The 57,671-nt window shown below is 43.2% G+C and carries 50 protein-coding genes and 3 tRNA genes (2 of these 53 only partly in view); 21 read left to right on the top strand and 32 right to left on the bottom strand.

What is annotated here, in order from left to right; all coding sequences use genetic code 11:
• The 5 genes from LEP1GSC050_RS14415 to LEP1GSC050_RS14395 form a co-directional block, all read left to right on the top strand.
• Positions 1-290, top strand: partial view of a tetratricopeptide repeat protein gene (locus LEP1GSC050_RS14415; RefSeq protein WP_010571914.1) — the 3' end only. The gene continues 427 nt to the left of window position 1, outside the view; 290 of the gene's 717 nt are visible here — the last part of the coding sequence; the start codon falls outside the window, past its left edge; the stop codon is at positions 288-290.
• Positions 291-325: 35 nt separating this feature from the next.
• Positions 326-397 (top strand) — tRNA-Pro (locus LEP1GSC050_RS14410).
• A gap of 16 nt (positions 398-413) precedes the next feature.
• A tRNA-Arg gene (locus tag LEP1GSC050_RS14405) sits at positions 414-487 on the top strand.
• A 6-nt stretch (positions 488-493) separates the two neighbouring features.
• Positions 494-569, top strand: a tRNA-His gene (locus LEP1GSC050_RS14400).
• Positions 570-1,777: 1,208 nt separating this feature from the next.
• A complete protein-coding gene (locus LEP1GSC050_RS14395) occupies positions 1,778-2,197 on the top strand; it encodes a DUF1801 domain-containing protein (RefSeq protein WP_010571913.1) in 420 nt (139 codons plus the stop codon).
• Positions 2,198-2,367: 170 nt separating this feature from the next.
• On the opposite strand, the gene LEP1GSC050_RS14390 is transcribed toward LEP1GSC050_RS14395, so the two are convergent.
• The 3 genes from LEP1GSC050_RS14390 to LEP1GSC050_RS14375 all read right to left on the bottom strand — a co-directional run bounded on the left by LEP1GSC050_RS14390 (position 2,368) and on the right by LEP1GSC050_RS14375 (position 6,054).
• Entirely contained in the window at positions 2,368-3,609 is a 1,242-nt protein-coding gene (locus LEP1GSC050_RS14390) for an LA_0442/LA_0875 N-terminal domain-containing protein (protein WP_010571912.1), read from the bottom strand.
• A 183-nt stretch (positions 3,610-3,792) separates the two neighbouring features.
• Complete coding sequence (locus LEP1GSC050_RS14380; RefSeq protein ID WP_010571910.1) at positions 3,793-4,845, bottom strand: hypothetical protein; 1,053 nt, start codon at positions 4,843-4,845, stop codon at positions 3,793-3,795.
• 621 nt (positions 4,846-5,466) lie between these two features.
• Positions 5,467-6,054 (bottom strand): hypothetical protein, encoded by a 588-nt coding sequence (locus LEP1GSC050_RS14375; RefSeq protein ID WP_040911734.1) that lies wholly within the window; start codon positions 6,052-6,054, stop codon positions 5,467-5,469.
• Positions 6,055-6,232: 178 nt separating this feature from the next.
• Here LEP1GSC050_RS14375 and LEP1GSC050_RS14370 point away from each other — a divergent pair, with 178 nt between their 5' ends.
• Together LEP1GSC050_RS14370 and trxA are read left to right on the top strand one after the other, a co-directional pair.
• Entirely contained in the window at positions 6,233-7,144 is a 912-nt protein-coding gene (locus LEP1GSC050_RS14370) for a TIGR01777 family oxidoreductase (protein WP_020987567.1), read from the top strand.
• Positions 7,145-7,215: 71 nt separating this feature from the next.
• A complete protein-coding gene (gene trxA / locus LEP1GSC050_RS14365; protein WP_039935376.1) occupies positions 7,216-7,533 on the top strand; it encodes a thioredoxin in 318 nt (105 codons plus the stop codon).
• A 112-nt stretch (positions 7,534-7,645) separates the two neighbouring features.
• On the opposite strand, the gene LEP1GSC050_RS14360 is transcribed toward trxA, so the two are convergent.
• The 4 genes from LEP1GSC050_RS14360 to metG form a co-directional block, all read right to left on the bottom strand.
• Positions 7,646-9,373, bottom strand: coding sequence for an acyl-CoA dehydrogenase family protein (locus LEP1GSC050_RS14360; RefSeq protein WP_010571906.1), 1,728 nt, complete (start codon positions 9,371-9,373; stop codon positions 7,646-7,648).
• 233 nt (positions 9,374-9,606) lie between these two features.
• Positions 9,607-11,328: a glycoside hydrolase family 13 protein gene (locus LEP1GSC050_RS14355; RefSeq protein WP_010571905.1), complete on the bottom strand. Its 1,722-nt coding sequence runs from the start codon at positions 11,326-11,328 to the stop codon at positions 9,607-9,609.
• A gap of 2 nt (positions 11,329-11,330) precedes the next feature.
• Entirely contained in the window at positions 11,331-13,970 is a 2,640-nt protein-coding gene (locus LEP1GSC050_RS14350; protein ID WP_010571904.1) for a [protein-PII] uridylyltransferase family protein, read from the bottom strand.
• Between the two features lie 5 nt (positions 13,971-13,975).
• A complete protein-coding gene (gene metG, locus LEP1GSC050_RS14345; RefSeq protein ID WP_010571903.1) occupies positions 13,976-16,015 on the bottom strand; it encodes a methionine--tRNA ligase in 2,040 nt (679 codons plus the stop codon).
• 115 nt (positions 16,016-16,130) lie between these two features.
• Here metG and LEP1GSC050_RS14340 point away from each other — a divergent pair, with 115 nt between their 5' ends.
• The 4 genes from LEP1GSC050_RS14340 (at position 16,131) to LEP1GSC050_RS14325 (ending at position 19,249) form a co-directional block, all read left to right on the top strand.
• On the top strand, positions 16,131-16,640 hold the full coding sequence (locus LEP1GSC050_RS14340; protein WP_020987736.1) for a tellurite resistance TerB family protein: 510 nt from the start codon (positions 16,131-16,133) through the stop codon (positions 16,638-16,640).
• A gap of 22 nt (positions 16,641-16,662) precedes the next feature.
• Positions 16,663-17,601 carry a hypothetical protein gene (locus LEP1GSC050_RS14335; protein WP_010571901.1) on the top strand — a complete coding sequence of 313 codons (939 nt, stop codon included), beginning with the start codon at positions 16,663-16,665 and terminating at the stop codon, positions 17,599-17,601.
• An 11-nt stretch (positions 17,602-17,612) separates the two neighbouring features.
• Positions 17,613-18,749 carry a helix-turn-helix domain-containing protein gene (locus tag LEP1GSC050_RS14330; RefSeq protein WP_010571900.1) on the top strand — a complete coding sequence of 379 codons (1,137 nt, stop codon included), beginning with the start codon at positions 17,613-17,615 and terminating at the stop codon, positions 18,747-18,749.
• Positions 18,750-18,817: 68 nt separating this feature from the next.
• On the top strand, positions 18,818-19,249 hold the full coding sequence (locus LEP1GSC050_RS14325) for a DUF4345 family protein (protein ID WP_010571899.1): 432 nt from the start codon (positions 18,818-18,820) through the stop codon (positions 19,247-19,249).
• Positions 19,250-19,349: 100 nt separating this feature from the next.
• Here LEP1GSC050_RS14325 and LEP1GSC050_RS14320 read toward each other — a convergent pair whose 3' ends face one another.
• The gene (locus LEP1GSC050_RS14320; protein WP_232225725.1) at positions 19,350-20,000 is read right to left on the bottom strand and encodes a thioredoxin family protein; all 651 of its coding nucleotides are present in this window, start codon (positions 19,998-20,000) and stop codon (positions 19,350-19,352) included.
• A gap of 266 nt (positions 20,001-20,266) precedes the next feature.
• Here LEP1GSC050_RS14320 and LEP1GSC050_RS14315 point away from each other — a divergent pair, with 266 nt between their 5' ends.
• Complete coding sequence (locus LEP1GSC050_RS14315; RefSeq protein ID WP_010571897.1) at positions 20,267-21,523, top strand: coiled-coil domain-containing protein; 1,257 nt, start codon at positions 20,267-20,269, stop codon at positions 21,521-21,523.
• A gap of 507 nt (positions 21,524-22,030) precedes the next feature.
• Here LEP1GSC050_RS14315 and LEP1GSC050_RS14310 read toward each other — a convergent pair.
• A complete protein-coding gene (locus LEP1GSC050_RS14310) occupies positions 22,031-22,429 on the bottom strand; it encodes a DoxX family membrane protein (protein WP_010571896.1) in 399 nt (132 codons plus the stop codon).
• A gap of 122 nt (positions 22,430-22,551) precedes the next feature.
• Here LEP1GSC050_RS14310 and LEP1GSC050_RS14305 point away from each other — a divergent pair, with 122 nt between their 5' ends.
• Positions 22,552-22,995: a MarR family winged helix-turn-helix transcriptional regulator gene (locus LEP1GSC050_RS14305; RefSeq protein WP_010571895.1), complete on the top strand. Its 444-nt coding sequence runs from the start codon at positions 22,552-22,554 to the stop codon at positions 22,993-22,995.
• Positions 22,996-23,282: 287 nt separating this feature from the next.
• On the top strand, positions 23,283-23,903 hold the full coding sequence (locus LEP1GSC050_RS14300) for an adenylate/guanylate cyclase domain-containing protein (RefSeq protein WP_010571894.1): 621 nt from the start codon (positions 23,283-23,285) through the stop codon (positions 23,901-23,903).
• Between the two features lie 181 nt (positions 23,904-24,084).
• Here LEP1GSC050_RS14300 and LEP1GSC050_RS14295 read toward each other — a convergent pair whose 3' ends face one another.
• From LEP1GSC050_RS14295 to eat, 7 genes are all read right to left on the bottom strand, one after another.
• Complete coding sequence (locus tag LEP1GSC050_RS14295) at positions 24,085-24,681, bottom strand: hypothetical protein (RefSeq protein ID WP_232225724.1); 597 nt, start codon at positions 24,679-24,681, stop codon at positions 24,085-24,087.
• Positions 24,682-25,015: 334 nt separating this feature from the next.
• On the bottom strand, positions 25,016-25,690 hold the full coding sequence (locus tag LEP1GSC050_RS14290; protein WP_010571892.1) for a hypothetical protein: 675 nt from the start codon (positions 25,688-25,690) through the stop codon (positions 25,016-25,018).
• Between the two features lie 187 nt (positions 25,691-25,877).
• Positions 25,878-27,896, bottom strand: coding sequence for a protein-disulfide reductase DsbD family protein (locus LEP1GSC050_RS14285; RefSeq protein WP_020987610.1), 2,019 nt, complete (start codon positions 27,894-27,896; stop codon positions 25,878-25,880).
• An 86-nt stretch (positions 27,897-27,982) separates the two neighbouring features.
• Positions 27,983-28,213 carry a hypothetical protein gene (locus tag LEP1GSC050_RS14280; RefSeq protein WP_010571889.1) on the bottom strand — a complete coding sequence of 77 codons (231 nt, stop codon included), beginning with the start codon at positions 28,211-28,213 and terminating at the stop codon, positions 27,983-27,985.
• Between the two features lie 244 nt (positions 28,214-28,457).
• Positions 28,458-29,222 (bottom strand): ethanolamine ammonia-lyase subunit EutC, encoded by a 765-nt coding sequence (gene eutC / locus LEP1GSC050_RS14275; RefSeq protein ID WP_010571888.1) that lies wholly within the window; start codon positions 29,220-29,222, stop codon positions 28,458-28,460.
• Between the two features lie 3 nt (positions 29,223-29,225).
• Positions 29,226-30,617: an ethanolamine ammonia-lyase subunit EutB gene (locus LEP1GSC050_RS14270; protein ID WP_010571887.1), complete on the bottom strand. Its 1,392-nt coding sequence runs from the start codon at positions 30,615-30,617 to the stop codon at positions 29,226-29,228.
• A gap of 9 nt (positions 30,618-30,626) precedes the next feature.
• Entirely contained in the window at positions 30,627-31,949 is a 1,323-nt protein-coding gene (eat, locus tag LEP1GSC050_RS14265) for an ethanolamine permease (protein ID WP_040911362.1), read from the bottom strand.
• Positions 31,950-32,429: 480 nt separating this feature from the next.
• Here eat and ilvD point away from each other — a divergent pair, with 480 nt between their 5' ends.
• From ilvD to LEP1GSC050_RS14250, 3 genes are all read left to right on the top strand, one after another.
• Positions 32,430-34,325, top strand: a complete 1,896-nt coding sequence (ilvD, locus tag LEP1GSC050_RS14260) for a dihydroxy-acid dehydratase (RefSeq protein WP_051184878.1) — start codon at positions 32,430-32,432, stop codon at positions 34,323-34,325.
• Positions 34,326-34,355: 30 nt separating this feature from the next.
• A complete protein-coding gene (locus LEP1GSC050_RS14255; protein WP_010571883.1) occupies positions 34,356-35,141 on the top strand; it encodes a HipA family kinase in 786 nt (261 codons plus the stop codon).
• Between the two features lie 65 nt (positions 35,142-35,206).
• Entirely contained in the window at positions 35,207-35,818 is a 612-nt protein-coding gene (locus LEP1GSC050_RS14250; RefSeq protein WP_010571882.1) for a hypothetical protein, read from the top strand.
• Positions 35,819-35,877: 59 nt separating this feature from the next.
• Here the strand turns inward: LEP1GSC050_RS14250 and LEP1GSC050_RS14245 are convergent, their stop codons facing one another.
• The 15 genes from LEP1GSC050_RS14245 to LEP1GSC050_RS14175 all read right to left on the bottom strand — a co-directional run bounded on the left by LEP1GSC050_RS14245 (position 35,878) and on the right by LEP1GSC050_RS14175 (position 52,038).
• Complete coding sequence (locus tag LEP1GSC050_RS14245; protein ID WP_010571881.1) at positions 35,878-37,551, bottom strand: acyl-CoA dehydrogenase family protein; 1,674 nt, start codon at positions 37,549-37,551, stop codon at positions 35,878-35,880.
• A gap of 178 nt (positions 37,552-37,729) precedes the next feature.
• Positions 37,730-37,984 carry a hypothetical protein gene (locus LEP1GSC050_RS14240; RefSeq protein WP_010571880.1) on the bottom strand — a complete coding sequence of 85 codons (255 nt, stop codon included), beginning with the start codon at positions 37,982-37,984 and terminating at the stop codon, positions 37,730-37,732.
• Positions 37,985-37,995: 11 nt separating this feature from the next.
• Entirely contained in the window at positions 37,996-39,006 is a 1,011-nt protein-coding gene (mltG, locus tag LEP1GSC050_RS14235) for an endolytic transglycosylase MltG (protein WP_408605405.1), read from the bottom strand.
• A 75-nt stretch (positions 39,007-39,081) separates the two neighbouring features.
• Positions 39,082-39,639 carry a phosphoribosyl-AMP cyclohydrolase gene (locus tag LEP1GSC050_RS14230; RefSeq protein ID WP_010571878.1) on the bottom strand — a complete coding sequence of 186 codons (558 nt, stop codon included), beginning with the start codon at positions 39,637-39,639 and terminating at the stop codon, positions 39,082-39,084.
• A 122-nt stretch (positions 39,640-39,761) separates the two neighbouring features.
• Positions 39,762-40,115 (bottom strand): single-stranded DNA-binding protein, encoded by a 354-nt coding sequence (locus tag LEP1GSC050_RS14225; protein WP_010571877.1) that lies wholly within the window; start codon positions 40,113-40,115, stop codon positions 39,762-39,764.
• A 124-nt stretch (positions 40,116-40,239) separates the two neighbouring features.
• Entirely contained in the window at positions 40,240-40,560 is a 321-nt protein-coding gene (locus LEP1GSC050_RS14220; RefSeq protein WP_010571876.1) for a hypothetical protein, read from the bottom strand.
• A complete protein-coding gene (locus LEP1GSC050_RS14215; protein ID WP_010571875.1) occupies positions 40,548-41,099 on the bottom strand; it encodes an RNA polymerase sigma factor in 552 nt (183 codons plus the stop codon). The genes LEP1GSC050_RS14220 and LEP1GSC050_RS14215 overlap by 13 nt, the downstream gene beginning before the upstream one ends.
• Positions 41,100-41,123: 24 nt before the next feature.
• Positions 41,124-41,576, bottom strand: a complete 453-nt coding sequence (locus LEP1GSC050_RS14210; RefSeq protein ID WP_010571874.1) for a Spy/CpxP family protein refolding chaperone — start codon at positions 41,574-41,576, stop codon at positions 41,124-41,126.
• Positions 41,577-41,635: 59 nt separating this feature from the next.
• Positions 41,636-42,310: a response regulator gene (locus tag LEP1GSC050_RS14205; protein WP_010571873.1), complete on the bottom strand. Its 675-nt coding sequence runs from the start codon at positions 42,308-42,310 to the stop codon at positions 41,636-41,638.
• Positions 42,311-42,504: 194 nt separating this feature from the next.
• Positions 42,505-43,785 (bottom strand): lectin-like protein, encoded by a 1,281-nt coding sequence (locus tag LEP1GSC050_RS14200; protein ID WP_010571872.1) that lies wholly within the window; start codon positions 43,783-43,785, stop codon positions 42,505-42,507.
• A gap of 127 nt (positions 43,786-43,912) precedes the next feature.
• A complete protein-coding gene (locus LEP1GSC050_RS14195; protein ID WP_010571871.1) occupies positions 43,913-45,178 on the bottom strand; it encodes an esterase/lipase family protein in 1,266 nt (421 codons plus the stop codon).
• A gap of 64 nt (positions 45,179-45,242) precedes the next feature.
• Positions 45,243-46,379, bottom strand: a complete 1,137-nt coding sequence (gene lvrB, locus LEP1GSC050_RS14190; protein ID WP_010571870.1) for a hybrid histidine kinase/response regulator LvrB — start codon at positions 46,377-46,379, stop codon at positions 45,243-45,245.
• A gap of 1 nt (position 46,380) precedes the next feature.
• Complete coding sequence (locus LEP1GSC050_RS14185) at positions 46,381-46,824, bottom strand: response regulator (protein WP_010571869.1); 444 nt, start codon at positions 46,822-46,824, stop codon at positions 46,381-46,383.
• Positions 46,821-48,626, bottom strand: a complete 1,806-nt coding sequence (locus LEP1GSC050_RS14180; RefSeq protein WP_232225723.1) for an ATP-binding protein — start codon at positions 48,624-48,626, stop codon at positions 46,821-46,823. The genes LEP1GSC050_RS14185 and LEP1GSC050_RS14180 overlap by 4 nt, the downstream gene beginning before the upstream one ends.
• Before the next feature lie 238 nt (positions 48,627-48,864).
• Positions 48,865-52,038, bottom strand: coding sequence for a SpoIIE family protein phosphatase (locus tag LEP1GSC050_RS14175; protein ID WP_010571867.1), 3,174 nt, complete (start codon positions 52,036-52,038; stop codon positions 48,865-48,867).
• Between the two features lie 343 nt (positions 52,039-52,381).
• Between LEP1GSC050_RS14175 and LEP1GSC050_RS14170 the strand changes: the two genes are divergently transcribed.
• The 4 genes from LEP1GSC050_RS14170 to rdgB all read left to right on the top strand — a co-directional run bounded on the left by LEP1GSC050_RS14170 (position 52,382) and on the right by rdgB (position 56,384).
• Complete coding sequence (locus LEP1GSC050_RS14170) at positions 52,382-53,914, top strand: MBOAT family O-acyltransferase (RefSeq protein ID WP_020987701.1); 1,533 nt, start codon at positions 52,382-52,384, stop codon at positions 53,912-53,914.
• Positions 53,904-55,175: a hypothetical protein gene (locus LEP1GSC050_RS14165; protein WP_010571865.1), complete on the top strand. Its 1,272-nt coding sequence runs from the start codon at positions 53,904-53,906 to the stop codon at positions 55,173-55,175. The genes LEP1GSC050_RS14170 and LEP1GSC050_RS14165 overlap by 11 nt, the downstream gene beginning before the upstream one ends.
• Positions 55,176-55,455: 280 nt before the next feature.
• Positions 55,456-55,794, top strand: coding sequence for an STAS domain-containing protein (locus LEP1GSC050_RS14160; protein WP_010417441.1), 339 nt, complete (start codon positions 55,456-55,458; stop codon positions 55,792-55,794).
• Entirely contained in the window at positions 55,791-56,384 is a 594-nt protein-coding gene (rdgB, locus tag LEP1GSC050_RS14155) for an RdgB/HAM1 family non-canonical purine NTP pyrophosphatase (protein WP_010571864.1), read from the top strand. The genes LEP1GSC050_RS14160 and rdgB overlap by 4 nt, the downstream gene beginning before the upstream one ends.
• Positions 56,385-56,388: 4 nt before the next feature.
• Here rdgB and LEP1GSC050_RS14150 read toward each other — a convergent pair whose 3' ends face one another.
• Positions 56,389-57,671, bottom strand: partial view of an ATP-binding cassette domain-containing protein gene (locus LEP1GSC050_RS14150; protein ID WP_010571863.1) — the 3' portion only. Its footprint extends 364 nt past the window's final position; the window shows 1,283 of its 1,647 coding nt (coding positions 365-1,647); the start codon falls outside the window, past its right edge; it ends in the stop codon at positions 56,389-56,391.

Here is a 57,671-nt window from a genome sequence, read left to right as displayed (position 1 = left end):
TGCGCCCGGATCACAAGAACAGTCTAAATTCGCTCGCATATCTGCTAATTTCGGGAAGAGAGCCAACCCCTGATGAACTTCGGACTGCGACGGAAAGTATAAAACGATTAATCCAGTTAGAACCGGATAATCCAGCTTACTTGGACTCTTTCGGTGTACTTCTGGACAAAACTGGAAAAACCGAGGAGGCCAAAAAGGCCTTTGAAAAGGCCCTGCAAAAAGCTCCCTCGGAAGATATAATTCTCGAACACCTTAAAAAAGTATCTAAAAGCCCTGAACAAGGAGCTTGACACCTCGCCTCCCCACTAAATCATGGACCACGATCCGGGATGTAGCGCAGTGGTAGCGCATCTGTTTTGGGAACAGAGGGTCGCTGGTTCAAATCCAGTCATCCCGAAGCCTTTTGGGATTTTGACTCGATAGCTCAGCTGGATAGAGCAACTGCCTTCTAAGCAGTCGGTCGGGGGTTCGAATCCCTCTCGGGTCACATATGGTGAGCGTAGCTCAGTTGGTAGAGCTCCAGATTGTGGTTCTGGCTGTCGCGGGTTCGAGCCCCGTCGTTCACCCCAAGATTTATTTCAATACAAAAAAATCAACATTACGAAGACTTCAAGGGGCTCGAAGCGAGAACTTGAAAGCAAGCATAGCGACCCTTAGGGAGCGTAAATGCTTGCGACTCCAGCGCAGGATGTGCTGAGGCAAGTTCGAGACGCCGTGGAGCCTAGTTTGCCACGACGGCAAACTGCGTAACGGCGAGCCCCGTCGTTCACCCCAAGATTTACTTTATCACAAAAAAATCAACATAACAAAAGCTGCAAGGGGGCTCGAAGCGAGAACTTGAAAGCAAGCATAGCGCCCCTTAGGGAGCGTAAATGCTTGCGACTCCAGCGCAGGATGTGCTGAGGCAAGTTCGAGACGCCGTGGAGCCTAGTTTGCCACGACGGCAAACTGCGTAACGGCGAGCCCCGTCGTTCACCCCAAGATTTACTTTATCACAAAAAAAATCAACATAACAAAAACTGCAAGGGGCTCGAAGCTTTTGAGCGAAAGCATTTGCAGCGACCTATTTTGCGACCCATAAGGAGCAAAATACCCGGAGGGTGGCTGAACATAGTGAAGCCAAATCTTGAATTCACACCATAAGAAAAAAATCAGAACAAAGATAGGGAACGTAAATGCTTGCGACTCCAGCACAGGAGGATGTGCTGAGGCAAGTTCGAGACGCCGTGGAGCTTATTTGCCACGACGGCAAACTGCGTAACGGCGAGCCCCGTCGTTCACACTGAGTTATACCGAAGCCAATTAAAAATTCGATCAATCTTTCTATGAATTTATCTATCATTCATAAACGAAAGATTCAGGCATTGCGTATAACGAAAGAACAATTCCGAAGTTCGGCGCTTTCGTTGATATTCGGCGCGAGTTTGCGGCAGATGAAGTGACGAAGTCCGATTCGTACAATCGTGATTTTTGAAGGACGCTGATCGAACTTAAAAGAAAGCGGAATTGCTAATCGAGCAAAAGCGCCAGCGATGTGCAGGGCTTTAGTCCAACACCCGATCGAAAGGCAGGTTGTACTAGTCGATCAAGATGTGTTGGATGAGCGTGACTACGCGAACCCGAAGCAGCGCGGTCCCCGCGAAGTGGGGAGGCGCCCAAGATTCTTAATACTTACGAACAAAAGATCGGCAAACCGAAGCTAATTATTTCTTGATTCATTTTTAGGTTGGTCGATCTTCAGGTGCTTCAGAAAATTATACTCGCATGAGGTTTTGTCATGGCCGAATCGAAAACAAAGCCAGGGAATGAAAGTGTTTCGGATTTTCTTAAGAATATAAGGGATGAAAATGTCCGTACGAGTTGCGAGAAGATTTCTGAAATTATGAAACGGGTCACTAAGGAAAAGCCGGTCTTATGGGGAAGCTCGATGATCGGTTTCGGCAAATACCATTATGTATATGAAAGCGGTCGGGAAGGTGATATGTTTCTTGTCGGGTTTTCTCCCAGAAAAAGTAATATCACGATCTATATCATGCCTGGGCTCGAGGAGTATAACGACCTATTAAGCAAACTTGGAAAATTCAAAACGGGAAAAGGTTGCTTGTACCTAAAGTCGATCCAAGACGTGAGCATTCCTGTTTTGGAAGAGCTAATAAATAAGTCCTTCCACCAAATGAGAGAAAAATACCCTAAATAAGAAGCCGATCAGCTTTTGATAGTCTACTGCGTGCTAATCCATATTGCGTCCGAGCGTCTGAATACTTTCCTCTTACCCGATTCTTTTTCTGTTATTCCTATAACCGTCTTAACGATTCTTAATAATGTTATTTTAGAATAATATAATTTACTCCGAACAATCGTCTTAAATCAATTAGTACGGATCGTGATTCCGGTATAATATCCCCGAATTTCATCGTTGTGACTGGATCCGAATTCGATATTGTTCAAATTGTTCTGAAACATCACGCTATATGGAATCGCGATCGAATAGCCGTGAACTCTAGTAAAGGTGGAAAACGTTCGATTATAACCGAAGGACAGATAAACGTTACCCGATATTCGGATTGAAAGCCCGATATCGTACTCGTAACCTACGAACCGCGCTCTTACTCCGTCCGGGCCGTAAGCTTTTACGTAAGAAGGAGGAAATAGGGTAATCGCCTCCGCTTCAAAGATCTGCTTGCCTTCCGAATGAAAATATTTTCCTTTAACGTCGATTCGAAGCCTATCCCAGATATCGAAACGGGTTAGAATTTCGGCTTGAGGACCGTACGTCCGGTTTTCAACGTTTGTGTATGCAAGCCCGACCTGCGTAGACTGTTTCGTATCGATAGCTCGAAGTCCACCTCCCGCTCCTACCGTCCACCATGAAGTCGGGTTCCAGAATTTAAAGACATCCGCTTGATAGTCCGTTCTCGTCAAAACAGGAAAATTTAAGTGGGTAGGAATAATGAGGGGGGAAATCGGATATAGATACGTATATGCGTTGTACGTGGAATCCGTAAGAACTATTTGATAATAGGACAGATCGAAACCGATTTTATAATTATTGTTCCAATACATAAAACCGAAAACAGGAAGAACTTTCTCCCTGGAACTTAGATCCGATAAACCGACATTATAGTTGGTCGTATTCTTTATATAATCATATTCTTGCGGATTGTACGTATAGTCCGCTCTTCGAACCGTGAATTCCATAGTGTGATTCGATTTCTCTTGGACTTGTTTTTGGTTTATATCCCCTTTCTTCCGCTCTGCGTCCAACTTTTGCTTTAAATCCGCAATTTCACGATCCTTTAAAGCTATTTCGTCGATCGTGTTAGGCTCGGTTGGAATTTCTTGATTAGCGGAAAGTTTTCTTTCCTCTTCTATGATTTTATCCGCTTCCTTTCTGCTTATTTTATTATATAAAACTTTCAGAATCGAGCTTTTCTCTATTACTTTCTCGCCTTGTCTCGTCTTCAAGGTCAAACTCTTCGCATCTTGACCTTTCACGTTCCCCGTAAGCATTGTGCCATCTCTCAAAAGGATCGTCTCGGCGGATAAAGAATACAAATTAAGGATCAGAATTAAAAATGGGAAAAGTAAAATGTTTGATTTTAGATTCATATCGTTTTGGTAAAGTTAGACGGGAAAAAATTACGCCGACCGACTTCCTTATTTCCGCTATCGAGAAAAATTCGGGATGCCCGGAATTAGAGTTTAAAATCGGCGATTTGACGCGCGTACATAAAGCAATCGAGCCCGTAGGTTCACGAACTCGATCGCATCAATAAAGAGAAAAGTGAACCTTTAGTTCATGCTACAACCTTGAAGAGTGATCGTTCCGGATTCGTTTTTGTCGGAACCGTTCGGAGTTGTTGCCGTATAGTTATATGTTGCGGTGCCCCCGCTAAATGTTACCGTTCCTGAACCCGAGCGAGTTCCACTCACCGCGATTGCAATCGAACCGCTTGTAGGTAGGCAATTTTTATACGAAAATACCACGCTAGTGTAAGTTAACGTAGCCGTAAAATTCGCTAGGTTATGTTTGATACTTTGTACCCCGGAATTAATCGTACGGGTTCCTCCGCCCTGACTAAAGGTAACACTAAGAGGTGTTGGAGTAGTGACCGTATGTGAAAAGATCTGTTTTCCGAATACGGTTGCAAGACGAGTTATATTTGTATTGATCGTATATGCAGTGGCGCTAGTAAAAGTAAGTACATGCGCGACGTTTACGTTGGTATTCACGACTCCCATTCCAAGAGTATTCGTCACAGCGGATTGAGTCATGGAAGCGCCTATGCTAGGATCGGAAATCGTCAAAGAAGAGGCCACATTCAAAACGGTTCCGTTTTGTGTCGGAGGACTTGCCATGGCTAAACCGCTCCAGTCGTTTTCCAAAGTTCCGTTGAGTTGCAACCCTGGACCGAAGGCACAGCTCGTATATGTCCAAATCACGTTTACGGTTGCTGCAGTCGTTAGATCGGCTCCCTGCGGCGCTCTCACAGCCGTTCCACCCTTAGGACAATTTAGTGTGAACGTTGTCGCCTCAAGCGGACTCGAAATCAATTTTGTAGGATCGAATTCTTGAAACGAGATCAAAGCGTTTTCAAAGTAGGAACGATGCGGAATCGGATAATAAAAAGCTACTCCCGAGCCGGAACTGTCCGTATTTCCTGAATTGGCGTTCGAAATTGCATTCATTCCGGAACCGACCGTGTTTCCTACCTGATTTTGGTCCGCAATGGCAGCCAAGAGAAGTCCGGCGTTGCCGCTACTAGAGTTGGATTTATGACACGCTATAAAACCGAGTCCCAGTGCGATCGGAACCAAAACTAAGCCCATCAAAGTTCGTTTCATTTTATTAATTCCTCGATTCGTAAATTTAGATAACAGCTAATATTAAGCGACTTTATCGTAAGTGGGACGCATAAATTTTATAAAATAAAAAAAAATTTCGATCGGACATAAATTTCCGACTCTAAAATCCGAAATTTAGGAATTCTAAATCAAATATTTATTTCCTGGAATCGCATTCTTTCGAAACCTCCATGCCGATCTCGCAGGAAATCTCCGACATAATTTGCTTTAAAAAGTCCATTTTATGATTTTCGCATAAAATTCGGACTATTAAAGCCAAACTCTTTTCTATCGATCGAACTCAAAAGATAGATTGAAATTTATTGATGCTCCTTCCTTGGAGGAAGTCCGTGAAGTCAGAATTATTAAAACGGAGATAGAATAAAATCCCGGATTCGCGACAATTATGAAAATGTCCGGGCGAAAACGGGAAGAACGCGAGCAAATATTCGGACGGCGCGTATTTCATTAGGAGAAAGTAATTCGTCGCGCGAGGGATGTGAAGGACGCAAAGCGGCCCCGAGCCGAAGGCGAGGGCCGGAGCGAAGCGTAGTCCGTAGCAGCCCGACCCTTTTAACTAGAATGTTCTCGAAGAGTCGAATGCGGGGCGCGCCCAACCTACTATTCTAAAATTTGAATTTCCTTTAAACAGGCATCCGGCCCCATTCCTTGAAATGTTCCTTCGACGGACCAGATAATAATTCCTTTCGGATAATCTTTTGCAGGCACGGGGTAGAATTTTTTAGTCAGAGGAAAACGAATTTCTTCCGATTTGCTGAAATCGAGAGTTTGAGAAACATAGATAATATCATCCGGCAGACGGGATTCCTTATCTACGTTGATCGCTTCCCGTAAAAATATTTTAAACTTTAACTTCGGAGCTTTCTTGGAGCAAGCCCTTACGATAATTTCCTTCCAATGCGAAGGACTATAAATTCCGTTCCGTAATCTATGAGAAAGTCTAAGTTCCGCATCGAAGTCCATAGCGCGGGAAGAAGGTCGCAGTTTTTTCCACTCAGTGGAATCCTTGCCGTCCACTAAATGGAACGCTTGAGAAGAGCGATCCTCCAAATAAGAATCGGTGAAATCAAAACGTAAAAAAGGAGGTTCGTTTTTGTATTCTTCGATCTTATGTTCGGTCGTCGAAAATAGATAGAAGTTTGCGAGAAGTATGGCGGAAGGAAAGGCGAACGCGATTATTTTTGGCAAAGATTTAAGTCTCATTCCGGATCTCTAAGTTCAAAGTATGCGAAGATTCCACTAAGAGCAAGAAGGATTTCCTTTGTTCTTGTCGGATAGAAACGGATGTCAAATTATGCTCCACAACGTCTCTGGAAAAAAGTTTTTTAATTTTTCCCGAGATACGATCTAAGGACGGAACAAACCTATGCTTATCGGTATTTCCGGCGGGACCGGACTCATCGGATCTTTGCTTGCACTTCGACTTCGGGCAGAAGGATATCAAGTGCGTCTTTTTAGTCGTAGCGGAAAACTTCCCTATCGATTGCAAAGGACTTCCGAATGGGACATTCGTATCGGCCCTCTTCCGACCCGAATCGATTTGGAAGGAGTCGACATCCTGATTAATTTAGCGGGCGAACCGATCGCAGGAAATCGTTGGACCGAAGAGTACAGGGAAAAAATTCGAACCTCGCGAATCGATTATACTAGAGATCTGGTTTCAGTTCTATCTTCGTTAGGCGAATCGGGGCCGAAAGCTTTATTTAATGCGTCCGCAATCGGCATTTACGGTTCCTTTGAATCGTCTACTCCTCCTTTCGACGAATCGACTCCCGCAGCACAAGACGAACTAAGCAATCTCTGCCAAGCCTGGGAAAAGGAAGCTTTGGAGGCGGAAAAAAAAGGAATCCGTACTGTACTTTTAAGAACCGGAGTCGTGCTTTCGACGGAAGGTGGAGCTTTGGCGGCCATGCTTCCCGCATTCCGTCTTTTTGCAGGAGGTCCCATCGGATCCGGAAACCAAATTCTTTCCTGGATTCATATAGAAGACCTACTCTCTATCGTATTATTTCTGCTAAAAAGACCGGAAACTACCGGCCCTTTTAATTTGGTTTCTCCCGAACCGATATCGAACGAACAATTTAGTAAGGTATTAGGTAGAACGCTAAATCGTCCTTCCTTTACCCGTATTCCTTCCTTCGCTCTCAAACTTGCTTTCGGAGACGGAGCGCAAGTAGCAACCCACGGGCAAAGAGTGATTCCCAAACGTTTGCTGGAATTAGGTTATAAGTTTAGATACCCTAATTTAGAAGGAGCTTTACGAAGTTTATTGGGATGAATTTCGATTTTTAGTCTCGGATAAAATCGAAAAATCGATTTCCAGTTAGAACCCTTCTAAGTCTAACAAATATGGAAAACACTTTACCAGGCTCATTCGAAGAACTTCTCAAAACCCATGATAAGCCCATATTGGTAGACTTTTGGGCAACCTGGTGCGGTCCGTGTAAGATGGTCGCGCCGGAATTGGAGAAATTTGCCCAATCCCACAAAGGGAAAGTTACCGTCGTAAAAGTCGACATCGACGAACAACCCGATATCGCTCAAAAATACGGAATCTTATCCGTTCCGACCTTAATGCTTTTCAAAGCCGGTCAAATTTCGGAAAAAGTAGTGGGAGCAATTCCTCAGGCTCAGATGGAAAAAGTCTTCGGACCGAAGCTTGCATAAGTCCGCTCCGTTCGATTGCAAACTTAAACGATCTGCCGTAGATTCTACGTTTTAGAGGCCCCGTTCCCATTGAAGAGAGGAACGGAGTCTCTAAATTTTCTAATATTGAAATTCACCACTCGACGATCCTAGCTATTTCATCCGATCCTAAGCGAAATTTTTCAAAATCTCCTTTAGCTTCCGGAAGAGTTCTAAATAGATAACCTGCAAATCCTTTTGCAAACGAATCGAATAATGAATTCTTAATTCCGGCGGCTCGATCGTGAACAGCCTGCTCCAAAAATTCCGAAAGCGCAAGAGCTCCAAATGCAAGATCGGATAGATCGAGTCTATACGTTTCCTTCCATTCTCTCGGTTTTTCCTCCAGGTTCTTCACCCATTTGGACAACAAATCTTCACCGAACTTCGCTAACTCTTGGAGTTCGGAAACGGCTTTTGCAGCAGTAAAATTCTTTCCGACTTCCGCCACGAAGGAATCACGTATTTTGGCGCGATTCATCGCTCCTAACGCGTGATCGGTAATGATGAGGTGGGTTCCTTCCCAAGTTTCGTTGATAATACAATCGTTATGAAGTCTCGGAAGACAAGTATAGTCGCCGATTATTCCGGAACCTCCCAAGGCCATGATTGCCCTGTGCGTGATCTGAGAAGAAAGGGAAGAGGATTTATATTTCATCAAAGGAGTGGAAAGTTGTTCGGCAAGAATTCCTTTCGAACCCCAATCGATCCCTCGATAAATCAAAAAAACCACGGCCGCGTATAAGGTCCGAAGTTCCGCTAGCTCCCTCGAATAAGCCGAAAATTCTTTGATCTTCTTTCCGTAAGCGGTTCTGAATCTGGAATATTCCAAAGCTTCCATGAAGGCCCTTCTGGACATTCCGGCGGCCGCGATCGACACATGGACTCTAGAAGTTCGGATAACGTAACGGATTAAGTTTGCTATCCCGTGAGCCGGACGACCCAAAGTTTCCGCCTCGACGTCTTCATATACGATCTCGACGGTCAACTTACCCTTGGAGCCGATGATATCCTTTTTCCGCAGAATATGATGGCCGTTTAACTCTCCGTTGTCTTTAATTCTAGGAACTAAAAATAAGCCGATGGTTTCAGTCCCTTCCAACTTGGCTGTCGTTACCCAGAGATCTCCCGGATTGGAACAGAACCATTTTTCTCCGTTTAAAATCCACTTTCCATTTTCTCCCTTGCGGGCAATCGTTCGATTGGCGGCAACATTGCTTCCTCCGACTCGCTCGGTGACGTATTGCCCTGCCATAAAATGGGAGGACGACCCCTTACCCGCCACCAAAGGAAGATACTTTTTCTTTTGCTCTTCGGTTCCTATCGCTTTCAAAACGTTAATCATACCGTCCGTCATTGCGAGGGGACAGGTCATCCCGCCTTCTCCGTTTTGATTGGCTAAATATGCCAAGGAGGACCGATGTAAATCCGTAAACGGAAACTTCCATTCATCATGAAAATCTAAATTTACAATTCCGTAATCATAGGATATTTTCCGGGAAAGTTTTTGTTCGGGAGAATAAACGACCAAATCGATACGATTTCCGGCGCGATCGAATTTTACGATTTCCCCGTATTTGCCCTCTTTATGAGAAGCCTCCGTAAGTTCGTCTAAAGTTCCGCCGACGAGTTCGCCGTAGCCGCGCAAATGGTCGATCATGGCCTTTTTGTGAGCGGGATCGTAACCTACGGAGTAGCGTTCAATGACCCGCTGTAATACTTTATCGAGATCGTAAAAGTTTTTCCCTCGATTTCCTTTGTAAGAAGACACATCATAAGGTGCGAGTCCGGGGTTTTCCGCAAGACGAAGTGGATAGTCCATGTTGATTTCCAAACAATCGAAATATTTCTAACTCCTATCTTACGACGAGAACCCGTATATGCACTCTTTTTTTAAGGATTAGGCGCAAGACATTATACTATCATGAACGACGTTAGATAAGAAACTAACGGATCGAGAATCCCGATCCTAAACGAAATCGGCTTTTGAAAGGATCTAATTTACAAAAAATTGAGCTACCGACAAATCTAAATAATTTCGACGGAAAGCTTCGCTTAATACTCGAGCACTAAGCCTTCGTAAGGAGCTATGGCAAACACTACCGGTATCTCCATTTTTTCAGGTTTACGATGCGTGGAGATAAGAACGTGAGCCGTACGATTTGCATTAGCGACGATCTTTTTAGGTTCGTTCTCGAAATTAAGGATTACTAAACATTTCTTCTTTTCGTATTCCCGCGTATATTGTAAAACGCCGGGTGGGGAATCGTAATCCAAGGAAAGACTTCCTTTTCGTAATACTTCATTTCCTTTACGCAGCCATATTAGCTTTCTATAAAAGTTCAAAAGGCTTTCAATGTTTCTAGATTGAGTTTCTACGTTAATCGTTTCGTACTGGGAAAAAACCGGCAACCACGGGTCGGCAATACCGAATCCGGCGTTTTTATCGGAGGACCAGCACATCGGTAGTCTACAATTATCTCGACTCGGATAAAAAGGCCAATAACGTTTTCCGACCGGATCTTGGATTCTATCCTTGGGAACTCTTTCGTCCTTCATCCCGAGCTCCTCTCCGTAATATAAAAACGGAGTTCCGCGTAACGTTAAGAGCATTAGCGCGGCGATTTTCGCTCGAAAGATCGTTTCGGATCCCTTGGAATATCTTGTGATATGTCGTCGAAAATCATGATTACTTAAAGTATAATTAGGCCAACCCCTATCGCGCAGACACTTTTCCCATTCCTTAATCACGTCCCTAAACCTTTCCGCTTTCCAGGGAGTATGAAAGAACGCGAAGTTGAACGCCATGTGCAACTCGTCGCCCTTGTCTCCGTAATAGGAAGCCGGCAGTACGCTAGTCCCGGGAGGTTCCATCATCACTTCGCCCACGGACATTCTATCTCCGTAAGAATTCAACAACTTGCGCAGATCCTTTAGGATACCGTGCATCTCGGGTCGGTCCCGGTCGTAAAGATGATCCTGCTGATCAAACGGTCTCGCAATCCATCTCTTACGAGGATTACTTCGAAACTCGGAATCTTTAACAAAGAGATTTACAACATCTAGTCGAAAACCGTCTACGCCGAGATCCAACCAATTCTTGACCATTCCAAAAATCGCTTTCTTGACTTCCGGATTTCGCCAATTCAAATCGGGTTGTTCGGTTAAAAAGGAATGATAATAGTATTGCCCGGTTTCAGGGTCGAAAGCCCATGCCTTACCGCCGAAAGTTCCCATCCAATTATTGGGAGGACCTCCTTTAACGGGGTCTTTCCATATATACCAATCTCGTTTCGGATTATTCTTGGATGACCTAGATTCGATAAACCAAGGGTGAAGATGCGATGTGTGATTCGCAACAAGATCCATGATGATTCGGATCTTTCTCTTATGCGCTTCCTTTAAAAGACGTTTGAATGTTTCCAGGTCCCCGAAAATCGGATCTATATTATCGTAGTCCGAGATATCATATCCGAAATCGTACATGGGAGAGGGATAAATCGGAGACAACCAAATGGCATCGATTCCCAACGAATTCGGAGTCCCGTCGTTTAAATAATCTAACTTTTGGATGATTCCTTCTAGGTCTCCGACACCGTCTCCGTTCGCATCTCGGAAACTTCTAGGATATATTTGATAAATGACCGCGTTCTTCCACCAATCCGGATCCGTTTTCTTTGCGCGGGGTGTTTTCTTGCCTTTTTTTGGCGTACTCGGGTTTTCCATTTTTCTAATAGAAATCGTAGAAGAACTGCGGGCCGAATCCATACGGACCATTTTTAAAACACGAGTTCCCCTGTCACTCTTTCCGTTGCCTGAATTCCCAAGATCCGAGCCTCTAATGAGGAAAGAAATTCCGCGTCCTTTACTTGCTCCCCGTTTTGAGTCTGAAGATAAAACGAGTCGTACGCATAGTCTGCGGAGGTGGAAACCCGTAAATATGACACTTTCAATCCGAATTCAAACACTTTTCGTAATATTCTATAAACTAAACCGACCATATCCGGCATCCGCACTTCCATAATCGTAACGTCCGATAAATCCTCGTTGGAAAAGCGGACCGAGCGATTGACGATGCTTTCAGGAATGGCCTTACGAGGATTCCATTCCGTCGGCTCGAAGGCAATACTGTCTCGTTGCAATTTTCCCGTCGCCATTAAACGAAGCTTACCTTCCATTCTGGAAATTTTTTCCGGCGAAATATTTCCACTGCCCTGGGAATCCGTTATCTGCAAAATATGAATTTGAAATTCGCTAGAAGTATAACTTTGCATTCCGACCAAACTTAATCCTTCCGAAGACACTGAACAACATAAATCTAATAGAATCTCGGGTAGTTCGCGACTAACTACCTCCACTGAAACGAAAGCGGGGTCTCTTTCGGATTCGAATAAAAGTTTTTCCGTCGATTCCTGACTTAAGGTCGCGATCGTCTTAAAATGTTTCAGTATCTTACGATTCGAAACCGTCTTCAGATAACTATGCGGAATAACCGAATAAGCGAAGGAAGCAACGCTTCTGGAAATTCCAGGATCCTGCCCTTCCTTTTCCGTCAGATACGCCACTAAATCTTTCGAAAGCACGATCCTTTCGGCTTCCTCTTGAATTTCTTCCTGAGGCACTCCCTTGGCTTTTAAGTAAGACATCGTATTCCGAAAAAGGTCGCTTAGAATCGCCTTTTTCCAATTTGTAAGAACGTTACTCCCTACCGATTTCGTGTCGATGATGGTGAGAATATAAAGAAGCCTGAGTCTTTCCGGCGTACCTACCGTTCTTGCAAAACTTCGGATTAATGAGGGATCGGAAATATCTCTCTTGGAAGAAAGTTCCGACATGGAGATATGTTTTTCGACTAAGAATCTGCAAAGATCCGTATCTTCTTCCGAAAGACCGAGCCGGTCCCCTACCGATACCGCCAATTCCGCTCCGTATTCGGAATGATCCCCTTCTTTGACCTTACCGGCATCGTGAAGAAGAATAGCTAGGGATAGAATTTCGGTCTTTATGCATTCCTTATATACTTGGAGAATTTCGGAATCTTCAAACTCACCGCGGTCAAGACAATCCAGTTCATGCAGGATCAATAGAGTATGTTCATCAACCGTATACTCGTGATGATAGCTGAACAGGGCAAAGTTGGTACAGGCTCCGAACTCGGGAACTAGCGCTCCAAGAACTTGGCATTCGTGCATCAGCTTAAGCACTCTACCTCTGTCCTTAGGAAGCCTAAGGATCTTCAAAAATTCAGCATTCACTTCCGCCGAATATCTAAAATCGTCGTCCAAAAAAGGAGAAGCGAACCTAATTTCGTTTAACAAAGTTCCGGAAACGAGTAGCCCCGTTTCTTGAATCATTCGAAACGTAAGTATGACATCCTCGTATAAAGTATGCGGATCGGCGAATAGATTTCGTTCTCCTTCCATAGGTGGAAATACAGCATTGCGTACCTTGGAAAATGAAAGTCCTTCATACGCAATCGATTCTGCTCGGCCCGGTTTTCTTCGTTCGATTACGAAATCAAGATAACTACGCATTACGAAAAAGACGTTCTTTTGGTGCCCGTACAGTTCGTTCATGAACTTTTCCACGGTTTGCAAATTTTCTTTTTTTCCAAAACCTAAATATTCGGCCACTTCGGGTTGCAGATTTAAATCCAATCTATCGTGTTTACGACCCGTTACGACATGCAATGCGATCCTAGTTCGAAGTAAAAAATCGTAAGCTTCCTCTAAAAGTTGCGCCTCTCCTCTTTGAAAAACCGGAAGCAAGGCAAGGGCCCCCAAAGAAGGAATCGGATTCAGAGACTTCTCATGCCAATAAACGCATTGAATATCCCGCAAACCGCATATATCCGTTTTCAAATTCGGTTCGGACAAAAGGATCGGCTTGTCCTCGCGCAAGAACCGGTCCGAAAGCTGAAGTTCTTTGGCCTCGTTATAAGCTTCGATATATTTCGAGGGAAGTTTTTCTAAAAACTCTAATCGGTATTTTTGATAGATCTCCCTTGAGCCGATCAAAAAGCGGCTGTCCAAAATGGCGTGAAAACTGGACATGTCATCCAAATATCGAAACGATTCTTTGATAGTCCGACAGATATGTCCGACTTCCTTACCGGAGTTATAAAGATAAGTATTTATCGACGAGATGATTTCGGATAGCTTAGTCTCCGAAATTCCATTATGAAGATATAATATATCTACGTCGGAATGGGGGGAAATCTCCATCCTTCCGTATCCACCTAATGCAACCAAGGCGATCTTTTCACCGCGGCCCAGAATGCCGACTGCCTTCTCAAATTTGCTTCGTAAAAACGAATCGATTATGAAAGTGAGCTGTCTGGAAACTAGCTTACCCGAAACGGACCTGCTTTTTTCCAAAAGTCTCTGGAAACTATATGTAATGTCTAATTCTAAGGGCATAATCCCTATTTAAGTCGGTCGCCCGGCTTTGCATCTCTATGCGGGACAAAGAGCGTCAAACTATCCCCTTCGCCGGCTGCAAGTAACATCGCTTCGGAAAGACCGAACTTCATTTTTCTCGGTTTTAGATTAGCGACGGCTACAACCTTTAGACCTTTTAAAGTCTCCGGTTGGTACGAGGCTTTAATTCCGGCAAAGACGTTCTTATGCCCGATCGGTCCTAGATCCAATTTAACCTGAACCAGCTTGTCCGCACCTTCTACGGGTCCTGCTTCCGTGATTAATCCGACTCTAAGATCGATTTTTCCCAACTCTTCGATCGAAATTTCGGAGAGATTCGCGATGCCATCCGTTTTAGGACTCGTCGTATTCGGAGATGAAGTCGTTTCGACGGCGAGAGTTTTATTTTCTTCTATCATAACCTGAATTGCCTTCTCTTCCACTCGCTTTGTTATCATTTCGTAGGGAGCGATCTTGATTTCTTCCCGATCCGAATACAAATCCGCAAAGGAGGGAGGATCGTTTAATCCTAAAAGTTTATGTACTTTGACGGATATCTTCGGAATAACCGGAAACAAATATATGGCAAGAATTCGAGCCGCATTCAACCCGACAGTCACAGTCTCTCTGGCTTTTTCCGGATCTTCTTTGATCTGGGCCCAAGGTGCGAGATCATTAACGTATTTATTTGCGATGTCTCCCAATCTGGAACATTCTCGCATCACTCTGCCGTAATTTCTAGTCTCATACCAGTCCCGGATTTTTTCGTTCGATGAACGTAGTTCTTCCAGAAGTTTTTTACCGTCGGGAGAAAGTTTGCCCAATCTTCTATCTAATTTATCTAATATAGAAGTCGAAACCCGCGACACTAGGTTTACGAAGTTCCCGACCAAATCGGAATTAACCTTAGCCGTATAATCGTCGAAAGAAAGATCGAGATCGTCCATACCTGGACCGAGCTTCCCCGCCAAATAAAAACGAAGATGCTCCGGATCTAAATGTTTTAAATAATCTTCGGCTCGAATAAATGTCCCTCTAGACTTGGACATTTTTTCTCCGTTAACGGTGATAAAGCCATGAACATGAACGAGAGAGGGAGATCGATATCCTCCACCTTCTAATGTGGCAGGCCAAAAGAGAGTATGAAAGTAAAGTATATCCTTACCGATAAAATGAGCTATTTCCGATTCTTCGTCCTTCCAAAAAGAATCGAACTTACTCCGATCTCCTTTGAAAAAATTTAAACTAGATGCCATGTATCCGATCGGAGCGTCTAGCCAGACGTAGAAATACTTCTCGGTTTCTCCGGGGATTTGAAATCCGAAATACGGTCCATCGCGGGAGATATCCCAATCTTGAAGGCCGGTCTCGAACCATTCCTTCAATTTTTTCCGAACGCCTTCCGCTACGTGCGCCCCCTGTTCCACCCAGTTCGATAGATACTCCGAAAAATCCCCGAGCTTGAAGAATATATGTTTTGAATTTCGGGTAACTGGAGGAGTTCCACAAAGGGAACAATGGGAATCCTTTAAATCTTTAGGAGAATACGTGGCCCCGCAGACTTCGCAACTATCTCCATACTGATCCGTCGACCCGCAATTCGGACAAGTTCCCTTAATAAAGCGATCCGGTAGAAACATTTTATCATGATCGCAATATGCCTGCTCGATTTCCCGTTCTGCGATATGCCCCTTCGCCTTTAAGGTAAGGTAAATTTCTTCCGAAAGAGCGCGATTTTCTTCGGAATTTGTAGTATAATAATTATCGTAATCGACTAAAAAGCCGTTTAGGTCGCGATAGTGTTCCTTACGAACACGATCGATCAGTTGTTCCGGAGCGATGCCTTCTTTTCTCGCAGCGAGCATGATTGGAGTTCCATGCGTGTCGTCCGCGCAAAAGAAATAACATTCGTTTCCGTTCGCTTTCTGGAAGCGGACATAAACGTCCGTTTGGACAGCTTCCAAAACATGGCCCAAATGAATAGGCCCGTTCGCGTAAGGTAGGGCGGAAGTAACAAGTATCCGGCGTTTCCTATCAGTTCTCACGTAGTCAAGATGCGAAAAATTCCCGCAAAAGCAACATGGATTTTCATTGCAAATCGTCCGCGTACAGTAAAATACTTCGGAAATACGCAAAGTGTTTGGAGAAGGAAGGCAAAAAATGGAGAGGGTTTCATCCTTAGCGAGTAAGGTTCTGCCTGGCCACGAATTTTACGAAAAATTTCAGAAAGGCCTCGATCCGGAATCGGAAATTTTCCAGTTAAAGATGAACTATGCCAAGGTATTGGTTAGCCTCTGGTCTTATGCTTGTCATGCCGACGGAAACTTTCATAAGAGAGAAGGAAATTTAGTCGGGCAGATGGTCAAAGCGATGTTCGACAAAGATTGTATCTTCGACTCTCATCAAGATAGCAAGGACGAAATCGTAGAAGAATTGTCCGAAGTTTTTGAATCTCCTCTCCCGATCAAAATGATTAAGGATTTTTCGGAAGGAAATCCGGTCTTAGCCGCGAACTTTTACGAGGATGCGGTTTGTATCATCGCGACCGACGGATCCTTTACGGATAGAGAAAAAGAATTCTTAAACGATCTCGCTAAGGAATTAGAGATATCGCAGATGGATAAAAAAAATATCGATAATAAATACTCGGATACGAGCGATAAAGACTAAGTAAAAGTCTCGCCCGACTTTAATGTCCTCATATTTTATCGTTCTACTCTTTGTTTATTTCGGTATTCAAGTTCTTCTTTCCGGTCCCGTTCTTCAATTAATCGTAAATATTATTTCTTTCCGACTCTTTAAATTCGGATGGCTTACTCCCGGTATTATGCTGCCTGGCCTCTGGGTTTGGGCGAGAAGTTTTACGATATATTTTCCGGGAGAATTAGGAACGGATATCGTTCATGCTAAAGGTAGTTTTCTCAAATTTCGAATCTCCCTCGCAAGGCTTCTTAAAGGAAAATTAATACTCCTTGGTGTGAATATTCGCTCCTTTCATATGGATTACACCAATCGTGTCGATTCGCGCAAAAAAACGCCTTACCTCCCCGGACGCGGTCGAATTCAAATTAAGTTCGAAAAAGTAATTCACTCAAGTATCGATATAGAAGATCGAACCTTAACCCCGATTTTCAATATACAGATTCGCGATATAAAAATCGAAAACGGGTTGTTAGACGTCGGCTCTCCGCTAGAAATTCTTTTTCGGAGCAAAATGGGAAGCTGTCGTTTAGGACGAGAAGGAATGTTACGGATAGGAACGTTACGCAACGGCGATAGAGGATACTTAAACCTTTCCGGGATTACATGGGGGGAACTCGCAGGGTTAGAAATCATCCCGCTGCCTCTTTTTAAAAAACAAGTTCATTTATCCGTCGAATTTAGGCACATTGACGAGAATCATACGGACTTTGAAGGAACACTCGTGCATTCGAGCGTTTCTCCCGAGGAATATTCGGAAAGTTATCCTTTCCGATTCGGAATAGATTGGACGGAATTCAACTTGCCATTCGACATCGCATTAAGAAAATTAATTATGGAATTATTCCTGCAAACCAAACTAGAAAACCTAATGGCTCGTACTTTGCAAACGATTGCAAAAGGGATACGTTTGTTTTTAGGAAAAGAATAAAGATTTTGTAAATGACTCTACTCGTCTGGCTTGAAAACGGCTTCATTCTCTTCGGCGGTTTTTTAGCCGTTCTATTATCAGTTAATGAAATGCTTTCCCGTTCCAAGGAAGCGTACCGTTTTTTCTTTTCCTCCACTTTACTGTCCGTTGCTTGTATTCAATTGCTAAGCGCATTCGGACTGAAAACCGCTACGGATAGCTCCGGTAGTCCATTTCTTTTTGCTAATATTCATCTTCCTTTTCTTTTTCTTCCGGCGCCGTTTGCCTACTTGACTATAAAAACGATTTCTGACGAGCACTTCTCGATTAAAAGATATGGAATATTGATCGGTTTTACCGTCTTTACTGTAGGTTTATTCTTTGCCGTTTATAATTTGCCCATTCTCGGGCTGGAAAGATCGTCTCTTTATGCCGCCGAGGTATTTGATGATAAAACTATCCCGCGGACATGGACTTCGCAGCTACCGTATTTTTTTGCCGGGATTTATTCCTTGATATTTGCGGCGAAAATATTTAGAGTTCTAGGCCAAAGTCAAGACTTTCGCGTAAAGGTCCTACTCGGAATTTTCCTACTAGATACGTTCGCAGTTTCTATCTTAGTGATATTAGGTTCGATTTTCGGGACTTTCTTTTTTAGATCGGCCCTGCTTGCAATTTCCTTCGTGCTATGTCTGATTTTTTTCGTCAGAAGCAAATACCCGAATATTTCCGAAAATATAAGTAAAGAATTGGCCAAAGTCAGATACGCGAGGTCTCGACTTGAGGGAATGGATTCCGACTCGTTGATCGAGAGATTAAACGAATTATTAGAAACTGAAAAAATATATAAGAATGATAATTTATCGCTGGCCGGAATCGCTAAGGAACTTTCCCTTACGCCGCACCAGTTGTCAGAATTAATCAACCAAAAACTGAACCTCGGTTTTTTCTCCCTGATCAATCGGTATAGAGTCGAAGAGGCCAAACGACTATTGATTTGGACGGATAAGACGGTTTTGGAAATTACGTACGAAGTAGGTTTCAACAATCGGTCCTCTTTTAACGAATCGTTTTTAAAATTCACCGGAGCTACTCCGATTACTTATAGAAGAAAAAATAAAATGTCGGAAATTATAACTACCGACAAAAAAAATCGAAAGACTTTATAACCTCCGTCGACTCGGACCTTAGATTCGAATATAATCCGCTTTATCTATCATCCAGATAAGGAAGGAATATGAAAACGCATACTCTTGAACTCGAAAATTCCGAAAACGAACCTCGTTTGAAATTACTTACGCTGATCTCTAAAGTATACTTGCTTTTAAATTTAGCGGTTTTCTTCGCTTTTGCGGTCGGTTTCTTTATCGCACCGACTATGTTGGCGGACCAGATAGGATTTTCGATACACTCAACCGCCGCACTTGCCGATTTCCGTGCGATGTATGGCGGTCTTTGCTTGGGAATAGGTATCCTGATACTACTCGGAATACTCCAGACAAAAACGCGAATCGCGGCGATTCAGATTTCCGTTCTGACCGCGGGAGGACTTCTTCTCGGCAGATTGATTACTTTGATTCTCGACGGTCCGGGCAACGAATACATATATATTAGTATGTTAACCGAAGTCTTCGGGATCGCATTAGGATTCTTCCTTTTGCGAAAGTGATCCGCAAAACATTCGGACGATTAACCGTCGTCCGAATTTAGGATCGTAAAATAATTCGGACAGACCTCGCAGTACATTCTACAGCTCTTAACGACAGTTATTACTCGTACTTAACGGAGCATCCATAAGGCTGGGACGTCGAAACGCTGATCTGTCTACCTGCCAACGCCTCATCTATCGCAGCCGTAATATAATTTTTTGCCGAAGGAATATCAGACTGATCGGTGGAAGGTTTATCATCAATCGCACCGTTATACAGTATTTTTCCCTGAGGGGAAATAAGTACCATTTGAGGAGTTGTCTTTGCTCCGTATGCCTTCCCCATCGTTCCATCCGAATCGAATAATACTGCCGACGGAGAAGCTTGTGACTTTTTCAGAAACTCTTTTTCTTCTTCCGGTGTAACATAACCCTGCTTTCCCGGGGCGGACGATATCACGCTCAACCAAACCACTCCCTTTGCAGTTATTTCCTTCTGCAATTTTTGCATGTTTCCGGATCCATAATGTTTTTTAACGAAAGGACATCCCTGATTATGCCACTCAAGAACCAAAAACTTACCTTTAAACTCGGATAAATTACGCAATTTTCCGGAGATATCCTTTTCCGAAAAGTCCGGAGCAAGATCTCCCGGCTTCATAGCTGAAAGTGAATAAACGAATATCGAAAGTATTGAGAATAGAAAAAGCGCTCGCTTCATTTTATAGCCTACCAACCGAACAGAATGATTAACTTTAGACCTAGATCTCATTAGGCGGGTTCGCTATTTATTCGGATCACACCGAAGCTGAGAGTCTAAAATTCTTATAACGAGCGCCAATTCGATCTTATGTGGAGGTTAGCCTCATTTCATTTTTATTCGATACTTTCGACATTTTTTAGGGTTCGGTCTTTTCTTATCTTATATTATTTATTGATTCGTTTTAAGAATCGAATACACATACCAAATCACTCCGAATATTTCGGAGAAAAATCTCGATTATGCAAAGACAGCTTTAATTAACCAAGGATATTAACATGCAGGATAATATTGAACTTTTTGTACGAAGACTTCCACATATATTCTTTATTCTATTTTCAATACCCATCTTATTCTATTTATATACGGGATATAAAGAGCGGAAAGAGTTAAAATTCTTCATCGCTTGGCAATCTATCGTCTCGTACATATTGATAGCATGCGGATTTATTTTAATCATTCTTTCCTCTTATCTTTCGATCGACGAAATATTGACGATCTTCCGCGAGCTCACTACTTTATTCGCCTTCATCTACGGTATTTTTGCTACGATTCACGATTTTCACGAGAAGGATAATGAAACAGGTAAAAGGGTCGTCACGAACGTCGGAAAGATCGGAGTCATGGTCCTGACGGTCAACATCCTATTGTCGATGAGTACGGATTATGTCAATCAAGCTCTCGCAAATATCGATAAGGATCATTTGGATTCTAAAATCAAAATTCTCGAACAAGAGTACATAACGCAAACGGGAGAAATTAAAGGCGATACGTCTCTCTTGCTTAGCAATTATCAGCAATATATCGAACTATCGCATCGTAAAGTAGGAGAGTTGGAAGCGGAAATCGAAAGATTGAGAACGGAATCGCAAAATACTGCCCAGATATTGAAAGAAACTCAAGGAAGACTCGCTCAATCTTTACAGGAAAATCAAGAAAGAGTAAAAGAACTCGAAACTGCCAACGCCCAGCTTACCGTTAAAACCCAGGATGCTGCCGTATTTGCGTCTAAATTTTCCGATGCATCTCAAAAAGTGGAAGAACGACAAAAGACGATCACCCAACTTAACTCCGAACTACAATCCAAAACGATCGAGGCGGCTTCCTTAACGGAAAGAGGAAACGCTTGTAATATCGATCTTATCGCTTCCAGGAAAAACGTAACCGATTTAAGCGGTCAAATTCAAACTAAGATCGGAGACATCAATGCTTGTAACGGAAAGCTTTCGGAATCGGCAAAGATGATAACGGAATTAAAGAAAAGCATGAACGACGTGAACCTCTCGTTGAATTCCAAAATAAACGATTGGAACGCATGCGCTTCACAACTTGCCGAACTAAAGGCGCAGGTTTCCGAAAAAAACAAATCGTTATCTGATTCCATTTCACTTGCGAATCAAAGAGGTACCGACCTGCGCAATTGTAGAGCGATGGTCGACAAGGAAGTAGGAGGAATAACACAAAGATTATCAGGGATAGAGGACTTCCTGAAAACAAAAGCGGCAGGCCCAGAACGAAAACCCGGAACACCCTAAAAGACCGATTCGGATTTTAAACGAAAAATCGCCAACGCAGGAATCCAAATCGCGTCCTTAAAATAAATCCCAATGATTCCATATAGGACAATAAAATTGATGCTCTATCGGCATTTTGGACTAATTAAATATGAAAGAGAAATCAATTGAACATAAGAAAGATTTAAAATTTTCGGGAAACCTTAATTCGAGAAATCGAATTAAGACGCTCATTTAAAGGAAATCGATCGATAAGGTACCCTTAATCGGTTTACGAAACCGGAAGTCTGTCGAAGGCTTAGACGGACTTCCGGAAATATCGAAAAGTTACGGTAATTAACCCAAATTCCATCATTCGATATTCGAGGTCTATTATGCAAAGATTCGAAATTTTATATAAAAATTATTTTCGACCTATGGCATAACCTTGATAAAGAATAAAAACGCAGGCGATTTAATACCATGATCGATGTAAATATCAAATATATATATTATATAATCCTAAATATTATTCCTATATTAAAGATTCTACGATTTTTCCGGTTCGAAAATTAAACCTTTATAGGAATTTCTATACAGATAAAAGAGATAACCTTCGGAGCAGATCAGAAAAATACTCATCGCGATGGGAGGGAAACCTATCCCTCTCTGTAATATAAGCAGATAAAAGACGATATTGGTGATAATCGGAGCCAATATTAGCAGGGCTAAAGGCACTTTTCGACGTAAAATTATCATTAATCCGGCTACCGTTTCGATCCCGCCGATCAAATACCAAAGGTACCCTGTCCCGATCAAGGCTGCAATGAAATTAGCTGCTTGAGGATTCATGGGGGGAATCGGCATAAAAGGATGGAATTTACTTAACCCATAGAGAAAGAATATTCCTCCAAATACTGTGTGAACGCTGAAAATAAAAAGTTTCATAAACATCTCCTAATTAGTTGTTCAGACAACTAAAACTTAATCCCGAAAGACGTTTTGTAAACTGAAAATTGTCCGGACAAGTAAATTATTGATTTTTTTACAGCGCAACTAAACAGTCGTTTATGCTTATTTTAGAAGATCAGTTAGGATTTAATCTAAATAGGGTCGCAATACTGTTCAGAAGGGAATTGATACGTGCATTGAAAGATTATCGTCTTTCTCCCGAACAATGGCAGGTATTGGCGATGCTCTGGGCCAAAGGGCCGCTTACGCAAAGGCAAATCATAAATGTAACTCTACAGGATGCCCCTTCCACATCGAAAATGATTCGTAGAATGATTCAGAACGGCTATGTCGATCTAGTGATTTCGGAAGAAGATCGAAGAGTTACGCTAATAAAACTGACGAAACTCGGCGAATCGTATAGAAAGGAAGTTCCAAGAAAGCTCGTAAATCACTTCGAGTCATTATTAAAAAAATATCCTCAAAAAAATAGGGAAATACTTCTATTTCAATTAAAGGAATTACGCAAAGTCTTAAACGATGAGATGGGAGAAGAGCAATAAACCGACAGTTCGCTTAACCAAGTGGAAGTTATCTGTCTCTTACAGTAACGAATATTCGCCCTGTCCGTTCTTTGGTCGGACAGGCCTTTGAGAAACGTTGATTTGGGTAGGAGAATCGAGGGAAGGATGATGGGCTACGAAATTTGGGCTTTGAGGAACTGTCGGTTTTCCATTATATATTTTAAGTTTAAAGCGTTCATAATCGATTAATGCTCCGATATAAATTGTCGACTAATTCGATAATTTATAGACTTAACCGAAAGTTATGCCGATACTTGCAAATTCTTATGGCATTTAAACGGACCATTATAGCGAGCGCTTCGGAAGATCGATTGGAGAACCTAATCTTAGAACGGTTAAGACCTGGAGCGGATAAGGAAAAAATCGATCAGAGAATCTGGGATCTCTTCGGAGAAATGTGGTGCATCATGTTCACAGACTTATCCGGGTTTTCCCGGGGCGTGGAAAAATTCGGGATCATTCATTTTCTTCAAACCATTCAAGAATCGGAAAGGGTTTTAGTTCCGATTATCGAGGAAAACGACGGAATCTTGCTGAAATCCGAAGGTGACAGTTTTTTAGTGATTTTTCGAAATGTTGCAAAGGGCATCTCTGCTGCAATTAAAATGCAGAGAGAACTTGTAGAGTATAACGTAAATAAAATTCCGGAAGAGAAAATCCTTCTTTGTGTGGGTTTAGGTTTCGGAAGAGTATTAAAAATAGGAGATCTGGATGTATTCGGTTCCGAGGTAAACACCGCAAGTAAATTGGGGGAAGATACGGCAGAATCCGGTGAAATTTTAGTCACACAAGGTGTCTTTGAAAACTCCCAGGATATGGGGCTTAAATTCGAAGCTCTCGAACATGCTCCGGCAGGGACAAGCAAAGCTTACAAATTGCTATATTAACTTAATTGTATGTAACCGGAGGATTCAGTCGATCCATCTAGCTTTTGCAAAGAAAGAATTCGAATTTCATGATATTAATAATATAGGATAAACGTCGTAATTTCATTATCGGGGGAAGACAAAGGAATTCCAAATACTCGATTGTGAGAAATAAGAAATATTCCAATAAATCGAAGTTCTTCTATTTTAAACTTCTAAATCTGCGCATTAATTCTTCGTAAAATTCTTTCAGCGCCGCCTCTTTGCTTTCTTTTACAAGAGCATCGTCGTCGACCCAGCCCAGAGGCCTGGTCACGGATTTTTCCGATTCGGACTCGGCCGTCAGATAAAGGTATTCGTTTCGAACGTCCCAAAGAGTACCTTGGAATGAAAAAACCGAATCTCTGTAGGAACCCGGAACCAGCCAAATTCCGACGATCGTAAGATAAAACATGCTTAGAAAATTGGCTTCTTTCTTAAATGCATTCTTTGGTTTAACGACTAATACCGCATCCGCACCGTAACGAGCAGCCAAGATCCGAATTTTCTTAATATTATCCAGGGTCTTGGTTCTCTCTTTATAATAGTTTCTAAATGACCCGTTATTAGAGCCGTCCAAATCGTATATCGATTCGGTAATTAAAAACATTTGGGAGAGGATACCTTCAAGTTTTAAGGTTTTTTCCGCCTCTAGAATGGTAGATTTGTTATTACTATCGATTCGATAGTGATCGGATTGAGAATCCAAGATGTACACACCCAAGCGAAACGGAAACTTTAGCTGGGGCTTTAAGGACAAATATTTTTTTATCTCCGAATCATCGATCACAACCTCATGATTTTGAACGTTAGATATCGGCCCTCGATCGAAACCGGAGCTGGAACATCCGGAGAGCAAGAATAGAAAGGGAAATAGAAAGATTGTAAATATCTTTTTTACAATGTTACGCATACTGCATTAAACGAGGCCTCTCTAAATCGCCAAGAACATTATGGATTCGAGTGCAAGTAATTTTAGAAACGCGTAATGCCGGTAATTTATAAAAAGGTTGAACTATAATCGAAGGACGAATAGCGCTGTCTTCGGATGAAAAAGAGTCATCCGAAGACTCGCGTCACGAAATGTAAAAAATTTATGCGGAGCGTCTCCAGCTTAAGATACCTATACAAAACATCCAAATCAGCAATAGGAAACTTGCGGGCATATTTACGATCATGGAAAGTTCCGAAAAACCGGTATATCCGATAATGATTCCCGCAATGCCGGTAGGAATTCCGCTGAAAATGGCTAGAACACCCATCCACTTTGGAAATACGGAATCTAATAATAACGCTAAACCGAATATAAATACCGTTAAACCGGTTATTAAGCTTGCAATGCTTGCTAAACCGATCTCGATTTGTCTTACACCTAACGTTGCATGAAATAAACTATTTTGTGCCTCAGGCTCGGCGGATGCCCAAGCATTTACCATGGCCTTCAATGCAATTCCGTCCACCGCTTGTAAAGCACCCGCGAGAGCAAGCGCCGATATCGCCCAGCCAGTTCCAATCTTTCCTAAAACAATTGCCGAAGGATTGGAAAATAAGGTACTTAAAACAAGCAAAGAAGATACCATGAATATCACGCCCAAAAGTTGAACCAAATGGCTTGCCACCCAATGATGATCATCTGCATATTCGGTAAATGCGGCTAAAGCATCGTTCGGGTCCGCTCCCATCGGATGCAAATAGGTTCCAATAAACAAAAATAAAGCTCCGCTGATCGAAGCGATAGCGATCGTCTTATTCGCAAATTTATTTTGCATTCAATTCCTCTTATTATCTTAAAAAGTTTCTCAGGATTTATATGAAGAAAGTTTTTCCGGTAAAAAAGACAACTACTTGAATTTTGAATTTATAAAAAAAGAAAAGCCGGGGATAACGTCACTCGTTAAATAGAACTAATTTACTGTAGGCGATTCAAAGTGGCGCAGAGGCTTTATTGTTAACTCTTTATCGAAGAGACTCAAGCAATAATCCGATTGTCAACATTGTAGGTAGAAAACGGGGATTCTCCCTTTTGCCCTTAGGATAATAAACATAAAAGGGAACGCTATTTCTTCCATAAGATTCCAAAGCTGCCGAGATTTTCGGATCTTCGCTTGTCCAATCTCCCTTCAAAACTACGATCTCTTTAGTTCGGAATTCGTTTAAGACCGTGTCGGAGGATAAAACCGTTCTTTCATTAAACTTGCAAGTGATACACCAATCAGCCGTAAAATACAGAAAGACACTGCGTCCTTCCTTTAAATGAAATGCTAATCTTTCCTTGGAATATTCTTCCGTCGAAATTTCACGATGTTCGGATTCTAAAGTAGGAATCGATAGAGCCGCTATCCGAAAAAAATAAAAGCTGCATAAAATAGATAGGATCGCCAATCCCTGTACGACTTTCTTAATTATTTTAGAAGCGGTAGTTCTATTCATCCATAGGAGAAAAACCAATAACAAAATTATAAGAAGCGCTAAACTTGCTTTGTTTCGATTCGTGATACCGCTAAAAACCCAGAACAGCCAGACTGCCGTCATTAATAATGGAAATGCGAGGAACTCCTTAAATGTCTGCATCCATGGTCCCGGCTTGGGCAGAAGTTTCGCTAACCTGCTACTGTTCTGAAATATCAGGAGCGGCAAGGACATTCCCGCAGCCATGGACGTAAACACGAATAGGCCGTTTAAAATATTCTCCGACAAAGCATATGCCAGCGCCGAGCCCATAAAAGGAGCCGTACAGGGAGTGGCGACTAGGACGGTTAAAGCTCCCGAAAAAAATGCGCCGACATTCCCCCTTTGATCCGCCAATCTTACGAGAGGACCGCTTAAACCGATGGCAAAATCAAAAGCGCCTAACATTTGTAATCCCAGAAACATAAAGACGAGGATAAGAAAAAAAACAAAGGAAGGACTCTGAAGTTGATATCCCCAGCCTAAACTTGCTCCTCCTGATCGAAGGATCCAAAATCCGAAAAACAAAATCCAAAAAAAGGAAAGTACTCCGCCAAAATAGAATACGGACTCAATTCGCTTAGTTTGTTTATTCGAAGTTTGAGAAATCGAAAAAGCCTTCAAAAACAAAACCGGAAAAACGCAGGGCATTAAATTCAATAGAATTCCGCCGAGGAATGCAAAAAATATCGCTTCGAGTAAATAACCTACTTTAGATTCATTTGCCCGGATAGAATAAATTTCAGGCCCTAAGGTTAAAACCCCACGGATAGAATCCGGAGATCTTGAAATATACTCGGATTGAGGAATTTCGAACTCAATCATATTTTTTGAATATTCTAAAGTTCGTATTTTTTGATTAGAAACTATCTGCGGATCTTCCGGAAAAAAATCCAATTTCTCCGGGAGATCGTTCCCTTTTATCTGAAATAGGAAACTATCTTTCTTTTTTCTGAAAGAGACCGCCAATCCTTCCTTGGAAGTCTGCGGCAGCCCCTTCAAACTTTTTTCATACACGGAATATTTCTCGGATTCGGGAAGAAATTTTTGTATTTTATGAATGATTAAAGTTGCAGATTCGGGAACGCATTCTTCTTTGCATAAGAGCCAATGCAATTTCGCTTCAATGCGAAACGATTCACCCGATCCGAGAGATTTTTGAATTTTATATTCCGAAAAAAGAACGGTCGGTTTTTCATACCCGAAATTAACCAGGTCACCCAACTCAATTCTCTCCGGAACCGGCCATTCCCAATTCGTCGCGATGCCTGGCGGAGTCGATTTCCAATCCGTTTGTAAGGAGGATCCCGAATCGCCTGGATTTTTCCAATAAACGTGCCAACCAGGTTGCGCTTCCATATAAAGAGCCAAGCGAAGAACGTTTTCGGATTTTGATATTGCCTTTAACTCTAGATAAGAATGAGTTCCTCGATATTCGAAGCTTTGCGCGAAAACTTCCGCAGAAAAAGATATACAAACGATATAAACAAAAACAGAAAACGTTAAACCGATTCTATATCCGGACATTTTATATTAGACCGAACTGGAAATGGGAAAAATCCAAAAGTTTATTTTGCTTGAGACCTTCGAACTTTACGAAGTCGGAGCTTGATTCAATGAACCGTTTCCTTTAAATTAGCGATGAATCCATCTAACTTAATTAGGCCAGAAACCAGATCCTTTATCGCAGATTTAAAGATTTTTCTTTGCTCATCTTCCACATCGAGATTAGTAACGTCCGTTTTCATGGAGTCCACCGTATCGCAAATCAAGGAAAGAACTCCAGGAATAGGCTCGTTTCGATTCGTTAAAGAGATAATATATTCTATATTCGATTTATACATAGTTCGCATCCTTTCTCGAGTTCGCTTAGATTCCACTTTTGCCGCCTAACGTATATTACCGAAAAGCGGCAGCGCCAAATATATCCCAAATTGGAATCTCCATCAAGCGGAAATCGAATTTACTATTGAAAACCTGTGATTCCTAACGTGAAATCTTCGGTTCGAAACTAGTTTGGAGGAACTTACTCTCTTGATACGATGCCATGCTTAGGGAGATACGTTAATAAAAACCGAATTTTTCATCTTAGTCAAGTTGCTTCGTTTCTCCCTTAATAAAAAAGGAGGGGCTCATTTCATCCTTTAGCTCCACTCCGGAAAGCTTTCTTTTTAACGCTTCTTCCAACAGATAATGCGTTTTAGCCGAGGCGGCTTCGAATTCTAAACCTCCCGGACGGATATTGGAAACGCAATTACGACTCTCGTCCGTTTTACCTACCGTCGGATCGTACGTTAAATATACACCAAGGCTATCCGCCGAAGAGAGTCCGGGTCTTTCGCCGATGATAACGACCACGGCCTTTGCTCCCAGACATTGTCCGATTTCATCTCCGATTGCTACCCTACCTAAACGAGTGAGCACCAGGGGCCCGAGTTTCCAATCTTTCAGTTTAGGTAGTAGAGATTCCAGAAATGGAAGAAGGTTGGAATCGATGGCTTTAGCCGATAACCCATCCGCACAAACGAGAACCAAATCGTAAGATCCCTTCCTGCCCTGGAGTTCACCATGAGAGGGCTCCGATAAGCTTCGGCCCAAATCGGGACGTAGCAAATATTCCCCTCGATCTTTTGCCCGACTTTCCGCTGGAACCGCCTCGATTCCGTATTTCTTTCCGATATGATCTAGTTCGGTTAATAATTCTCCGAACTTGGGCTCGAGTAGAACGGCGTCCTTTGCCCTTGCATGATCCAATCTAAATTGAAGAAGATCTTTTGTGGAAAGCGATCCTCCCGATCTTGATAAGCCGATTCTCGCAGAGGTCATTTTCTTCCAGTCTTTCAAAGGAGGCATAAGTCAATTCTTCTCGGTTAATAACTCGTCTAATAACTTGAATCCGTTTTCTTCCTGCGGAAGAAGCCCTGTATCCGAAGAAAAAATCCCGTTGTCTAAAAGCCATGACTCGAACTCAGGTGACGGTTTCAGTCCCAGCACCTGCCGTAAATAAAGCGCGTCATGAAACGACGTGCTTTGATATGATAGCATAACGTCATCGGCACCCGGGACTCCCATAATGTAATTGCATCCCGCAACTCCCAACAGGGTTAATAGGGTATCCATATCGTCTTGATCCGCATCCGCATGATTTGTATAACAAACATCGACTCCCATCGGTAACCCCAATAGTTTACCGCAAAAGTGATCTTCCAGTCCTGCCCTTAGGATCTGTTTTCCATTATATAAATATTCCGGACCGATAAACCCCACGACGGTATTCACTAATAACGGAGAAAATTCCCTAGCGACCGCGTACGCTCTCGTTTCCAAAGTCTGCTGATCGATTCCGTAATGAGCTCCGGCGGATAAGCCGCTCCCTTGGCCCGTCTCGAAGTACATAACATTGTCGCCTAACGTTCCCCGTTTTAAGAACAAGGCCATTTCCCTAGCTTCTCGAATGAGTTCCAAATTGACGCCGAAACTTCGATTTAAAGCTTCACTCCCTCCGATGGACTGAAACACAAGATCCAAAGGAGCCTTTCGTTTCATCGCTTCCATCGACGTTGTCAAATGAGCCAAAACGCAGGACTGAGTAGGGATCGAATACTTTTGAATGATCGAATCCAACATTTCCAATAAAGCAATCGTCGTCGGAACGTTATCGGTCGCAGGATTGATTCCTATCACTGCGTCTCCGCTTCCGAGGAGCAGTCCGTCTAAAATACTTGCTGCGACTCCTTTTGGATCATCGGTCGGATGGTTCGGTTGTAGACGCACGGAAAGTCTTCCGGGAAGCCCAATCGTATTCCGAAATTTCGTGACGACTCTACATTTCTTTGCCGCAAGAATCAAATCCTGATTGGACATTAGCTTGGATACTGCTGCCGCCATTTCAGGAGTAATTGCGTAACGGAGGCTTTCAAGCAATGGAGGATCCGTCGTTTCTTTCAGGAGAAAATTCCTGAATTCTCCCACCGTTAAATGTGATATTTTGGAAAAAGATTTTCCATCGTGTCGGGTAAAAATCAGTCGAGTAACTTCGTCGATATCCGTCGGAATAATTTCTATATTCAAAAATTCTGATAAATAAATTTCCGCCAAGGCCATCTGCGCGGCGACTCTTTCCTCTTGCGTATTCGCGGCTAAGCCCGCGAGTTCGTCCCCCGAGCGGTAAGGGCTCGCCTTAGCGAGAAGGCTTTTAAGATCCGGAAAAAGATAGGTCTTCGTTCCTAAAACGGTTTTGTAACCCATGAGTCGATCCTAACCTGGATCCTTAGAAAGGAATAGAACTTTTCTAGCCCAGAATATTCCGCTAGCGAGAATTAATACAAAGGCGCCGAAAACCCATGGATGTTGCCAGATCATCACTAGTAACACTATGAACGATAAAAGTAAAGCAATCGCGGGCGCCAAGGGGGCGCCCGGGGCGACGAATGGACGCTCCCTATTCGGTTGAGATTTTCGTAAAAGAAAAAAACTAATCATCGATCCCGAGTATAAGGTCACCGCTCCGAACGCCGACAGGACTATGAGTTCCGATGTTTTTCCGGTTAAAAGGGCAATCACACCTAAACAAGAATTCAAGATCAGAGAGTTGGCTGGAGTATGGAATTTCGAATGAACTTGCGAAACCGCTTTGGGTAAAAATCCGGCTCTCCCGAATTCCAACGTTGCCCGTCCCCCCGCTAAAAGAATTCCGTGAAACGAAGCGATTAAACCGAAGAGGCCGATCGTCACCAATAGATGGAAGGCCCAGCTTTCTTCGGGATAAATTTTTCTTAGTGCCAGCGGCAAGGGAGAATCCGAGGCGGGTCCTCCTGCCTGAGAGTAAACGATAGCCTCCCATCCCCCGATTCCTACTGAAGAGAAGAACACGAGTATACAAAGAAAAACTAATGTTCCCAATGCCGACCCGAATCCGAGTAAAATATTACGCTGGGGATTTTTCGATTCTTCGGCGACGTTCGCTAAGCCTTCGATTGCGAGAAAAAACCATATGGCAAAGGGTAAGGAAGCAAGAACTCCCACCCAACCGTTCGGCAAAGGATTTCGAGCGAATTTCTCCCAGGAAAAATGAGGCAGAGTGAGAGTCGAAAAAAGTAAAAGCTCCCCCACGGCAAAAATCGTGATTCCCAATTCGAAACTAGCTGCGGCTTTTACTCCGCAAATGTTTAATATCGTAAAAATAATATAGATCGCAATAGCAATCAATGTCGGAGAAACGTCCGGTAAAAAAAATGAAAAATAAGCTCCTATAGCGGCCGCAATGGCGGGTGGTGCAAATATAAATTCGATCCACTGCCCCATTCCCACAACATAGCCCCAACGATTTCCGGACGCTTCTTTGGCATAGTCGAAGGCACCGCCGGCTTTAGGAATCATGCAGGTCAACTCGGCGTAGCTGAACGTGAATGTCACATAAAGAATAACTATGATGCAGGTTGCGATTCCCAACCCGAAAGTTCCCCCGATCGGCAGTCCCAGATTCCATCCGAAATACATCCCGGAGATTACGTAGCCTACTCCGAGCCCCCAAAGTAGCCAGGGACCTAATCCTTTTTCTAAATCATTCTTCTCTTCCATTCTAAAGTAATGTAAGCAAGAAACGTACCCGGGTTGCAAATCACCGTCTTTCACAGGCCCTTACCGGCCTAGATGCCCTACCCACAAGTTTACATTTGCGTGCGGGAGCGCCGGAATCGCCATATTTCATAAACATTCTGAAATTTGTGTTGGAGCTCCCACAAGATTACGCTTGTAAAAATACTTGAAACTTTTCCAAATCCATGATAATCGCGAAATCGCAAGCCCTTCGCGGGTACCACCGATCCGGCCCCCGCCCAGGAAGGGCGGGGAATTTAATCATTCTTTACAAAACACTTCCCTGGGCCATGGCCCATACCGAATCTATTCCCTTCTTCTAGGGAGCTTATGGGCTTAGGTGATTCCACGCGAATTAATGCGGGAAAAAGGACAAATAGTAACGAGATCAAGAAAACAGAAGATTCTTCCGTCGATTTAAAACTCGACGTCTAAAGTAATACCAGGTAGCCGTTACTTATTATGCCCCAATATAGATCTCGTACTTCCACTCACGGACGCAATATGGCTGGAGCCAGAGCACTTTGGCGAGCCACAGGTATGAAAGAGACCGATTTCGGTAAGCCTATCATTGCGATCGCAAATTCCTTCACTCAGTTTGTTCCAGGACATGTTCACTTGAAAGATTTGGGACAGATGGTCGCACGAGAAATCGAAAAAGCGGGTGGAGTCGCAAAGGAATTCAATACGATAGCCGTGGATGATGGGATCGCCATGGGGCATAGTGGAATGCTCTACTCATTGCCTAGCCGAGACCTAATCGCAGATTCGGTGGAATATATGGTCAATGCTCATACCGCTGACGCGCTTATCTGCATTTCAAACTGCGATAAAATCACTCCTGGAATGTTAATGGCTGCACTTCGCTTAAACATTCCAACCGTATTCGTTTCCGGCGGTCCGATGGAGGCTGGGAAAGTGAATTGGGGGGGCGAAATTCGAAAATTAGACTTAATCGATGCGATGGTAGAAGCCGCCAATCCGAACGTAAGCGATGAAGATGTCGCCATTGTGGAACGTTCCGCTTGTCCTACCTGCGGTTCTTGTTCGGGAATGTTTACCGCAAATTCGATGAACTGTTTAACGGAAGCCCTCGGCCTTTCCCTCCCCGGAAACGGATCTACACTAGCTACTCATTCGGATCGCAAGGAGTTATTCCTGAATGCCGGACGGATCGTAGTAAGTTTAGCTAAGAGATTCTACGAACAAGGAGACGAATCCGTTCTTCCTAGAAATATCGCGAACTATAAAGCCTTCCAAAATGCAATGAGCCTGGATGTCGCGATGGGAGGATCCACGAATACCGTTCTTCACATCCTTGCCGCAGCCAACGAAGCGGAAATCGATTTTACGATGAAGGATATCGATCAAATTTCTCGAAGAGTTCCTTGTGTTTGCAAAGTCGCACCTGCCACTCAAAAATATCATATGGAAGACGTTCATCGTGCCGGAGGCGTCATGGGGATTCTCTCCGAGCTCGACCGAGTAGGACTACTCAACAGAGAAGTGGCTACGATTCACAGCCCGACGTTAGGCGCCGCTTTAGAAGAATGGGATATTACACGGCAAAAATCCGGATCCAAGTCCCACGACTTATTTAGCGCCGCTCCCGGTGGAGTTCCTACCACCGAAGCATTTTCCCAGTCAAGACGTTGGCCTAGTTTGGATTTGGATAGGGAGAACGGTTGTATTAGAGATGTGGAACACGCCTATTCCAAAGACGGAGGGCTTGCAGTGCTTTACGGAAATCTCGCGCCCGAAGGGTGCATCGTTAAAACCGCCGGCGTGGACGAGTCGATTTGGAAATTCACCGGTCGTGCAAGAGTCATGGAAAGCCAGGAAGAAGCGGTCGCAAAGATTCTCGGAAACGAAGTCGTAGAAGACGACGTTGTCGTGATTCGGTACGAAGGTCCTAAAGGTGGACCGGGAATGCAGGAAATGTTATATCCGACTTCCTATTTAAAATCCAAAGGTTTGGGAAAGGCCTGCGCACTTTTGACGGACGGTCGCTTTTCCGGAGGAACTTCCGGACTTTCCATCGGGCACGTTTCTCCGGAAGCAGCAGAAGGTGGAATGATCGGATTAGTTGAAGAAGGCGATACGATTGAAATCGATATCCCGAACAGGATCATTCGATTAATGGTCGATGAGGAAGAATTATCGAATCGCAGAAACATAATGGACGAAAAGGGCCAGGACGCATGGAAACCTAAATCGAGGAAGCGTCAGGTTTCTCCGGCGCTAAGAGCGTACGCTGCGATGACGACTTCGGCGCATACGGGAGCAATCCGTGATGTAAGCCAGGTAGAGCGAAAGTTCTCGAAGAGAGAGCCCCAACCTGCCGACGCGATCCGATAGGAAGATACGCTAAACGAGTTTTCCTCCCTAATGGAAACGTATCAGGCCAAGCGTGTACTTTCTTCGAGAAAAGTCGGTAGCTCCTGGCCTCTATTGATAGAAACCGACGATGGGGAATTTTTTCTAAAACTTTCCGGTGCAGGTCAAGGATACGGAGCCTTGATCTCGGAAGTTATCTCCGCCGGAATTGCCGATCGAATCGGGCTCGATGTACCTAAGCGGGTATTCATTCATGTCGATAGCACTCTCATAAATTCAAACGAGGATCCTGAACTTACCTCGCTGCTAAATGGAAGCTCAGGTTTGAATCTAGGATTCGAATATATACCTAACTCTAAAATTCTACCCGAGGACGAGATAGAAAAATTCGAAGAAGAAGATGCGGTAAATATTTTCTGGTTCGATTGGCTTATCGAAAATCCGGATCGAACAAGAAATAATCCGAACATCTTGATTCGTGAAAAAAAGTATTGGTTGATCGATCATGGAGCGGCCTTGGGTTTTCAATACGATTTTTCCCACTTAACCGAAGATTTACCCAAACGTTTCTGGAGTCGTTCAAAGGATCATATCTTTTACGAAAGAGTTCAAATGGATTCTTTCGAAAGAGCTTGTCGCGAAAATTCCAAGATTCTCACTTTGGGCGAATTGGAAATCATAACCTGGGAAGTGCCTTCGGAATTTTTCAAGGAAGGGAAGAACCCGAAATCCCTAAACGAGATCAATCGGAGACGGGAGATTTTTGCCGTCTACCTTTGGAAGCGAATCAAAAGTCTCGAATCTAAAAGATCTTTGACCCAGCTCTTTAAGAGATAAAAGCCGTTCGATAATCCCAAAAAAGGCTGGCAATCGGCCGAAATTCCCCGTTTGATTTCAATACTATGTCGAAAAAAATTTCCCTCCCCTCGGCAAGCTCTCCGAACGAGTACCTCGAGTTTCTGAAGAAAGAAATAGAGAATCCGAACTTTGAAAATTGGTTGGATGAAATTGCGGAGAAAGCCATAGCGGGAGATAAAACGATCTGGAGTTTTTTATACCAGGCGATCCGGGACGCCGATTCAGGAAGACTGTCTTGGGGGTTTCATAAAAAATTGCTCTCGGGAATTTTTCATGTCTTAGCGCGAATCGGAGATAGTCAAGCCTATCGTCTCTTAATAAATTACGTTAAGTCGCTTGATCGAACAATACCGATCGGAGCTCTCGAATTAATAAGCGATTTAGTTCCAACATTTCGAGAAATCGACGTGAATGAAATCCTAAATATAGCCGCCCACCCGGATTCTTTGAAATCCGCGTTCGGAGTTCTCGCTTTGTCGCAACTAGTTATAGAAAATCGTCTTCCTACGGAAAAGACGGAAGAAACCAAAAGATTCCTAGAATCTTATCGAAACGATAATTATTTTCTAAACGATATAATCGAACGAACTCTCGAATTCATGGAAGCTCCCGATTCCAATCTGCTTTCTTTCGTGGAAGAGTTAGCGGCAAGTTGAAATAAAAAAGGCGGAGTTTGATTCCGCCTTTCCGCCTTCGAACAAATTCGAATTTTCCGCTACGAAGCGTATTGATCCATTAAGGATTTTGCGATTACTCTAAGAGCCATTACTTCTTCGGCGCCTTCAAAGATCGAGAATACCCGAGCATCCACGAAGTAACGGGAAACCGCGTATTCTTCCGCATATCCCATTCCGCCATGGATCTGCATCGCTTCTCTTGTTACCCATTCCGCCACTTTGGAAGCATAAAACTTAATTAAAGTCGCTTCCATTTGACCCTGATGTTTATCCAAAAGCTTTGCGACCGTATTCGTATATTGGCGAGACGCTTGAACGATCATGGCCATACGAGCGATCTTATATTTGGTCAGATTATATTCGAAAATAGGTTTCTGAAATACGTGACGTTCTTGCGCATAACGTAACCCTGCTTCCAATGCCGCTTGCATAACTCCGTTTGCTCTTGCTGCCGTTTGGATACGGCCGCCGGCAAATCCTTCCATCTGGAAGTAAAAACCTTTTCCTCGGCCGGCTTCGCCGCCGATCAGGTTTTCTTCGGGAACGAAATAATCCTCGAAGGAAACTTCGAAAGAATGCATTCCGCGATAACCGATCGTTCCAATCGCCTTTCCAGTGATGCGACCGCCGCCGTCTTGTTTATAATCGAATTCGTGACCGTTAAAGCTCGGTTTTTCTGCGAGAAGTATGGAAAGTCCTTTATGCTTCAATTCAGGATCGGTTTCGGTTCTAACGAGGATCAATAAAAGATTGGCATAGCCTGCGAAAGTACACCAGGTTTTAACTCCGTTTACCGACCAGCCGCCGTCCACTTTCTTAGCTACAACGGAAACACCGGCTACGTCGGAGCCGTAATTCGGCTCGGTTACCATGATCCCGCCCATTTTTTCGCCCGCAGCGATCAACGGTAACCACTTCTCTTTTTGAGCGTCGGTTCCGCCTTTTAAAAGCGCTTTAGATAGAATTTCAGGACGAGTAATTAGAGAGCCTGCAATGCCGAGAGACCCTCGAGACAATTCTTCGGTGACGACCAACATGGAAATATTATCCGGATGATCGTTAGGTTGTAGTCCGCCGTAATTTTCGGGAATGCAAAGACCGAAACATCCCATGTCTCTAAGTCCCTGAATAATTTCTTCCGGAACGATATCGTCGTGACGATGAACATGTTCGGCCTTTGGAGCAACTACCTCTTCAGCGAATTGTTTGAATGTTTGTCTGAATAATTCATGATCTTCGCTCAAACCGTATGCGCCGAAATGTCCGAGAGAAACGATTAGATCGGTGATATGATTATAATTTTCGATCGCCGTGGATTCTTCCAAGAATTTGTTCGTGCTATCGTCGAAAAGTTTTGAAATCAGTTCTTGTACGCTGATTCCGTATTCGTTCGGACGAGCGCTAAGTTCGGAACGTATATGCGTTACTGTCTCTGCGGCAAACACGTATGCCATCAACCTTTCTAAATCGCCTGTACCAAGGGATTCATTCCAAGCGTAATCGATAAAATTTTCCGCGATTCTTTGTTCGGAAGTCAACCAGGCGATTTGGTATTGAACGAGCTGGTTTTGATCCATTTTGGAAACGGAGACTTTCCCGTTGGAACTGCACTTAGCTGCGAGTGCTTTAGTAACCTGCTCGATGACGGCCGCGGAGCGTGCGAGAGCTTGTTTAGCTGTTGATGAATCCGTCGGAGATTTCGTAGCGATCATCTTTTCAACCTGCCAAAATATAATAATTAGAGCTTGTATTTACTATAAAATGGAAAAGTTACGCTGTGTCATTTAAGTTTTTCCGACCTCAACCAAAGGATAGGCTTAGGTCCTGCAAATGGGACAGAATCCTGAAGGCTGACAAACCACTATATCTGAAGAGAAAATTCATCGACCATCATTCTTGATTTTTCACAAGAGAAGCTCGAATTTTCAAGAGGTTATTTTTGATCTTCCGCCTCTGGTCCTCGGAAAGCGTAATCTCCGACCGCTCCGCACGATCTAAAACAAGCGAGGCCTTCTCCACGAATTCAACGGCGGCTTCGCTCACCGATTCACGTTTCAGTTGTTTTTCTTTAAAATAGTCTAGCGCTAGTTGAACGGATTTCAATTGTTCGGTAACGGCATCTATTTCTTTTAGGTTTGAATTCATTCAGCGCCTCGCTATTCGTAAAGTACGTCGATGTATTTCTTCTTAGCTTCGGCATGCTCTTTAAAATTCTTGGAGAAGAAATGATAGCCGTCCGGCTTTAACAGAAAAAATAGATATTCCGTTTCGGCGGGGACCAATGCCGCCTCTAAAGCAGGGAGGCCCGGATTCGAGATCGGACCGGGCGGGTATCCCTTATTCATATAGGTGTTATAAGGGGAGACGATTTTGAGATCCTTTTCAAAAATTCTAGGGTGGGGTTTATCGAATAAATACTGAATCGTCGCGCAAGATTCCAAAGGAATATCCTTCTTCATGCGATTCAAAAATACGCCGGCCATCAAAGGTCTTTCTTCGTTCTTCTTCGCTTCGCGCTCCACGACGGAAGCCAGCACAACGATTTCATGAAGTTTTTTAGGATCGAGTTCCTTTGCTTTCGGAAGCTTATCCAATTTCGCGAAGAAACGTTTCAACATCATTCTAGCAATCTTATCAACGGGATAATTTACCGGGACGCTATAGGTTTCGGGAAAGAGATAGCCCTCGGCAGTACTTGCAGGAATCTTAAATTCTCTTAACAACTCCGTTCTTGAAGTGGCATTCAGGAAATCCGCCCTAGTTTTGATTAAGTTCTTTTTAACCAACAAGTCTCCGATTTGACGATTATTATACCCCTCCGGAACCGTAAAAGTAACCAGCTTGACTTTTCCTTCGGTAATGACTTGGAGAATTTTACGAGAGTCCATCCCGTCGTTGATTTCATAAAGACCCGCTTTTATTTTATTCGCCGAGCGAGTGACCTTTATTAGAAATAGAAAATATTTCGACGATTTAAGTAGTCCGTTTTTGGATAAAGTTGCGGTTACTTCAGTCGGAGAATCCCCGGGCTCGATGCTTAAATCGATCTTTACCTGTCCGGCTCCCGTGGCCCCGCCTTTAATTTCGTCTGCGATAAAGAAGGCCAATACCAAGAGTAGAATTAGACCAAAGACGATAGCTCCGAGTTTTAGGAGAATTTTATTCATGGAATTCATATAGTACAGTCTCCGAAATTTCTATCGGCAAAAGTTCGGATTTTCGGAACCCCCCCCCTTGCCGGTCTAGGCATTTTCCTTTCCCAAAAAAGGAACAGGCAATCTTGACAATTGTTGCTCGACCCGTTCCCTAAAAAAACAGGAATAATATCCTTCGTGGCAGGCGGCACCAACCTGATTCACTCGATAAACGACAAAATCGCCGTCATTGGACGTTAACACCTGCCTTACTTTTTGAATATGGCCGGATGTATCGCCTTTCTTCCAAAGGCTTTTTCTAGATCGACTATAATAAGTTCCGAAACCGTCCGTTCGAGTAAGAGCGAGACTTTCCGGGCTCGAGAATGCCTGCATGAGAATATTTCCGGCTTCATCCTGAGTTACGACCGGAATCAAGCCGCCTACAAACGTCAGGCGAGTCGGATCGTCCAACGGGATCAGTGTTAGTTCCGAAAAAGTCGGATGTAAAAAAAGAAGAGTATCCTCGTCGCAATCCACTAACTCACGAGTCCCTTTCGGTAACTTCGAGCGAAGTTCGTTCAGATCTTCTTCGGTAATCCGTTCCAATCCGGAAAGGACCCCGGGCTGTGCGGTCGCATAAATTACTGTAACCATCGGATTCATCTTACATAAACTTGGACCGGATTCGAGTTGTCAAGGTAGGAATGATTTTGATTCGATTCTAGAATCTCGGATGTTTCGTCCGAAAAAAGTCTGCCCCTATAACTCGGGGCAGACTAGGGGCCTTACGCTGCGTCCCGTTCCTTTCTGTCACCGAAGCTATCAAAACGAACTTCGTCGGCGATAATCTTAAGCCGAGACCGAGTTTGCCCTTCCTGGTTTTTCCAACGGTCCTGCTTCAAATGACCGATAACCGTTACTTTCTTACCTTTTTTTAAATATTCTGAACAATTCTCGGCAGTTCTTTCCCAAGCTTCCACATCCAGATAGGAGACTTCAGGCTCTTCGCCCTCGCTTCTCTTGAAATTGTGATTCACAGCTAAAGTGAAATGAACGACGGATTTACCGCTAGCGACTTTTTTTAACTCAGGATCGGCGGTTAGGAAACCGTCGACTACCGTGATGGATAAATTTTTCATATTTTTTTCCCTCTAAGATTCGTAGTCCACGGGTAAAAAAAAGGAAAGGCCGCGCGATTTTTTTTGCGATCAATCTGGAAGGAAGATATTCCCCCAGGCGGGAGGATTCGCCTAGGGGAAATTTTCAGAAATTGGATTCTAAAATGGAGATATAGGAACCCGAAATAAAATCTCCTTCCCATATCCAAGAAATTTCCCTAATAAATTCCTCTTCTTGAGGAAGAAAACTATTCATCGAGAGCCATCCTATCGAAATTCCTAGGAGAAGAATCGCCGCAACAGCAAGCAAACGTCTCCCGGAAAATACCCTAAGTTTGTCGGCTATCGATTCTTCTTGGTATCGTTGAATTACGCAAGACGCAATACTCTTGGGCCAATTAGGATCTGATTTTCTTTTGAGAACTTCTTCCTTCATACTTAAATCGTTCTTTATTATTCGCCCCATATCGTTCCTCCTTCCCGCCTTTCGGAATTTTGCATCCTTCGCAACATTTCCTTACCTCGGGCGGCTCTCGACTTAACGGTTCCTGCGGGAACACCGAGAGCCTCGGCAATTTGTTTTTCAGAATATCCGGAAAGATAGTATTGGAGAACACTCCGATAAGATTCGGGAAGTTGCAGAACCCAAATCTTAGCTTTCTCCCAGGTCGGCAAATCAGCGCTATCGTCTGAATTTTCGGAAGCGGTTTCTAATCTTCTTTCTTCCTCTGAGCGCTTCCCGGCTTTTTCAGCTTTCGTTTCCTCACGCCCTAAAATCTCATTCATTCGAATGGATTCGTTTCTAGCGATCGTATAGAGCCAGGTCGTAAGTTTGGAATCGCCCCGAAACTGACCTTTCTGAAGCGCTTTATAGGCTCTCAAATATGTTTCCTGGGCGACGTCATCAATCGCATATGCGAAGCGCTCGTACAAGTAGCGGGAGACCGCCGCTAAGACGATCTCCCGGGTACTTTCTACGAAGCGGGAAAATTCCTGCTCTCCCATAAACCCTCCAGAATAGGGAGCTCCCTATTCTTTCTCTTTTTCGAATTTACTTTGGAACTTAGTAATGAGATCCGCCAGCTTATTTCTCTGCTCCGGAGTCAGAATCGCATGAAATTCAACGGCTTTCTTGAGAAAAAATGCGCGAAATTCGCCCATTTTCTTTTCATTTTCTTGGCCGTATTTATTCCATTTGTCTACGTTCAGCTTATCTCCGCGCAATTCTTCGACGGCTTCCTTAGGCAGAAACGGACCTTCCTGAAGTTTTAATTCTTTGCGTTTAGCAAGCACATCCGCTTTGATTTTATCCAACGTTGCGGCTTGGGTTTCGGTAAGATCCAACTCCGATTTCAATTTCTTTACGACGAATTCAGCCCTTTTTTCAGGGGAACGCCATTTGTGGTGACAACCCTGGGTCAAGACCGTAGCTAAGCCTAGGACCAGCAGTATTGTAGTTATCTTTGCAACTTTGCGAAACATCAGTTCATCTCCTCGTTACGACTCTGTGACCGAAATCGGAGAATCGGGTTCCCAAAAAATTAAACCCTGTCGATGATAAGAATATCTTCCTGCGAGATTTCATATTTCGCGACGAGTTTTGTCACTATGCTGTTCAACAGCTCGGAAGCCTTTTTCTGATATTGAAACGCTTCCTCAACTTCCACAAAGAATTTTCGCGGCTTAGGCAGTTCTTTTAATACGAAACTTATCTCTTGTGCGATCCTTTCCGCAGTCTTACCGTATGGGCATCCGATTAAACGAACACCGATCCCATACCCTTCCCGAGAAATCTTTTGGATAGAAAATGGAAATACTTTCTTGTCGACTAAAGAGCTAGAGTTGATTCGAAGAGCGTTTAAAATTTTTTCGAGCAACGAATTCAGATCGATCGGCTTTAAAAGATAAGCCGCCAATTGTCCGCTCGAAGCGGCGTACAACACGTTTTCTTTCTCGTTACTTGCAGTGAGAAAAATCACCGGCTTATTTCTGTTTTTCTCGGGCATATTAGCGACTAGGCTCAGACCTGACATGAGGGGCATCTGGTTATCGAGAAGAATCACATCGTAAGCTTCTTTTCTAAGCTTTAATTCACCTGCGGCACCGTCTACGACATGGTCCACTTCGAAATTAAATCTTTCGAGATAATGGATCAGCAAGTCCGCAGAAGTTTCATCATCTTCCGCAAGTAGAACTTTATACGATCGATACGCCATAAAAAATGAGTTCTCCCTAGCTCCTTATTTCAGCTACAAATCGAGAGGGACATAGGTCTTGTATCCGCAACTAAGGATTTTGAACGGTTTAGATTACGACGTCGATAAAAAAAAGACCGGTCAGGGGGAAGCGGCTTAATGGTCCCCGGACCGGTTTGTAATGAGGATGGATTCCGTTTGAAAATAAATCGGTCTTATCGACCTCTTTCCCAATAACCTTCGCGATATTGGTCCGTCAAATCGACCCAAACATCGGAGACTCCCTTGGAGTTTTTGGTCTCTTGCAACTTTATATTTTCATAAGGAGTTAGCGGCGCGGAGAACTGCCAGCCCCGGGAAGAGCAAGCGTTACGACCATTGTTCCAAACCCCGCTATCATCGGTAATCGTCCAGTTGCCGCTACCGTCCTTACAAGCGTAGCGGAAACCTGCGCTGCAATTATTATCGTTCCAACGACCGTCGCTCCGAATTTGCCCGCAGTGTTCGTTATTATTATAGTTGTTCGGTTCCCCTACACCCCAGGACCAAAGTCCTAATTTGGCAAAATCCGGATTGAACTGATCGATACCGAAAACGCTTATACCGCAGGAAAGCATCTGAGGAATATTCGCGTTCGTAAATGTACCGGTCTCTTTCGCGCCGTCAAAAATTCCGAAATAATTCGTACTATCGTTATACACTCTCGTCATGGAAGAATCGTAAGTGCTACGACTCCAGTTACAGTCCGGGTATCCTCGGAAATCCTTAGGATGTATGGTGTAATCTCCGAAGAAAATTCTTTTAAAGTAGCTATTCCAAGCTCCTGAATAACAGCCGTTACTCATAAGAAGAATCCTACGGTTGGACGCGACCAAGTCTTTCAATTTCGGCATATTATCAGGAGAAGGTATTTCTCCGCAGGATCCGCTGCTATATTGGTGCAAGTACGGATCCAAGTAACTTCGTACGATTCCTAAAAATTGATCGGCACGATTGTCCAGATAATCCTCGAAATATAAAACCAAGACCTCGTTTCTATTTTGAGGTTGACTGATCCAATTTTGGATTTCCGCCAAACCGTTTCCCACAGGTCTATCGAATACGTTACATCCTACGCCGTTGGCCTGAGCATGACAGAGTAGGAAGTCCTTTGCAAAATGCGCACCGAGTACGTAGTGTATGTCCAACTCGATGAACCTTGCTCCTAAGCGCAGTTGATCACCGATCGAATACTGTTGGTTCGGAAAAGAATATGAAAAGAAAGGTCCGGCGTAGGCCTTACTATTATAAGAATTATGCGTTCCGTAAAAGAGGGCCTTATGAGCCGGTAGATTCGTTTCGATTTGGATTTGTCTTTGAATCGAAATCGCTTTTGCCTCCGCCGATTTTTCAAACAAATCGATCGGATTTGGCACCACCGCCCCCCTGCTTGCAAACAAGCTATTGCCGGCGGTAAGAAACACCGATAGGACCAGAAATATAGAAATTCTCTTCATCCATTTTCACCTAAATTTTTGGCCTATTCTATGGAACCGCTCGAGTTTCCTCCAAATTCTCACTTATTTTACACTTATATACGGAATTTTTTATTTATAACGACCGCTATAAATTTAAGATCGTTTCTTATTTCAAAACTTGAATTAGGATCTCTTTCAATGCTGGAGAAGTCATTATTTGGTAATGCGATAAGCCTGTAAGTTTCCAAACTCTAGTTTCAGGATTTGGTTTCTGGCGATAGACCCGCTCCGACAAGTAAACCAAGCTAGGCTTCTCGACTATGCCGTCTCCGATCCAGTCAGACCAATTGCCTTCCTCCGCGGTGACTAGGCTATAAACCTGCGTCGCATTAACGTCATCCAGTTCGTTAAAGTACAATTCCTGTTTATATCTTGAGATCTGATTCGGTTCTTTCCAGTCCTGCTCTCGGATAATTCCGTGCGACAAATCTTTCATGGCGTCGCTTCTTTGGTTACCGATAAATCCGATTAGATTTACCGGAAATACCGGTAAGGATTCCGCTCCTAAGCCCAACCAAAAGCCGATCTTTTCGATATAAGATCCACCATCCGGAGAGCTAATTAATAACGCGTGTCGAATCCGATTCGATAAAGGAAAACCCTTCTGCATAGCTAAGAATAATGCGCTTCGGAAAATGAGTCCCCCTTGACTAAAGGAAATAAAATCGAGTTTTCGATCTACGAATTCCGGAAACGATAGCAGTTCCTCAACTAACGTTAATAAGGCGGTTCCATTTTCGGAAATATGAGCGCCTGGATTAAAACGCACATAAATGGGATAATATCCCTCACGAACCATAATCGCAGATGGAGTGACCTCCCCTTTTGCATTCCATAATCCTTCGTCGCAGAATAACCCCGGAATACAGATTATAATCTGCTGCAATCCGGACTTCTTCCAATCTTGGACTATCTCGCGGGCGCCTACATCCAAGCCATTTAGTCGAAACGAAGGGCGAATCAAAGAGGTTGTAAGAAAATCGGCAAACGAATCTCCCACGATACTGGAGATCGGGATATTCTCGAATAAGGTCTTCTTAACGACCGAATCTGCTGCGTCCAAGGATTCCAACGCCTTTTGCATTGCCGTCGCAGTGGATTCGAGCGCTCTCGCAAGACCTTCTTCGGTCTTTTCCGCAGCTTGCTGCAGCGAGGTCCCGGTCCTTTTCAAAAACGAAGCGAGTTCGGAATTTTCAATCAAAGGCGCGCCGGAAATCTCAGCCAGACGACCGGAAGTCCATTCGAATGATCTAGCAAGGATAGAACGCACTCCCTCTAACGTTCCGACGGAAACGTCTTTGGCAATGTGAACGGCTTTTTTACTAAGCCGGAAACTTGGATTTGTTGGTTTGTATAAATCGTCTGCCGGCATACTTTTTCCGTCCGGCAATTAGATACAGAATTCAAGCAAAGATCCATTATAATTTTGTGAAAATTTAGGACGATACGGGTAAATCTAAAAAGAATCTAGTGTATTCTCCGGGAACGCTTTCGAAAGAAAGGTATCCTCCATGTTCTTTTACAATGCTTAAACTAACGGATAAGCCCAGGCCTGTTCCTTTGTCGGCCTCCTTTGTCGTGAAAAAAGTATTAAAAATGGACCGACCAAGTTCAGGAGGAATTCCTAAACCGGTATCTTCCACCGTAATTCTAACCAAGGGCTTATTCCCAAGGTCCACCATTTTGACCGACACAGTCACTCGTTTATCCTCGTAATATCCTTCCTTACGCTGATTTAAGGAATCCACCGAATTATTCACTAGATTCAAAAGTACTTGCAGAATCTGACCCTCTTTGCATAAGACAAGAGGAACTTCTTCGGAGAGATCCAAGTTTAAAGTGATATTGCTCATTTTAACCCGTTGCTCGACGATCGATCGCATTTTTATCAGAGTATTCTTTAAGTTTATCTTTTCATGCTGCCCTTTTTCTTTGCGCGCAAATCGAAGTAAATCCTTGACCATTACCGAAATTCGTTCCGCTTCATTATGAATCTTTGAAGCAATTCGTTTTATTTTTTCCTGGTCGTGCTCTCCGGCTTCCACAAGCTTCGAATATTCAATAATTGTCATAATCGGATTATTTATTTCATGAGCCATTGCTCCGGCGAGAAAACCCATGGCTTCGAGCTTCTGGCTTTGACGCAGCTGTTCTTCAATATCGTATTTATCCTTCTCAGCCTGGCGGCGGGCTTCGTATTCGTCTCTTTCTCTCAAAGCTCTGCGAAACGCAGGCACAAGTTTTACAAGACGATCTTTCAATACGTAATCCGTCGCTCCCCTTGTAAGAGTTTGAACAGCGGCTTCCTCGCCGTACGTCCCCGAGACAAATATAAAAGGTGTCGCAGGACAAGACTCCTTTGCGAGTGACAAAGCCGATAGACCGTCAAAATCCGGGAGAGAGAAATCCGAAAAAATAAAGTCCGGCTTCTCTTCGAAGATCGCCCTTAAATACGCCTCTCTATCCTGAACGTGCACAGGAATATATTCGATCCCGCCTTTTTTCAACTCGCGTTGAATAAGCTCTAAATCCGTGGGAGAATCTTCTAAAAATAAAAATTTCAATGGCTTCATGCTAGGACACCGATTTATTTAAGATGCACCAATATTGTCCTATTTCCGCTACAGTGATCACAAGCTTTTCAAATTCGACCGGCTTAACTATATAACTATTTACACCTAATTTATAACTTTCTACTATATCCCGTTCTTCGGACGATGATGTAAGCATCACTACAGGAATCATTTTTAAATTATCGTCGCCTTTCATAGTTCGAAGCACTTCCAGTCCGTCAACTTTAGGCATTTTTAAATCTAATAATACGAACAAAGGAAATTCGTTTGCGATTCGTTTATCGAACTTTCCCTTACAATATAGGAATTCTAAAGCTTCTTCCCCGTCTCTAACATGAATCACATTATTGATCAGATTGTTCTTTTTAAATCCCCGCATCGTAAGCTCTGCGTCGTTGGGATTATCCTCCGCGTACAGAATTTCGAAATTTCCGGAGCTACTCATAATTCAACTCCTGACGGCAGCGTAAAATAAAACGTTGCCCCCTGATTCGTTTCTCCCTCTGCCCATACCTTTCCTCCATGCCTACTCACAATTCTTTCCACGATTGCCAAACCGATTCCAGTGCCTTCGAATTCATCTGGGGAATGAAGTCTCTGAAATATCTTAAAAAGTTTATGCGAATACTGACTATTAAAGCCGACTCCGTTGTCTTGAACGAAGTAAGTATTCTCCACCGCTCCGCTTATACCACCGACTCTAACTTTCGCATTTTGTACTTTCGAAGAATATTTAAATGCGTTAGAAAGTAAGTTGAAAATCGCCTGCTTAACCATGGAGGTATCGCCCGTTGCATAAGGTAAATCTTCCACTTCCACTTTGATCTCCAGCTCCGGAATCGATCCGCTTTGCTTCATGGAGACAATACAATCTTTTACGAGTCTATTCATATCCAATCGGTCCGTCTTCGGTTCGTTTTTCGATACTCTATAGAAAGCCAACAAATCATCGATTAATTGCCCCATGATTTTGGCGCTATCCATGATTACGCCTAGTATGCGTCGACCCTCCGCGTCCAATACTTCCGAATAATCTTCCGTCAATATTTTAGTGAACCCGTCTATCCCTCGAATCGGAGATCGCAAATCGTGAGAGACGGAATAACTGAATGCCTCCAGCTCTCGATTGGCAATTTCCGCCTTTTTTAGGTTTTTATTAAGTTCGTTATTTAGATCCTTAATCTGACGTTCCCAGTCGGACCGTTCCGTCACGTCGGATAACAGAACTACATTTCCCAACATTTCACCGCCTTGATCTTTCATCGTCCTGGCGTTTATTTCTAAAATACAATTTTCCGAGCCGGAGGTTCCGTTCCTTTGAAGTAAAAACCTGCTTCTTTCCATTTCGAAGAAATTCGACGGTTTTCCGTTGCGATCGAAAAGTTCCGCATCCGTCTCCTTAGCGATCGAAAATCCATTGCCGCGAATCCAATCTTCCCAACGAGTATGATTATTCGGAACATCTCCGACTAAATCCATTACTCGAGCATTGTATAAAAAAATTCTTTTTTGTTCATCAAGCGCAACAACCCCATCCGCCATGCTATTCAATATCAGCTCCAAAAGAGCTTTTTTTTCAAAGAGCACATTCTCCGCGTTTTTTCGTTTAATTGACTCCGACTTTAGAATTCCATATAAGAGCGCGAGCAAGAGGAGATGAAATCCAATCGATATATAAATAATCGCTTGGCCGACCAACACCTGAAGCTCTGAATTTTCGCTGCGGGCTTTAAATAGTCTTTGCTCCAAGTTTTTCATCAGCTCAATCGTCCCTAATATTTCGCCCCAGGACTCTAAGCCGTCGCGACTACGGGTTGTCGATTTTTCATCGAATAATCCTGCCCACTTTTTCACCATCGATTCAAGTTTTTGAATATTCTCGATTTGCTCGGGATTATCCGAGGTTAACACCCGTAGATCCTGGATTTTTTCCCGGACGATCGAGCATGAACGTCTAAAATCCTCAAGATACGTACTGTTATACGAATTCTGATAACGAACGCTAGCGAGTTCGGAATCCTTCATGCTGGAAGAGATCGACTCTAATTTAAGTATAACATCCTGAGTATGACTTTCCCAAGATTTTGCATCCGCTGAGATTCGGTTACTGACAAGCGATGCCCCACCGATCGCAACGATCAGCAAAGCAGCTAAAGAAAAACCGATGATTAACTTTCTCGAATAAGCTGTATCAAACATACATAATTGAGTAACGAAGTATTTTACCCGAGAAGGTTCAATATTCAATCATATTCTTCAAAATTCGCCAGAAACGGCGTTTTTTGCAATAGGAACAGTTAAAATAACAATCTTGACTCGAATCAAGTATAGAGAGACCGAATATTCCTCATAGTTTTTATTGGCTTCAAGTCAATAATTATGTGACTTTATAAAGTATCTTCTAAAATTCTAATGCGACATAGAAAGAATCCCTTTAATTCGGCATCCGGGTAGTCGCATTCGACCGGAGTATATTCTTAAAACATTAATTCTCTCGATCTTCCACTTTATGTTTTCCCGATAAACCGTTTAGCACATCTCTGATTCTTAATATGATTTCGTTTTCCGAGTCCAAAATTTGCGCAGCGATAGTCATTTTTACGGCCCTTTCATAATTTTTAAGGGCAATATAGGTTTGAGCCAAATTAATTAAATTTTTAAGATGTTCGGGTTCTCTTAAATATAATCTCTCCCCGAAATCCTGAGCTTTTCCCAAATCCCCCGCCTTTCTAGCTGCGAAAGAGGCAACATACAGAATTTCCTTATCGACCGGTTTTATATTTAGATAATCTTCCGCATAAAGGACCGCTTTCGGATAATTCTTCATTTTTATAAACAATCGAACGAAATTCTTTTTTACTTCCGGAATGCGACTATCTATCATTTCAGCCTCTTCCAAAAATGACAATGCTTCCTTTATATCTTTATTATTGGCTCGTTCCTTCGCCTGCCGTAAAAATTCCAGAACCTTTTCTCGTTGTGCTTTTTCATTATCCTTAACATTTTGATCGTCTTCCTTAAAAGATAATCTAATCATCGATAGATCGTCCGTTAATACTCCGTGCGAAGTGATTTCAAGATAAATGGATTTAAGATCCCCTTTTCCCTGTTCCACTTTTCTGAGAAATAGTAGCTCGTCATCGTTGATGATTCTTGAACCGTCTTTCTCGGTGCCGATAAGGATATCGTCTCTACCGTCCGAACCGGCGATAATCACATCTCCCGGTTCCAATTGGAAAGTCTTCACATATATTTGGCCGTCAAGCCCGGTAGTTCCTAATTTTCTAAACATCAAATCATCTTCGATAAAACTCGCAATACCGTCCCGGTATAATACTGTCCATGGATGTTCTGCATTAATATAGTATAATATACCGGACTCGTCATCGATGAGTCCTAATACCGTAGATACCAGCATGGATCCGTCAAAACTTTCGAACACCTTATGCAATTCCGTAAACGCGTTCTTCAACCAACGTTCCGGCGATTGCTCCCTCATAGTAGCCGCCATCCTAGTTCTTTCTATGATTGATTCACAAACTGCGCCCAAAACAAGAGCACCGCCGGCTCCTTGCATGGATTTTCCCATCGCGTCGGCATTTAAAAAAATCGTATAGGATCGATCACGCAATCGGATATGGTTTGAGATATTCAAATCTCCGCCTATTTCATCTTCGAATCGTCTAAATGTGAATTTTTTCTTTTGCTCAACAAAGAAATCCACTCTCACATTCTCGGAAACTGCCTTATTCGATCCGAGAGGTTTGATCAAAAGGGATGTTAAGAAGTAATCCCCGTCTTGTTGCTGTTTTAATTCGCGCACCTCTCCCAAGGTCTGCTCCAATTCGCTAGTCCGCTCCTTCACTTTTTCTTCCAATTCATCCGCGTATTGTTCTAAGCGTTTTCTACCTGCCTGAATACTTCGAGCCATTCGATTAAACGATCTGGCCATAAAGCCGATCTCGTCTTCGACTCGAGGAACCAGTCGATAATTTAAGTTTCCTGAATTAACTTCCCGAAGACCGGTCACGATCTCGTCCATAGGTAAAACGAGCGCATTCCTGAAGAAAAACTGAAATCCGACAACGACTACGAGTACCATTCCAACTAATGAAATCACTAAAACCATCGCGGGCTTGTTTTGGAACGCCCTATAATCCCGATAGTCGTAGCCTACCTCGTAGATTTTCCCGTTTCTAGGATTCGAGAAATAGTAGGCTAAATAAAATTGCGGTTTAGGATCTCCCGGTTTGAATAACCGAGTTCCTCGGTAAACTCGTTTACCCTCCTCGTGAATCGGAGAAAGAAAAGATAATACGATTTTGGAAATTTCAGCTTCGCTTTTCCCTTCCTTTATCGCCGCCAAGGCCTTGTCGCGTACGATCGATAGAGTTTCTGAAACCCCGATCGTTTCGGAGGAAAACAATTTTCGGATAGATTGAGAGTCTTTGCGATCTGCAAGGTGGGAAAATTTACTTCTTATGATATTCAACTTCTCATTCGTGCCGCGAAAATAAGTTGCGATATCGGCATCGGAAGCTTCTTGCCTCGATTTTAGAAATGCACGTAAACCTTCGGCATATGCATAAAATTCCCTTGGGGAAGATTTTAAAATGGAATCGATGCGAATAGATCTTTCTAAAGATGAATCCGAACCGACGTTTATTAACTGATTTCGAATTCTGAAAAATTTAGTTTCTAGGTTATCCTCGGAGTTAAATCGAGGATCTTTCGATCCTTTTTCAATTTCGAATTTTCCGGAATCGGGATCGAACGAAGAAACATACGCCAATCCTTGAGGAGATTGATTATTCATCACGGCTAAAACGGTATCTTTATTTTTACTCTCGTCGTATGTTTCCTCGTAACCTTCTAAAATGGAATAACCGACTAACAGATAGCAGACGGCAAAAGTAGCTAAAGAAATTCCAACGATTCTGCTTAAAATCGTGGTTCGTTCCTTAGTGGCGTTTACATACACGATAAGGATCAAGAACATACCGATTACCATGCCTGCATCGAAAGATTGTTGATAAGCGGCTCGTGAAACAGAACCGTCTCGACTCATCGCGTTCAGTATTCCAGGCACGACCGTGACTACGATATAAGCTAACAGAATGTATATTACCGATCGTCTTTCCTTCCCTTTTTCGACGACGGCTTTCCATATAGCGATCACAAGGTACGAGACATCGTAAAATAGGATAATGATCGAAAAATATTTATAAAATACGTGTGTTTCAAAATCCCAATAATGACTCCCTGCAACGAAAGTGCGAGTGGCTCCCAGCGATATTGTAACGTACCAAGCGGTTACGGCTAATACACCTAAATGAAGTAACGCGTAAAAGCTTAAACCTATTTTCAATCCCCTGGATCGGAGTGCGGGAAAGTATATAAAGAAGGCGACAAGTTGGGTAAAACTGATTAAAGGGCCGGCGACGACAATCCACCGATGAAAGATCGTGCTTTCGTCATAGGAAATAAAACCCCAAATATAACCTATATGATGGAAAAAAGAGGATAGGCAGCAGAGACCTAGATGAAAAGCCGCTTTACTTCCGTCTTTAATCGTAAGAAAGAAAAAGGCGACATACAAGCAGAAGAAGGCCGCTAGGATAGAACCGAACGCATAAAAGTTTAAAAAAATAGAATTCATTCTTACAAGATGCTCTGCCGATTAGATGAAGAAATTCGTGCAGAAAAATCAGATAATAAAATCGATTTTTCGATTAAATAATAAATTGTTTCCGTTAGAGTCGATTATCGACTCAGCAGACATAAAAATGCGACTCGTTTAGTGTATTCTCAATATTTATTCTAAACCCGGCTGTGAACTATCTTCCATCCTCGAAGCGCTCGACTGCATCGAACCGAAATATAAGCGAAAAACAAGTGCTTATCGCAAAATCCCGACGGGAATTTTTGGTTCATAAATACCGCCAATGAAGTTGACCTATTGAATTCGCCCGCAAAACTGTCGATGACTCGACTTCAACCCGATGCTTTTCAACACTTTCGTATTTTTACTCTTTTTTCTAGTCGTTTATGCAATCTTTTTGATCTTTGGTCGTTTCGCCAAAAGATACCCTTTGGCCGCAAGAGGCCAAAATCTCTGGTTACTGGCCGCATCCTATTTTTTTTACGGTTGGTGGGACTGGGTTTTTCTTACCCTTATCATCGTAAGTACCTTCGTAGATTATTCCGCAGCACTCGGAATTAACAGCGCTCGAAATCAAACCCAAAAAAGGATCTTTCTTTGGTTCTCGATTCTCGCCAATTTAGGTATTTTATTCACAATGAAGTATTTCAACTTCTTTGCGGACAGCTTCATCTACGAGTGGAACACTTTATCCGGTCTCTTAGGATGGGGCCCAGTCGGGGGAAGCGACTCGTTACTGTTACGATCCATCGTATTACCGGTAGGCATCAGTTTCTACACTTTCCAAACCATGTCTTATACGATCGACGTGTATAGAGGACAGATACCCGCCGAGAAAGATTTTTTTGATTTCGCGTTATTCGTCACCTACTTCCCGCAACTTGTCGCAGGACCGATCGAACGCGCCGGGGATCTGATTCCTCAATTAAAGAAACCTAAATTTCCAAACTCTGCAATTTTATTGGAAGGAGTTTGGGATATTCTTCTCGGTTATTTTTTGAAAGTCTATGTCGCGGATAATTTAGGACCTTTAGTCGATCAGGTTTACTTTCCGAACAAAGAAGCTTACTTAGCCCACCCGGACCACGCTCTCGGTATGGGCGGCGGTCAAGTTCTCTCGGCTACCTTGGGGTTTCTAATACAGATTTACTGCGATTTTGCCGGGTATTCTTTTATCGCATTGGGAATATCTCGTTTCCTGGGAGTTCAACTGACAGTCAATTTCGAGACTCCGGAATATTCTGCCACTCCGATAGAGTTATGGACTCGATGGCACGTAACCTTAAATAGATGGTTTAGAGAGTACGTGTATTTTCCGTTAGGCGGAAGCCGCACGACCAGAACAAAACAAATTCGAAATATACTTTTGGTATTCGGACTTTCCGGCCTTTGGCACGGCGCCAACTGGACGTTCATCACATGGGGACTCTTAAACGGTATTTTTACGGTAATCTATATGAGCATTTTATGGAATTTCCCTCCGACAGCAAATGCTCCCGAAAAACCGATTTGGATCCGAATTCCGGTCGCGATCGGCAGCCGTATGCTAACTTTTTTATTATTCGCTTTAAGTGCCGTCGGTTTTCGAGCCTATGATACGAATCATATGCTCTTACTTTACTCCCAGATTTTTTCACCGTGGAATCTCATCGATCAGGTAAACGGAGTATTATCAGTAGGCCATTATTTCTGGGAGATGCTCCGAATCGCCTTGCCTCTCTTAGTTATCGATTATTTCGTTTATACCCGAAAAGACAGATATTTCCTTTTAAAGAAAGGTCCGATTTTGCAAGCCTTGGTTTTTATTCTATTGTTCGGAACAGTCATACTCAAAGGAATATTCGGAAAAGAGGTTATTTACTTTGCGTTCTAAACTCACCGGATTAATTCTCGCCGTTCTTTTTTTCCTAATACTAGAAGGAATTGTTCGCATACTTCCTAGCCATTATATGGAAGAACCCGAAACATTCTTCGTAAACTATAAGAAAAACTCGATTGAGTCCGGCTCGGGTACGGCTGATGTTATCATCCTGGGAGATTCCAGGAGTATGGCCTTATCAGGAAAGGCCAAGGATAAAAGCGGAGATTATGCCGTATACAACCATAGCCTTCCGGCCATGGGCCCAAGATATTATAAATTTCTTATAGAGAAATATTTGCGGTTCGGGAACAAAAAACCGAAATTACTTTTGTTTGCCGCAAGTCATGTTCTTTATTCCCAAGGATACGGCTTCCCGCTTTATGATCCCTCGGGTCAGAAAACCGCTAAGAACGAAAGCGTACCGATGTACATCGATCGTAGATGGAACGAAGGTTGGCAAAATACTTTCTTTAAGCGGCCGACGGCGTCCTCGCTGGATCCTTTGGATCCTCAGGCTGCCGACACGTTTCTATGGGATTTTTTCGGACAAAGGTATCTCCACCAGTTTTCATTCGCCGAGCTCGCAGGGCAATTTCAAGGCGTGGAACGGATTTTTATCCTATCCAAGGCGGCCCCAATTCTTTACTCGACCTATAAATTTAGGAAGTCCGTAATAAACGCTTTTACGTTTTCCAATTGGAAAACGGAGCGTGACTCCTCCGAATGGATCAAAACTTGCTCTTCCTGCGATGCGATCGAAGCGGGGCAATGCTTGCCTGCCGGTTCTCAGCTACAGGACAATTTCAGGATTCAGGAATGGCTGGATACTTATTACGGAAAATATAATATTTCCAATCGGATGAACCCACTCCAAACCTTTCAATCCAGGGAATACGTAAAACATATATTACAGAAATCGATTGAATCTCAAAATATCGTCACCCCTCACGATTATAGTTCGCTTATAGAATTGATAGAATTTTGCGAGAAAGAGGGAATTCTTTTCGGATTTCTATATATGCCCGGAATACAAGAATTGGAGAATACGAAAAATTCTAAAGCCATCTATTCGGAAGTGGAAGCCCTAATAAAAGGCAGGAAGAACGCCGAATTCTTTTCATTTCCTAGCGCCGGTTATCCCAAAGAGCTTTTTGTGGATTTGATCCATTTCGATTGCAGAGGAGAGGAGCGTTTAAACAGGGAATTTCACGAGTTAGTATTGCCTAAAGTATACAAATTTCTCGACGAGCATTCATTACATCCATCCCTTTAGGGATCTGTCGAAGAATGCTCGATAAATAGGCTTGTCGTTTCGAAAATCGACAGTCATCTTCTTCGGTCTTGAAAGAAATCCATAAAAGACTAGTAACTGCATTTTTTATGTCGGATGAAATCGGATTCGCTTCCATTTCTAGCGAAACTTCACTGAAGTAGCGCCGCACAATTCGATTTTCAGCCTCACCCTAACAAAAGAAAGACGGCAATCTCGGCAAAATATGTTTTTTTGCTTGCTATAAAAAATTCAAATCGGCACACAAGGTTTCGGTACTCACATGGAAATTACGGTTCAAGACGACATTCATATCATCAAGATCTCCGGATCCATCCTCCAATCAGACAGCGAGGAACTGGACCGTAACCTTAGCGATCACAATTTCGACCCCTCCCCTAAAGTCATCATCGATCTTACGGAAGTTAGTCATATCTGCTCGACCGCTCTTGGGATTTTAGTCTCTTATAAGAAAAAATTCAATTCTGCGGAAGGAGATATTATCATCGTCGTGAACGATGAGGATCTGCTTCAACTCTTTGAAATTACGATGCTCGATAAAGTGTTCAAAGTCGTTCCAACGATCGATGACGCTTTTGATGAATTTAAACTGGGAAATTGAAATCCCTCGCAATCGCATCCAATAACGCTCATAAAATTCGAGAAATTCGGTCCATATTAAGCCCTCTAGGAATCGAGCTAAAGACTCCTAGAGAGCTTGGCGTCGAATGCAATCCGGAAGAGACCGGGGCCACCTTTGAAGAAAACGCCTTACTTAAAGCCAGAGAATTATATTCTCTCTGCAAACTTCCATCCTTAGCGGATGATTCGGGTATCTGTGTCGAAGCTCTGGGCGGAGAACCCGGAATCTATTCGGCGAGATTCGGGGGGGAAGGGTTGGACGATGAGGGAAGAGCTCGACTCCTTTTGGAAAGAATGCAAGGTAAAGAAAATCGTGACGCGAAATATGTTTGCGTGATTGCTCTTGTCAACGGCAACTCCGAATCGACTTTTGAAGGCGAATGCAGAGGTAAAATCGCGGAAGATTATGATAGAACTGGATTCGGGTTCGGCTACGATCCTGTATTTTATTTTCCCGCATTCCAAGCTCGTTTTTCACAAGTAAGTGAAGAAAAGAAAAATACGATTTCACATCGTAAAGTCGCTTTGGATAAACTAGTCTCTTATCTGAAAGCGAATCTACAATCGTAGCAAATTAATTCGATTCCGCCAAAACCGGACCGCCAGCAAGTCGTTTGTAGAACTCCACTCCTTCCCGCTCCAGAAATTCTTCGTAAGTTCCTTTAAAGTCGCGAATACCTTCGGTAGTCACTTCAAGCACTCGAGTTGCAATCGAAGATACAAATTCACGGTCATGAGAAACGAATAATACGGTCCCTTCGAACTTGGTCAACGCGTAGTTCAACGATTCGATAGATTCAAGGTCAAGGTGATTGGTGGGTTCGTCCAGTGCGAGAAGATTGTCCTGAGATAGAATCATCCTGCCGAGAATAATTCTGGACTTTTCTCCTCCCGAAAGAACTTGCGTCGGCTTCTTTGCCATTTCTCCGCTAAAAAGCATTCTTCCTAAGATGGCTCGAATCTCTTCCATTTCTGTTCCCGGAGGAGCATACCGATATAACCACTCTACGATCGTATCCGCGTCCTGTCCGATTCCCTCGCGATGATCCTGTGGAAATACCGAAGCTTCTACCGATTCGCCAAAAACCACCGTTCCGGAGTCCGGTTCGATTTCCTTCATTAAAGTTTTAAGAAGCGTTGTTTTACCTACGCCGTTGGTGCCGATAATGGCGATCTTTTCACCTTTCGTAATATTAATGGTAAAGTTCTTAAATATGACTCTGTCTTCATAACCCTTGGAAATTTCGTCGGCGATAATCACGTCCTTACCGAGAGGACGTTTCATCTTAAAGACGATGTACGGAAACTGTCTCGAGGACGGACGAATTTCCACCATATTATCTTTGATCTTTTCAATCATCTTCTGACGAGAAGTCGCCTGCTTCGATTTAGCAGCGTTGGCGCTAAACCGGCTGACAAACTCCTGTAACTCGGCGATTTTTTCCTTAGCACGTTTATTATCTGCAACGCTTCTCTCACGAGAGGCTTGGGCCGCTTCCATATATTCGTCGTAATTTCCCGGATATACCGTCATAGTCTGGTAATCCAAATCCGCAATATGAGTAGCTATCGAGTTAATGAAGTGACGGTCGTGGGATATCACCACAACGACTCCCTTATAATTTAAAAGAAAAGATTCCAGCCAATGAATGGTTTTGATATCCAAGTGGTTGGTAGGTTCGTCCAAGAGTAATACATCAGGTTTTTGGAATAAAACCTGCGCCAATAGGACCCGAAGTTTGAATCCTCCGGTTAAAAAAGAAAGGGTTTGGCTGTGGATGTTGGTCGGAATCCCAAGACCTTCGAGTAATTCACCCGCGACACTTTCGGCTTCGTATCCGCCCATTTCGCCGAAGG

The sequence above is a fragment of the Leptospira broomii serovar Hurstbridge str. 5399 genome (genome assembly GCF_000243715.2).
In the GTDB taxonomy this organism is placed as follows: domain Bacteria; phylum Spirochaetota; class Leptospiria; order Leptospirales; family Leptospiraceae; genus Leptospira_B; species Leptospira_B broomii.
The sequence above is the reverse complement of the archived record's forward strand: the minus strand, read 5'-3'. Positions and strand labels throughout refer to the sequence as shown.

What these genes read in the sequence shown, in the direction of transcription:
- LEP1GSC050_RS14215 (WP_010571875.1), bottom strand. Translation starts at nt 41,099, where the DNA reads ATGGGAGAGCAGGAATTTTCCCGCTTCGTAGAAAGTACCCGGGAGATC.
- LEP1GSC050_RS14290 (WP_010571892.1), bottom strand. Translation starts at nt 25,690, where the DNA reads ATGCAAAATAAATTTGCGAATAAGACGATCGCTATCGCTTCGATCAGC.
- LEP1GSC050_RS14380 (WP_010571910.1), bottom strand. Translation starts at nt 4,845, where the DNA reads ATGAAACGAACTTTGATGGGCTTAGTTTTGGTTCCGATCGCACTGGGA.
- LEP1GSC050_RS14310 (WP_010571896.1), bottom strand. Translation starts at nt 22,429, where the DNA reads ATGAAACTTTTTATTTTCAGCGTTCACACAGTATTTGGAGGAATATTC.
- mltG (WP_408605405.1), bottom strand. Translation starts at nt 39,006, where the DNA reads ATGAATAAAATTCTCCTAAAACTCGGAGCTATCGTCTTTGGTCTAATT.
- LEP1GSC050_RS14360 (WP_010571906.1), bottom strand. Translation starts at nt 9,373, where the DNA reads ATGGACTATCCACTTCGTCTTGCGGAAAACCCCGGACTCGCACCTTAT.
- LEP1GSC050_RS14250 (WP_010571882.1), top strand. Translation starts at nt 35,207, where the DNA reads ATGTCGAAAAAAATTTCCCTCCCCTCGGCAAGCTCTCCGAACGAGTAC.
- LEP1GSC050_RS14230 (WP_010571878.1), bottom strand. Translation starts at nt 39,639, where the DNA reads ATGAATCCGATGGTTACAGTAATTTATGCGACCGCACAGCCCGGGGTC.
- LEP1GSC050_RS14305 (WP_010571895.1), top strand. Translation starts at nt 22,552, where the DNA reads ATGCTTATTTTAGAAGATCAGTTAGGATTTAATCTAAATAGGGTCGCA.
- LEP1GSC050_RS14300 (WP_010571894.1), top strand. Translation starts at nt 23,283, where the DNA reads ATGGCATTTAAACGGACCATTATAGCGAGCGCTTCGGAAGATCGATTG.
- LEP1GSC050_RS14225 (WP_010571877.1), bottom strand. Translation starts at nt 40,115, where the DNA reads ATGAAAAATTTATCCATCACGGTAGTCGACGGTTTCCTAACCGCCGAT.
- eutC (WP_010571888.1), bottom strand. Translation starts at nt 29,222, where the DNA reads ATGCCTCCTTTGAAAGACTGGAAGAAAATGACCTCTGCGAGAATCGGC.
- LEP1GSC050_RS14210 (WP_010571874.1), bottom strand. Translation starts at nt 41,576, where the DNA reads ATGTTTCGCAAAGTTGCAAAGATAACTACAATACTGCTGGTCCTAGGC.
- LEP1GSC050_RS14350 (WP_010571904.1), bottom strand. Translation starts at nt 13,970, where the DNA reads ATGCCCTTAGAATTAGACATTACATATAGTTTCCAGAGACTTTTGGAA.
- LEP1GSC050_RS14185 (WP_010571869.1), bottom strand. Translation starts at nt 46,824, where the DNA reads ATGAGTAGCTCCGGAAATTTCGAAATTCTGTACGCGGAGGATAATCCC.
- LEP1GSC050_RS14160 (WP_010417441.1), top strand. Translation starts at nt 55,456, where the DNA reads ATGGAAATTACGGTTCAAGACGACATTCATATCATCAAGATCTCCGGA.
- LEP1GSC050_RS14355 (WP_010571905.1), bottom strand. Translation starts at nt 11,328, where the DNA reads ATGGTCCGTATGGATTCGGCCCGCAGTTCTTCTACGATTTCTATTAGA.
- LEP1GSC050_RS14335 (WP_010571901.1), top strand. Translation starts at nt 16,663, where the DNA reads ATGTCCTCATATTTTATCGTTCTACTCTTTGTTTATTTCGGTATTCAA.
- LEP1GSC050_RS14370 (WP_020987567.1), top strand. Translation starts at nt 6,233, where the DNA reads ATGCTTATCGGTATTTCCGGCGGGACCGGACTCATCGGATCTTTGCTT.
- LEP1GSC050_RS14240 (WP_010571880.1), bottom strand. Translation starts at nt 37,984, where the DNA reads ATGAATTCAAACCTAAAAGAAATAGATGCCGTTACCGAACAATTGAAA.
- LEP1GSC050_RS14200 (WP_010571872.1), bottom strand. Translation starts at nt 43,785, where the DNA reads ATGAAGAGAATTTCTATATTTCTGGTCCTATCGGTGTTTCTTACCGCC.
- LEP1GSC050_RS14170 (WP_020987701.1), top strand. Translation starts at nt 52,382, where the DNA reads ATGCTTTTCAACACTTTCGTATTTTTACTCTTTTTTCTAGTCGTTTAT.
- LEP1GSC050_RS14325 (WP_010571899.1), top strand. Translation starts at nt 18,818, where the DNA reads ATGAAAACGCATACTCTTGAACTCGAAAATTCCGAAAACGAACCTCGT.
- LEP1GSC050_RS14395 (WP_010571913.1), top strand. Translation starts at nt 1,778, where the DNA reads ATGGCCGAATCGAAAACAAAGCCAGGGAATGAAAGTGTTTCGGATTTT.
- LEP1GSC050_RS14320 (WP_232225725.1), bottom strand. Translation starts at nt 20,000, where the DNA reads ATGAGATCTAGGTCTAAAGTTAATCATTCTGTTCGGTTGGTAGGCTAT.
- ilvD (WP_051184878.1), top strand. Translation starts at nt 32,430, where the DNA reads ATGCCCCAATATAGATCTCGTACTTCCACTCACGGACGCAATATGGCT.
- LEP1GSC050_RS14270 (WP_010571887.1), bottom strand. Translation starts at nt 30,617, where the DNA reads ATGGGTTACAAAACCGTTTTAGGAACGAAGACCTATCTTTTTCCGGAT.
- LEP1GSC050_RS14390 (WP_010571912.1), bottom strand. Translation starts at nt 3,609, where the DNA reads ATGAATCTAAAATCAAACATTTTACTTTTCCCATTTTTAATTCTGATC.
- LEP1GSC050_RS14280 (WP_010571889.1), bottom strand. Translation starts at nt 28,213, where the DNA reads ATGTATAAATCGAATATAGAATATATTATCTCTTTAACGAATCGAAAC.
- trxA (WP_039935376.1), top strand. Translation starts at nt 7,216, where the DNA reads ATGGAAAACACTTTACCAGGCTCATTCGAAGAACTTCTCAAAACCCAT.
- LEP1GSC050_RS14285 (WP_020987610.1), bottom strand. Translation starts at nt 27,896, where the DNA reads ATGTCCGGATATAGAATCGGTTTAACGTTTTCTGTTTTTGTTTATATC.
- LEP1GSC050_RS14315 (WP_010571897.1), top strand. Translation starts at nt 20,267, where the DNA reads ATGCAGGATAATATTGAACTTTTTGTACGAAGACTTCCACATATATTC.
- LEP1GSC050_RS14175 (WP_010571867.1), bottom strand. Translation starts at nt 52,038, where the DNA reads ATGAATTCTATTTTTTTAAACTTTTATGCGTTCGGTTCTATCCTAGCG.
- LEP1GSC050_RS14205 (WP_010571873.1), bottom strand. Translation starts at nt 42,310, where the DNA reads ATGGCGTATCGATCGTATAAAGTTCTACTTGCGGAAGATGATGAAACT.
- LEP1GSC050_RS14330 (WP_010571900.1), top strand. Translation starts at nt 17,613, where the DNA reads ATGACTCTACTCGTCTGGCTTGAAAACGGCTTCATTCTCTTCGGCGGT.
- lvrB (WP_010571870.1), bottom strand. Translation starts at nt 46,379, where the DNA reads ATGAAGCCATTGAAATTTTTATTTTTAGAAGATTCTCCCACGGATTTA.
- LEP1GSC050_RS14255 (WP_010571883.1), top strand. Translation starts at nt 34,356, where the DNA reads ATGGAAACGTATCAGGCCAAGCGTGTACTTTCTTCGAGAAAAGTCGGT.
- LEP1GSC050_RS14340 (WP_020987736.1), top strand. Translation starts at nt 16,131, where the DNA reads ATGGAGAGGGTTTCATCCTTAGCGAGTAAGGTTCTGCCTGGCCACGAA.
- LEP1GSC050_RS14245 (WP_010571881.1), bottom strand. Translation starts at nt 37,551, where the DNA reads ATGATCGCTACGAAATCTCCGACGGATTCATCAACAGCTAAACAAGCT.
- LEP1GSC050_RS14220 (WP_010571876.1), bottom strand. Translation starts at nt 40,560, where the DNA reads ATGGGGCGAATAATAAAGAACGATTTAAGTATGAAGGAAGAAGTTCTC.
- eat (WP_040911362.1), bottom strand. Translation starts at nt 31,949, where the DNA reads ATGGAAGAGAAGAATGATTTAGAAAAAGGATTAGGTCCCTGGCTACTT.
- LEP1GSC050_RS14195 (WP_010571871.1), bottom strand. Translation starts at nt 45,178, where the DNA reads ATGCCGGCAGACGATTTATACAAACCAACAAATCCAAGTTTCCGGCTT.